The organism is Bradyrhizobium sp. AUGA SZCCT0222, assembly GCF_018130205.1.
In the GTDB taxonomy this organism is placed as follows: Bacteria; Pseudomonadota; Alphaproteobacteria; order Rhizobiales; family Xanthobacteraceae; genus Bradyrhizobium.
Map to the genome: position 1 here is coordinate 113,659 of NZ_JAFCLX010000015.1, position 42,773 is coordinate 156,431.

Below are 42,773 nucleotides of genomic sequence, written 5' to 3' on the forward strand. Positions count from 1 at the left end.
TCGCTTCGAGCGCGGCGTCGATCCGGCGTTCATGGTGCCCGGACTCGAGCTCGCGACCAAAATGGTGATGGAACTGTGCGGCGGCACGCCGTCGGAGAACGTCGTCGTCGGCAACCCCTTCGGCGAAGATCGCGTGATCGATTTCCCGCTGAGCGAGGTCAAGCGCCTCGCCGCGATCGAAGTGCCGCTGGTCGAGATGAAGCGCATTCTCAGCCATCTCGGCTTCATGGTGGCCGGCAGCGGTCCGGTCGTGAAGATCGCGGTGCCCTCCTGGCGTACGGATATCGGAGGCAAGGCCGATATCGTCGAGGAGATCGTGCGCATCGTCGGCGTCGACAAGGTGCCGATGACGCCGTTCGAGCGTGGTGACGCGCCGCGCAAGCCGGTACTCACCACGATCCAGCTGCGCACCCGCCGCGCCAAGCGCGCGCTGGCCGCCCGCGGCATGGTCGAGGCCGTGACATGGTCGTTCATTGCAAAGCCGGCCGCCGAATTGTTCGGCGGCGGACAGGCCGAGCTCGCGCTCGCCAATCCGATTGCGTCAGACCTCTCCGACATGCGGCCGAGCCTGCTGCCCGGCCTGATCGCCGCGGCCCAGGCCAATGCCAATCGCGGCTCGTCCGATGTCGCGCTGTTCGAGGTCGGCCAGGTGTTCAAGGGTGACAAGCCGGAAGACCAGCTGGTCGCGGCTTCGGGCATGCGACACGGCTTTGCCTCGGCAAAGGGCATGGGGCGGCACTGGTCCGGCTCGGCGGAGGCCGATGCGCTCGACGCCAAGGCCGACGCGTTTGCGGTGCTCGCGGCCGCGGGCGCGCCGATGCAGGCGCTGCAGATCGTACCGGGCGGCGCAAGCTGGCTGCATCCGGGGCGCTCCGGCACCATCCAGATCGGTCCGCAAAACGTGCTGGGTTATTTCGGCGAGCTGCATCCGCGCACGCTGGAGGCGCTCGGCGCCGACGGCCCGCTGATCGCGTTCGAAGTGATCCTCGACCGCGTTCCCGACGCCAAGCAGAAGCCGACCCGCGCCAAGCCGGTGCTGGAACTCTCCGCGTTCCAGCCGGTGTCGCGCGATTTTGCCTTCATCGTCGACCGCGCCGTCAAGGCGGGCGATATCGTGCGCGCCGCGCAGGGTGTCGACAAGAAGCTGATCACGGGCGTGACCGTGTTCGACGTCTACGAGGGCAAGGGCATCGATGAAGCCAAGAAGTCGGTCGCGATCGCCGTGACCATCCAGCCGCGCGAAAAGACGCTCACCGACCAGGAGATCGACGCGGTGGCGGCGAAGATCGTGGCCGAGGTAACCAAGAAGACCGGCGGCACGTTGCGCGCATGATACCGAACGGCGTGAGCGGTTCGGACATCACGCCCAAAAACACGTTCTAGAAACAGAACATGAGCCTCGAAGGCCTGATCCCCGCCAGCGTCAGCCTCACCGCCGCGATCGCGATCTGCGCGATTGCGTTCGTGTCCGGCTTGGCGCGCGGCTTTTCCGGCTTTGGCTCCGCGCTGATTTTCATGCCGCTGGCGAGCAGCATGGCGGCGCCGCAGCTGGTAGCGGCGCTGCTGCTGATCATCGATTTCATCGCGGCCGCGCCGCTGGTCCCGAATGCGTGGAAACAGGCCGACCGCAGGGCGACGGGTGTGATGGTGCTCGGCGCCTTGATCGGCGTTCCCATTGGAACCTATTTCCTGAGCCGGCTCGAGCCGGTCACCACACGCTGGATCATTTCCGCCTTCGTGCTTGCGCTGCTCTTGCTGCTGCTTTCCGGCTGGCGCTACCGGGGCAAGGACCACGCCGCGATTGCCGTCGGTATCGGCGGCGTATCCGGCTTTTGCAGCGGGCTGGCGCAGACCGGCGGGCCGCCGATCGTCGGCTATTGGCTCGGCCGGCCGATCGCCTCCAACATCGCACGGGCGAACATCCTGCTGTTCTTCGGCGCGTCGGATTTCTTCTCGGTCGTCAGCTACAGCCTGACCGGGCTGATCACGATGGATGCGATCAAGTTCTCACTGGTGGTCGGGCCCGTCTACGGCATCGGCGTCTGGCTCGGCGCCTCCTTGTTCGGCCGAGCCAGCGAGTCATTGTTCCGCGCGATCTGCTACGCACTGATCGCGATGGCCGTCATCGCCGGCCTGCCGGCGCTGGATGGCGTGCTGCGGTAGTTGCAGCGCGATTCAGTATGCATCGTCGTCCCGGCGAAGGCCGGGACCCATACGCCGCGGCCGCAGTTTGGCGGAAGGTATCTGCTACTTTTGCTTTATCGTGAGATCACGCGGTATGGGTCCCGGCCTTCGCCGGGACGACATTTATTCCAGCACCAGATCGCAATAGGCGTAGCCATCGCGCTCGACACGCTCGCCAATGCTGACGGAAAGTCGATGTGAAAACATCGGCCCCGCCACCACGCAGGTGTGAAACTCGCCGTTCTCGCCGCAGGGATCGACGCTGCCGGGCAGGTCCGCCAACAGCTTCGCATCGAATTTGCGGCCCGCGAATTCCGCCGAAAGTTTCTTCATGTCGACGGTTGCAAGGTAGGCTTCCAGCCCGCTCGCCATCATAGCCAGCGCCAGTTCGGGCGTCGGCCGGTCCCAGAGCGGAAAGATCGGCGTGATGCCAGTGCCTGCGAGTTTCGCTTCGCGATAGGCGCGGATATCCCGCAAGTACAGATCGCCGAAAATCATGTGCGTGACGCCGTCAGCGACCGCCTGCGCGACCGCCTCGCCCATGCGGGCCTCATAGATCTCGTTCGGGCAGGGATAGGGGATCGGCACGATCCGTTGTGGCAGGCCTGCGGCTTCGCATTGCGCCTGCAGGATCTCCTGCCGCACGCCGTGGATCGAAACGCGGCCGAACGTCTCCGTCACTGTCGTCAGCGCGCCCACCACATCGAATTCGCCCGCGCGCCGCACTTCGTGCAGCGCAAAGGCGCTGTCCTTGCCGCTCGACCACGAGATCAGCGCCTTCGGCCGCGCCATCAGTTGAACTGCGAGGATGGCATTGCCGCCTTTGGCTGTGGCGCGCGCTGACGCTGCTTCGGTGGCGGCGCCGCCGGTTCGGTATCTCTCAACGCGCCGATCCTGCGCAACGCCGCTTCGGCGGCGCGCTCGCCGCTTTCCCAGGCGCCGTCGATCGTGCCCCACAGTGTCTCATGCGTGGCTTCGCCAGCGAGATACATGCAGCCGAACGGCTCGGCCAAAACCTTTCGCGAAGCCTGCGCGCCCGGCCCGGCCGCGGACATCGCACCGAGCGCGAACGGCGCGGCGTTCCAGCGCGTCGCGCTCGATTTCTTCACCGCCGCGGCAACCTCGCTGCCGTACAGCTTGGTCAACCACTCCACCGCAAATGCGATCATGGCCTTTTCGCCCTGCGCGGAGAGATCGCGGCCGAACGAGCCGGCGACGTCGATCGAACACAGCGATGACGACCCCATATTGGCGTACAGCAAGGCGGTGCGCGTCGAATTGCTCTGCTCGATGATGATGTCGTCGCGGGCGAGCCCGAGCGGATTGCCCGGCATTTGCAGCGCGATGCGGTCAAAGCTGCCGAGGCTCAGTTTGGCGGCGGCATCCAGCGTGCGTTTGGGAATGTCGGGCGTGAATTTGATGTTGCCCGCCGCCAGCACGTTGCTCGAAACCGTCACGACGGCGGCGCGCGCGACAATCTTGCCCGAAGGCGTTTCCACCGCAACGTCGCGGCTGCCCCAGGAAATCCGGTTCGCCGGCGTCGACAGCGCCAACGGCACCTGCTCGCCGAGCTTCGTGATCAGCGTCCCCAGCCCCTGACGGCACGCGATCGCGGTGTTGCGATCCTGCGCGCGGACCTTGTCGACAACAGAAATATCCTTCAGGTCCTTGCCGGCGAAATTGGCGCCGAGCACGAATTCGGCGGTGCCCGCCCAGTCGCCGAGGTCTTTCGGCAGCGCCGAGGCGCAGGAGACGTCGAGCCGGCGCGAAGCCTCGTCGATGGCGCGGTTGGCGCGCACCAAAGCTGCAAGAAACTCCTCGGTCTCGCCGGCCCGGGCGTTGCGGCGGCCGATGCGGATTTTCTGGCCCGACGGCGCGGTGACGATCTCGAGCCCGGCGGATCGCGCGAGCTTGATCATCGGGTTGGTTTCGGGATTGTGCATCCAGCGCGCGCCGCGATCGAACGGCACCTCGAAGGTGGTGGTATCGGTCTGGCAGCGGCCGCCGATCTGGCTTGCTGCTTCCACCACGATCACCTTGCGGTTCGCCGCCATGATCCGCCGCGCCGCAGCAATGCCAGCGGCGCCGGCGCCGATCACGACAATGTCAGCCTCGCGGGGCAGCGGCGCGGCCCCTGCCCGCCCACCGAAAACCGGCATCACCGCCAGGCCAGCGGACGCCGAGAGGAAATCGCGGCGGGTCATTGTCATGTCATGGTTTCCGGGGCCTTGAAGCAAAGAGAACAGCTAGCGAACTGTGCCGCATCTCACCGTGCGCAGCAACACTCATGGTAAATCAATCATGATTGACCCGCTTCACGCATGAACTAAATTGAAACGGCTTGCGACCATGCTAATGGAACATAAAAGCGGTCAAAGAACCGCGGGGGGATTTCATGGGCGTAATGCTCGATACGATCGGCCAGTTGATTGCGGGCTACCTGCAGAAGGAAGTCCCGGGCTATGAACCGTTCACGCCCAGTGATCCCGAGCATCTGCGCGGCGTCATCGAGCCCGGCGACGTGTTGCTGGTCGAAGGCAACAACCGCATTTCGGGCATCATCAAATACCTCACGCAATCGACCTGGTCGCACGCCGCGCTCTATGTCGGCCCGATCGACGGCGCGACGGAACCGGACGGCGAACCTCACGTCCTGATCGAGGCCAATATCGGCGAAGGCGTGACCTCGGCGCCGCTGTCGAAATATTATCCCTATCACACCCGCCTCTGCCGACCCGTCGGACTGTCCTATGAGGACCGCGTCACGGTGTGCCGCTACGCCATCAACCGGATCGGCTTCGGCTACGACACCAAGAACATCGTCGACCTGGCGCGATATCTCTTCCCGCTGCCGGTGCCGCAGCGCTGGCGGCGGCGCTTGATCGCGTTCGGTTCAGGCGATCCCACCAAGATCATCTGCTCGGCCCTGATCGCGCAGGCGTTCGACGCCGTGCGTTACCCGATCCTGCCCAAGATCACGCGCGCCGCCTCGCGAAAGGCCCGGCGCGAGATTCTCCACATTCGCGATTCGTCGCTCTACATGCCGCGCGATTTCGATATCTCGCCCTATTTCGAAGTCGTCAAACCCACCATCGTGCACGGCTTCGACTATCTGGCCCTGCATTGGGCCGACAAGCAGAAGCCGCTCCAGGAGGTAGCGGGCGAATTCGGTGTGTTTCCAGAGGTCGAGTCGCCGTCGCTTGTTCCTCAAGAGATTGACGAAGCGGCGCCGCTTCCGGTTTCGGCTGAAGAAGTGATCGAGGTCGCGGTAGCGACCGAGGTCACCGTGCAAACGACCATGGTCGAACGCGTGACCGTGTCGGAGCATTTCCTCGCCGTCGAATTTGTCCCGGTCCGCCCGCCGCAACGCCGCGCCCGTCCGCGCAACAAGGTGGTCGAGGCGGCGTAAGTTCTAAAATCTCCCCGCCAACGTCAGCCGCACCGCGAGCGGCTCTGCGGGATGCACATGACGATCGGCAACACCGTCGATCGGCTCGCCCGGCAACCGCGACAGATAATAATACTCGATCTGGTTGGTCTTCGCGTTGAACAGATTGAGCACGTCGAGCTGCAGGCGTATGCCGCTGTCGAACCGATAACCGGCCCGCGCATTGAAGATCAGCGATGACAGCGAACGCACGCTGTCGTCCTCGACCAGCGGACGCGGGCCGAAATAGCGCCCCTTCAGCGCGCCGAACCAGCCGGTTTCATTGCCGAAGGTGACGGCACCACTCGCAATCCAGGCCGGCGCACCGGGGATGCGATCGCCCGCGACATCGAAATCGGTAAAGCGGGCGCGGGTGTACGCAACATCCAGATCGAACGTCAGCCACGGCACCGGCTTGTACTTGTTGGTCCACTCCACGCCGACCCTGCGGCTCGGCCGGCTGGCCTCGGTGGTGCCGGCATCGCCGACGAACAGCAATTCGGAATCGAAATCGAGCATAAAGACCGCGACCGAGCTTGTGAGTCCTTCAACCGCCTTGGTACGGATTCCGATCTCGGCGCCCTTCGACCGCACCAACAGCGGCACGCGATCCTGCGGCGTTACCTTGTCGATCGGATCGACCGTGATCGTCGCGCCGCGGATGTCGTTGGAGTGCAGGCCGTAGCCGGCATTGCCGTAAAACTCCGTCTTGTACCAGGGTCCAAGCACGATACCGGCCTTCGGGCTCGCAATCGAAGCCTGCGCATTGCCGGAGTTTTCAGGCGTGTCGCTCAGAACGCTGCCGGCAAAGACATCCTCGCGAATGCCGACAGTGGTACGCAGCCAGTCTGTCCAGCGTGTGGTGCTGTCCATCCAGACGCCGACATTGCCTTCCCTTACGCGGTCCTCGCGCACGGTCGAAAGCCAGCCTCGCTGCTGCGTCTTGAACAGGCCGACATGGATATCGTCATAACGGCTTTGCAGGCCGACGCGCGTCTGCGTCTCAAGCCCGCCGAGGCGCCAATCGAAGGCGTGCCGTGCGTCGAAGCCGCCGAGGGTACGGCTGTCGAGCTGGTTGAACTGGTCGCCATTGACGGGGTCGTCGAGGAAATAGGTGAAATTGTTGTAGAGCTGCAAGTTGGATCGGACGACATAGGCGTTGATCTTGGTCTGCCCGTATTCGCTCGAATGCGCAAAATTGCCGGACAGGCTGAAGCGGCTGGCCACACCGCCGTCGGTCGGATCGAGCGTACCGAAGCGGCCGATCACGCCCTGGTCGATGGCGCGCTGCGCCACCTGGTCGGTCGAATTCCAGGCGTTGGAATAGGCCATGGCGGTCAGCGTCAATCCGTCGGTCGCGGTACCCTGGCTGTAGCGCATGACGCCGTTGATCTTGCGCACATCGTCCGGCACGTCCCATGGACCGTTGTACTTCACGACTTCGATGGCGGAGAGCAGCGTACCCGCGCCGACCGCGACTGAACCGGCGGCCACCCCGCGCCGATACCCGAAGCTGCCAATTGTGAGCTCGGCCAGGTTTTTCGGCAGTTTGGTGAGGTAGTCGATTTCGACCGAGCCCGCGGAGCTGAAGTCGCCGACATCTGCGAAGTACGGCCCCTTGCGGACATTGAGCGACTGGATCAGCTCAGGGATCAGAAAGTTGATATCGGCGTAGCCCTGTCCGTGGCCATGCGTCGGCATGTTGACGGGCATGCCGTCGACCTTGATGGACAGATCAGTCCCGTGGTCGAGGTTGAAGCCGCGCAAAAAATACTGGTTGGCTTTGCCCTCTCCGGAATGCTGGGTGACAATCAGCCCGGGCACGGCCTCCAGCGCCTCGCCGGGCCGCAGAAACGGAACGGCATTCACTTCCGCGCCGCTGATGCGCACGGCGCTGGCGGCGGTGGGCTGCAAGGCAGCAGCGCCATCGGATGAAGTACCAGCCGTCACGCCGCTGGTGCCCGCGGTAACCGGCTGATTCGAGCGAATGGCGGTCCTGTTCGGCGCACCACGATTTTGCGATGGTTTCGACCGAGCGGCCCGCTTGGGCGTTGGGTCGGAAGCGGTGATGGTTACCGGCGGAAGCTGGCCAGGCTGAGACGCCCGCTCTTGCGCCTCGGCGGGGAGCATCAGGACGGCAGAAGAAGCCGTAGCGGAAAATATCCGCAACAAGACTCTACGCACCCGCCATGCCCCCGCATGATAACTGCTACAGTCCGAGAGCGACTGCGCTACACCTAACCCGGCCCCTTACGCTAGCAAGCCCGGTATGACGATACAATAGAAATGTCATACCGCCGAAAGCACGGAATCTCAAGATGCAACGGATCACCATCACGATCGAAGACGATTTGCTCGCCGAGATCGACGCCGCAGCCGAAGCGCGCGGCTACCAGAACCGCTCCGAGATCATCCGCGATCTCGCGCGCGCCGGTTTGCAGCAAAGCGCCGAGGACGCCGCGCCGTCAGGGCAATGCGTCGCCGCGCTGGTCTATGTCTACGACCATGCCGCGCGCGATCTGTCGAAGCGGCTGGTGCAGAATTTCCACGGCCATCACGATCTGTCACTGGCGACGCTGCACGTCCATCTCGACGACGACAGCTGCATGGAGGTCACGGCGCTGAAGGGTTCAAGCGGCGAGGTCCGGCATTTCGCCGACCATATCATCGCCGAGCGCGGCGTGCGCTACGGCCGCGTGGTGATGATCCCGACCACGGCAGCGGACAAGAAGCCGCGCAAGGGTGGGCATAAACACGGATAAAGGGTCACCTCTCCCCGCAAGAGCGGGGCGAGGGAGAATCACGCCGCCTTCGCCGTCCCGCACGGCAGTCCGGCACGCGCCATGCCGCCATAGAGTTGCTCGTCCGGCATTTCCGATTTCAGGATTGATCGCACCGCGACCAGTTTTTCGATATCGATGCCGGTCGGAAAGCCCTTGCTCTCGCACAGGAACACGAGGTCCTCGAACACGACATTGCCGGTCGCGCCCGGCGCGAACGGGCAGCCGCCGAGGCCGCCCAGAGATCCATCCAGCACGCGCGCACCGGCATCGAGCGCAGCGGAGGCGTTGGCGATGCCCATGCCACGCGTATCGTGCAGATGAATACAGACCGGCTTTGGTCCCGCGATCTTCACCACGGCCGCCGTCAATTCCCTGACCTGCTTCGGCCCGGCATAGCCGACGGTGTCGGCAACCGCGACCATGTCGACACCGGCCTCGAACAGCTTTTCCGCGATCTTGATCACCTCATTCGGGTCGACGGCGCCGACGATCGAACAGCCCAGCGCCATCGAGATCGCGGCGTTCACGACCGGCTTGTGGGCGGTTGCGTCACGCAACTCGCAGAGCCGCCTGACGTTGGCGACGGCGGATTCGCGAGAGCGGTTGGCATTGGCCTGGCTGTGCTCTTCGGTCGCCGAGACCACGGTGGCCACTTCAGCCACCCCTGATTCCAGCGCCTCGTTGACGCCGCGCTCGTTCAGCGTCAGCGCGATGCCATAGGCGCCCGGCAGCGACGCAATGGTCGCGATGATGTCGCGCACATCGGTGAATTGCGGAAAGGTTTTCGCGGGCAAGAACGAGCCGACCTCGAAATGCCGTACGCCTGCGGCGTACTCGTCGCGGATCCAACGCTGCTTGGCGGCGGTGGACGGAAACTTCTTCACCAGCTGCAACCCGTCGCGCAAACCGACTTCGCGCAGAATGATCTTGTTGTCGGGATAGACGTCCTGAAGACGGGTCATGGCAGCCTCACGCAGCGTTGTCGGTTGACGTTTGTTTGTTCAGTTCGGCTTTGACAGCCTCGGTATCGGCGCCGAGCACCGGCACCTTGAGGCCTTCGCCGATATTGCCGCCGTTCCATTCCACCGGCAATGCGGGAACGCGGAACGGCGCGCCATCGGCGTTGAAATTGTTGACGAGCCCGCCGGGGCGCAGCACATGCGGGTCCTGCAATAGATCCTCCGGGCGATTGATCGGCGAGAAGCAGATGTTGAGCGCGTCGAGCCTGGCCGAAAGCTCGGTGACGTTCCAACCTTTGATCACCTCGGCGACGCGCGGAATGATCCGGTCCCGCGCCATGATCCGCTCCGTGGTGTTGCGCAAGGTCGGATCGTCCAAAAATTCCTGCAGCCCAAATTCGCGGCAGAAACTCTGCCAGTGACCTTCGGTGACCACGCCGATGAAGATGCGGTCACCGCCCGCGGTGTCGAAAATATCGTAGATTGGCCAGGCATGTTCGCGCTCCGGCATCGAGCGCGGCTTGCGGCCGGTCATTTCATATTCGACCATGTGCTGCGCGACGAGAAACAGGCAGTTCTCGAACAGCCCGATCCTGATATCGGCGCCCTCTTTAATGCCGCCGCGCTTCTGGTAGAGCGCGGCTAAAATCGCGATCACGCCGAACATGCCGCCCATGATGTCGTTGGCGGAAGAACCAACGCGCTGCGGCTTGTCGCGCGTCCCGGTCATCGCGGCGAGGCCCGACATCATCTGCACGACCTCGTCGAGCGCCGGACGGTGCTCGTAGGGGCCGGAGAGAAATCCCTTGTGGCCGGCGACGATCAGATGCGGATGCTTGCGGCGCAAATCCTCGGTGCCGAGCCCCTGCTTCTCCAACTGGCCGTCGCGAAAATTTTCCAGAAACACGTCGGCGCTGGCGAGCAGCCGGTCCATGGTCTCGCGATCCTCCGCCTTGGAGAGATCGAGCACGACGCTGCGCTTGCCGCGGTTGAACAACGGGAAGAACGAGACCCCCATGCCCCCTAAGCTGCGGGTCTTGTCGCCGACGGGCGGCTCGACCTTGATCACCTCGGCGCCGAGCTGCGCCAGGATCATGCCGCAGGTCGGACCCATCACCATATGGGTCATCTCGACGACCCTCACGCCCTCGAGCGGCAGTCCCGTCCCGGTCATGGTTTCTCCCTTGCGCCGTCTGTCGTCGGCCAGACTAGGCCTTCAGGACTTGCCGGGAAAACACAATCTGCCTGATGGTGCCGTCACGGCTGCATGGCGCAAATGCATGGGCGGGATCGTCACCGGCGATCCCTGCCCAGTTCTTCTGCCCAGGTCTTCTGCCCAGGCCTTGCCGAAGCCCGATTGCATCTCTACCTCTCGCGGGGGTTTTTAGCGAGAAACAGAGGCCATCATGCTGGACGCCGCCGTCAAGGCGCTTTCCCAAATCCTGGCGCCGCCGATGCGCACCATTCTGTGGCGTTCGATCGGGCTGGCGCTGGTGCTGATCACGGTGCTGGCGGTCGGACTGCAGCGGCTGCTCAGCTGGTTCGCCGAATATGGCGAGGTCTGGGCGGAAGGGCTGCTGGGACCTGGCTTTCACACGCCGCTGAACATCCTGGCCTGGATCGTCTCGATCGCGGCCGGGCTTGGCGTCGTACTCGGCGGCATCTTCCTGATGCCGGCGATCACCTCGCTGGTCGCCAGCGTGTTCGTCGACGACGTCGCCGACCATGTCGAGCGCGAGCATTATCCGGCAGAGAAGCCCGGCTCCGCGCTGCCGCTTGGCGTCGCGATCCCCGAGGGCATCAAGACGGCGCTGCTGACCATCCTGGTCTATCTGATCGCGCTGCCGTTCGTGCTGTTCGCGGGCGCCGGTTTTCTGATTTTCTTCTTCGCCACCGCCTGGCTGCTGGGCCGGGAATATTTCGAACTCGCGGCGATGCGTTTCCGCTCGCCCGCGGAAGCCAAGGCGATGCGCAAGGACAATGCGGCGACCGTGTTCACGGCGGGACTGTTCATCGCCGCCTTTGTCTCGATCCCGATCGTCAACCTGGCGACGCCGCTGTTCGGCATGGCCTTCATGGTCCATATGCACAAGCGATTGAGCGGCCCCCGGCCGGAGTTGATCGAGCCCACGCGGCGCACGGGAATGCCGGTGGTGTGAGTATCTTCTCCCTCGCCCCGCTCTTGCGGGGAGAGGGTCGGGGTGAGGGGCTTTCTCCCCGGGAGTAGTCTATCGATAGACCTGTACCCCCTCAGCCGGAGTGCTTCGCACTCCGACCTCTCCCCGCAAGCGGGGCGAGGTTAGAACCTCACACCGTCTTCTCCGGCCACCTGCAAAGATCGTTGATCAAACACACATCGCAGCGCGGTTTTCGCGCGAGGCAGATGTAGCGGCCGTGCAGGATCAGCCAGTGGTGGGCGTGCAGCATGAACTCGGACGGGATTATCTTTTCCAACCCCAGTTCGACCTCGAGCACGTTATTGCCGGGCGCCATTCCGGTGCGATTGCCTACACGGAACACGTGGGTATCGACAGCCATGGTGTGCTCCCCAAAGGCCATGTTGAGCACGACATTGGCGGTCTTGCGGCCGGCGCCGGGCAGCGTTTCGATCTCGGCGCGGGTGCGCGGCACCTCGCTGCCGAACTCCGCAATCAGTTTCTGCGACAGCGCGATGACGTTCTTGGCCTTGTTGCGATAAAGCCCGATGGTCTTGATGTAGTCGCGCACGGTGTCTTCGCCGAGCGCCAGCATCTTCTCGGGCGTATCCGCCACCGCGAACAGTGCGCGTGTCGCGCGGTTGACGCCGGCGTCGGTCGCCTGCGCCGACAGCACCACGGCGACCAGCAGCGTGTAGGGGTTGAGATGTTCGAGCTCGCCTTTCGGCTCCGGATTGGCTTTCCGAAAGCGGCTGAACGCCTCATGGACCTCGGCTGAGGTCCATGGTTTTGGCTTTGGTGCTTTCTTCGCCGCGGGCTTGGACGCTGCTTTGGCTGGCTTGCTGGCCGCGGACTTTGCCGGCTTCTTTGCTGTTTTCCCGGACACGGATGGAACGCTTTTTTTGTCAGCTTTAGCGCGGATGATTTTGGCCATGATCCGGGTATACTGACCAGCGATGACCGCAAGCAACGACTTTGATCGGGAGGTTGACCAGCCGAAGCTGTTTTCGGCTCGGCTGACGCCGCATCGTTCGCTCAACCGCACCGGCTTCCTGGTGCTGATGGCATTCCTCTGCGCGGTCAGCTTCGTGGCTGGCGTCGCGTTTCTGTTGATGGGCGCCTGGCCGGTGTTCGGATTCTTCGGGCTCGACGTGCTCGTGATCTACTGGGCGTTCCGGGTCAATTTCCGCACCGCCAATGCGTCGGAGGAAATCACGGTGACGCCGTCGGAGCTGCGGGTGCGCCGGGTCAGCCACCGCGGCCATGTGGTGGAGTGGGTGCTCAATCCGCTCTGGGTGCGGCTTGATCAGACCGGCGACCCCGAATTCGGCATCGAGCGGCTTTATCTGGTCTCGCGCGGCCGCCGCGTCTCGGTTGGCCATTTTTTGGGCCCCGACGAAAAAGCGAGCTTTGCCAAAGCCTTACTCGCCGCGCTGCAATCGGCCAAACGCGGCATCACGTATAATCCTGTAACGCAGCCTTGACGCGTTTTCTTCACGCGAACCGCTGCCCACTTCGCTTGAAAACGCTATGTAATCCCTGTCGGAAATCGGGTGGTTTGGACGTCGGATGAGCCCTAAATCTGATCCCATGATGATATCAGCCATACATGACCAGCGCCTGGCCAAGCCGGGCCTCCAGAACGCCGCGCTGCGCGACTACGACTCCGTGCGCCGCGCCATCGCCTTCATCTCGGAACACTGGCGCGCGCAGCCGACCATCGAAGCGATGGCAGATGCCGCCTCGGTGACGCCAGATGAATTACACCTTCTGTTCCGCCGCTGGGCCGGGCTGACGCCCAAGGACTTCATGCAGGCGCTGACGCTCGATCACGCCAAGGGCCTGTTGCGCGACTCGGCCAGCGTGCTCGACGCCGCCCTCGACTCGGGCCTGTCGGGTCCGGGCCGGCTGCACGATCTGTTCGTGACGCATGAAGCGATGTCGCCGGGCGAATGGAAGAACGGCGGCGCCGGCATGACGCTGCGCTACGGTTTCCATCCCTCGCCGTTTGGCACTGCCATCGTGATCGCCAGCGGCCGCGGCCTTGCGGGGCTTGCCTTCGCCGATCCCGGCGAGGAGCCGGCATCTTTCGCCGACATGAAGCGGCGCTGGCCCAACGCTACCTATGTCGAGGATCGCGACGGCACGGCCGGTCTCGCGCAGCGCATCTTCGACACCAAATTGTGGCGGCCGGATCAGCCGCTGCGCGTGGTCCTGATCGGTACTGACTTCGAGGTCCGCGTCTGGGAAACCTTGCTGAAGATCCCGATGGGCCGCGCGGTCTGCTATTCCGACATCGCCAACAAGATCAAGAATCCAAAAGCCTCTCGCGCGGTGGGTGCTGCGGTCGGCCGCAACCCGGTGTCGTTCGTAGTGCCCTGCCATCGCGCACTCGGCAAAGGCGGCGCGCTCACCGGCTATCACTGGGGCATCACCCGCAAGCAGGCGATGCTGGGCTGGGAAGCCGGCCAGGTCGGATTGCATTAGATTGGACGCGTCATTCCGGGATGGTCCGAAGGACCAGACCTCAGGTGCGCAATTGCGCACCGGGGGAATCTCGAGATTCCGGGTTCGCGTTTCACGCGCCCCGGAATGACTGTGTACCGACCTGGGAAACCGGGCATGTGCAAAATGTGAGGTGACACGCCGCGACGCGAACCCTAGCATCGCCTGGTCAGGACGGTGACCACAGTGTTTTCATGACGATGCAATTGCTGCGGCTGTCCGGTCTTGCACTCTCTGTTCTTGCGGCTGCTCTGGTTGCCGGATTCTTCTACGCCTATCATTGCTCTGTCATGCCGGGTCTCGCGGCGACTGACGCCGTATCGGCGATCAAGGCGATGCAGGGCATCAACGCGGTCGTTCGCAACGCCGTTTTCGCGTTCAGCTTTTTCGGCACGTTGGCGTTCGGAGGTCTCGCCACCCTTTTGCTGATCGGTGCGGGCGGCTGGCCGCTGGCGCTGGCCCTTCTCGGCACCGCCATTTATGGCCTCGGCGCATTCATGGTGACGCTGCTTTACAGCGTGCCGCTGAACGAAGGTCTCGCAACCGTCGTACCGACCACGGAGAACGCCGCCGCAATCTGGCGGGCCTATCTCGAACCCTGGATGTTCTGGAATGCGCTGCGCATGGTCATGTCCGTGCTGACGCTGGCGGCATTCACGGCAAGCCTCGTCATGTTGATCGCACGCGCACAGGGCGCTCGCATCCCGGCGTGAGCGCTCACCCCGGCGCGCCGGCCGGCGGCCTCCCGATTGCCCATGGCTGATATGTCGAGTTCGCAGGGCGCTTGGCCGGAACCGTGAGTGCGCGCCTCGATTGACGATCGCGTATCGATCCCTCACAACCACGCCGGGGTAATCAGCGAAAGGCCCGTCGATGCAGAAAAATCGTCCCGTGATGCTAGCGATATTGGATGGTTGGGGCTGGCGGGAAGATCCGGCCGACAATGCTGTTCGTCAGGCCAAAACACCGAATTTCGACCGCCTGTGGAATGCGGGTCCGCGCACCTTCCTGAGGACGTCGGGACGGGATGTCGGGCTGCCCGATGGGCAGATGGGCAATTCCGAAGTCGGGCACCTGAACATCGGCGCGGGCCGCGTGGTGATGCAGGACCTGCCGCGGATCAACGACGCCATTGCGTCCGGCGAAATCAAATCCGCGACGGCGCTCAGCGCCCTGGTCCAGGCGCTGAAGCAGAGCGGCGGCACCTGTCATCTGATCGGACTGGTGTCGCCGGGCGGCGTCCATTCGCATCAGGATCACGTCGCCGCACTGGCCGCGATCCTCGCTGAGCACGGCGTGCCGGCGGTCGTACACGCACTCACGGACGGACGCGATACGCCGCCGAGATCAGGGGCCGATGATTTGAAGCGGCTAAGCGCTGCGCTGCCGCCACAGGTTCCGATCGCAACCGTTGTCGGGCGATATTATGCGATGGACCGCGACAAACGCTGGGAACGCGTTGGCAAAGCCTATGACGCCATCGTCGAGGGCGAAGGTCCGCATTTTGCCGACGCACAATCGGCAATATCTGACGCCTATGCGCACGATGTCACCGACGAGTTCGTCGTACCGTCGGTGATCGGCAGTTACACCGGCATCAGGGATGGCGACGGCGTGCTGAGCTTCAACTTTCGCGCCGATCGCGTCCGCGAGATTCTTGGTGCGATGCTCGATCCGTCGTTTGACGGCTTCAAACGCAGACGCAGCGTCCGGTTCGCTGCCGCCGTTGGAATGACGCAATACAGCTCTGATCTGGACAGGCTGATGCAGACGATATTTCCGCCGCAGGCGTTTCCAAACATCCTGGGCGAAGTCACATCAGCGGCAAACCGGACGCAATTGCGGATGGCCGAAACGGAGAAGTATCCCCACGTCACCTATTTTCTCAACGGTGGACGGGAAGAACCTTTTCCCGGCGAAGACCGCATCATGGTGCCTTCGCCCAAGGTCGCGACCTATGACCTGCAGCCGGAGATGTCGGCCGCCGAACTGACGGCGAAAGCCGTGGAGGCGATCGACGGAGGCAAGTACGATTTGATCGTGCTGAACTACGCCAATCCGGACATGGTAGGCCACTCGGGAAACCTGACGGCCGCGATCAAGGCGGTCGAAACCGTCGATACCGCGCTCGGGAAAATCTCGGAGGCGATCGAGCGATCCGGCGGCGCGCTGCTGGTGACCGCCGATCACGGCAACTGCGAAATGATGCGCGACCCTGTCACCGGCGGTCCGCATACGGCTCACACGACGAACCCGGTGCCCCTGCTGCTGCAGGGCGGCGGCGGCGTGACCTTGGCGGAGGGCCGGCTGGCGGATATCGCGCCGACACTGCTCGACCTGATGCAGTTGCCGAAACCGGCCGACATGACCGGCATGTCGTTGCTGCGCCCGAACAAGGGTAACGCGTGATTTAGGTTGCGCGGACCACTCGCTTCCTATCGCGTCATCCTGAGGTGCGCGCTCTTGCGCGCCTCGAAGGATGGAAGCGCCCGCGGCCCATCCTTCGAGGCTCGCTGCGCTCGCGCCTCAGGATGACGTCTGTGGGTTTCGCACGGCACGTCGTCAAATTCTCAGAAGTCGCCGAGGCCGAGCACATCGGCCATCGAATACAGGCCGGGCGTCTTGCCCTGCGCCCACAACGCCGCCTTGACCGCGCCTTGTGCAAACATGGTGCGGTCCTCGGCGCGGTGGGTCAGCTCGATGCGCTCCATCGCCCCTGCAAAGATCACGCTGTGTTCGCCGGTGACGGTGCCGCCGCGCAGCGCCGCAAAACCGATATCGCCGGCCTTGCGTGCGCCGGTAATGCCGTCGCGTCCGCGCGCCGAATGCAGATGCAGGTCGACGCCGCGGCCCGCGGCGGCGGCCTCGCCCAGCATCAGGGCGGTGCCCGACGGTGCATCGACCTTGGCCTTATGGTGCATCTCCAGGATCTCGATATCGAAATCGGTATCGAGCGATTGCGCGACGCGCTTCACGAGGGCCGCCAGCAGATTGACGCCGAGGCTCATATTGCCTGATTGCACGACGATGGCGCGGGACGTCACGCTCTTGATCACGGCCATATCGGAGCTCGACAACCCCGTGGTTCCGACCACGTGCACCAGCTTCCGTTCGGCGGCGATCGCCACATTGGCGATGGTGGCGGCGGGAACCGTGAAATCGAGAATGCCGTCGGCGTTCGCCGTGAGCGCCCAGAGATCGGCAGAGAGTTTGACGCCATTTTCGGGCAGGCCGGCGAGGATGCCGGAATCCTTGCCCAGCAGTTCCGAACCCGGCGCTTCGAGCGCACCGGCAAGAACCGCCCCTGACGTTTCCGAAATGACGCGCACCAGCGCGCGGCCCATCCGGCCGCCAGCTCCAGCTACGATCAAACGCATGTCGGCCATGGCTTCACCTCTTCACGGGTATAGCGGGGGCGGGCTGCTACGGCAACTTCCCGTCATTGCGAGCGAAGCGAAGCAATCCATCTGTCCGCTTGGAAAGCATGGATTGCTTCGTCGCTATGCTCCCTTGCGCAAACGCTTCGCGTTTGTCGCAGGCAATGACGGAATCGTCAGGGTTGCGGGCCGTCATAGCCTTCGATCACGATCAGCTCGGCGATCGAGTGCGGCTGCCGAACCTTCATATTAGCCTGGTATTCTGGCGAGTTATAGCACGCCATCGCGGCGTCGTAGCTGTCGAACTCGATGACCACGTTGCGCGAGCGGCTTTGGCCCTCGACGCCGGTGAACTTGCCGCCGCGGACGACGTAGCGCCCGCCGAACTTCTTGAAGATTGCGAGATTGGCCGCCGCATAGGGCTTGTAGCCCTCGTCATTGCTGACGTCGACGCGACCGATCCAGTATCCCTTGGCCATCTTGCTCTCCCGTTTCTTGTCCTGCTGTTGACTACGCCAGTGCCTGCCCGATTTCGCTTTGAATGGCATCCGCGGCGGCTTTGGGGTCGGCGGCCTCGGTGACCGGCCGTCCCACCACCAGATAATCCGCGCCGGCGGCGATGGCGCGCGCCGGTGTCATGATGCGCTTCTGGTCGCCGGTCGCCGAGCCCGCCGGCCGGATGCCCGGCGTCACCAGGTTCATCTGGTGGCCGACGATCTTGCGCAAACTCGCCGCCTCTTCCGGCGAGCTCACCAGCCCGTCGACGCCGAGTACCTGCGCCTGCTGGGCGCGCGCCTCGACCAGATCGGAGACGTTGAGGCGATAGCCGGCGGCATGCAGATCGCCGTCGTCATAGGAGGTCAGCACGGTGACGGCGAGGATTTTCAGGCTTGAGCCCGCGCGCGCTTCGACGGCGGCTTTCATGGTCTGCGGATAGGCGTGCACGGTGAGAAAAGTAGCGCCGAGTTTTCCGATGCTCTCGACACCGCGTGCAACGGTGTTGCCGATATCGTGCAGCTTGAGGTCGACGAACACCTTCTTCCCCGCGCCGGATAATTGACGGACCAGCGGCAAGCCGCCGGCATAAGCGAGCTGATAGCCGATCTTGTAGAACGTCACGCTGTCGCCGAGCCGCGCCACCATCGCTTCCGCCTCGGCGACGCCGGGCAGATCGAGCGCCACAATCAACCGGTCTTTCGGAGCGATACTGGCAGGCTGCATGTCACCTCACATCATGCGTTGGGAATGGTCGATCAGCTGCCGCACCAGCGCCTGCAGCGCCTCGACATCGGCAGAATGTTTCAGACGGTCCATCTCGTCATAGGCCTGGTCCGCGAACGACAATGCGAGCTGGTTCGGAACCACGCTGGCGTGACAGGCCGACAGAATGAGGCGCAGCGCCGCCAGCGCGCGCGTGCCGCCGAGCCGTCCGCCCGAAGCGGAAGCGATCGCAAACACGGCGCCGCGAAACACCTGGCCGCGGGTTTCATGCGGGTCCTGCACCCGGCTGATCCAGTCGATGGTGTTTTTGACCAGCGCCGGCACCGACGAATTATATTCCGGCGTCACGATCAGGACGCCATGATGGGCTCCGATCATGCGCTTCAGATTGACCGCGTGCTTCGGCACGCCGGATTTCGCCTGCAGGTCGCCGTCATAGATCGGCAGCGGAAAATCCGACAGCGAGATGCGGGTGACTTCGGCGCCGGATAGCGCGAGCTCATGGCTGGCGGCGGCCGCCAGCCTCGCATTGAGCGAGCCTGATCGAAGCGATCCCGGAATCACGAGGATTTTCAGCGCGGACATATTTTATAAATCGCGGTTCGGGCCAAACCCGCCGCGCGAATCCCGCAGCGAGCATTTTCTCCGAAAATGCTCTTAACTAATATTCTGCGCGTATTCCATGCGCAAAACCGGCATCCACTTTTGCGGAATACGCGCGTATCAGCCCTTGCGATACACCCAGACCCGGGCGGGCGGAAGGTTCATCCAGATCCGCTCGGAAGCTTCTGTGGACACGCCGGGCAGCGATTTCGGGATCGGCGGCGCAACCGAATAGGTGAACTGCACGAAGGGCGCACCAGGTGCCAGCGCCGTAAAGGCGTCGCGGATCAATTTGAGGCGCGTCAGCATCGGCTTTGTGACCAGCGGCAGGCCGGAGACCACGGCCGAGGCCGGCATGTCGAGAACCTTCAACAGCGAGTCGCGAAGTTTGTAGGCGTCGCCCTGCACCACTTTGGCGTGCGGATAACGGTCGCGCAGCAGCGCGCAGAAGCCCGGATTATATTCAACCAGCACGAGACGCTTCTGATCGACGCCATGTTCGATCAGCGCATTAGTGATCGCGCCGGTGCCGGGGCCAAGTTCGACGACCGGTCCTTTCGAATTGACGTCGACATATTGCGCCATGGTGCGCGCGAGCAGCTTGCTGGACGGCATCACCGCGCCCATGTGCAGCGGCTTTTCGATCCATGAACGGAGAAAACGCACCTCGTCGTCAAGACGGAGAGGTTTCTTCAACGCACGCACGGACGATTGCAGAGGCATGTCGCTACCAGGCGGGACCGCGAACGGCGGTTATGTCAGAAAACGGTCATAAAGAGGTATAGGTCGCAGCTCTCATGGTCAAGCAAAAGGCTTACTGCGGGGCAGCGCGGCTACCGAAGAAGTCCTTGACCTTAGTAAAGAAACCGGCCGCCTCCGGCTGGGTTGCACCCGACGACAGCTTTTCGAACTCGGCCAGCAATTCCTGCTGCTTCTTGGTCAGATTTTGCGGCGTTTCGACCATCACCTGTACATACATGTCGCCGGTCTGGCGCGAACGGAGCACCGGCATGCCTTTTGATGCGATGCGGAATCGCCGGCCGGACTGTGTTCCCGACGGCACCTTCACCTTGGTCTTGCCCTTGTCGATGGTCGGCACCTCGAATTCGCCGCCAAGCGCGGCCGCCACCATCGAGATCGGGACCCGGCAATGCAGGTCGGCGCCGTCGCGCTGGAAGAATTCGTGGGTCGCCAGCGACAGGAAAATATAGAGATCGCCGGGCGGTCCGCCGCGGACGCCGGCCTCGCCCTCGCCGGCGAGGCGAATGCGGGTGCCGTCTTCGACGCCTTGCGGAATGTTGACCGACAGGGTCCGGTCGCGCGTCACCCGGCCTGAGCCCGCGCAGGAGGGACAGGGGTCTTCGATCATCTGGCCGCGGCCCTGACAGCCCGGACAGGTTCGTTCCAGCGTAAAGAAGCCCTGGGCCTGCCGCACCCTTCCCTGCCCGCCGCACAGCGAACAGGTCTTCGGCTTGGTGCCGGCCTTGGCACCGGTGCCGGAACAGGATTCGCAGGTGACCGAAACCGGAATCTCGATCTGGGCGGTCTTGCCGAGGAAGGCTTCCTCCAGCGTGATTTCCATATTGTAGCGCAGGTCCGCGCCGCGCTCGCGGCCGCCGCCACCGCGCCCGCGTTGTCCGGCCATGCCGAACAGATCCTCGAAAATATCCGAGAACGACGAGGCGAAGCCGGCGCCGAATCCGGGCCCGCCGCCACCCATGCCCTGCTCGAACGCCGCGTGGCCGTAGCGGTCATAGGCGGCGCGCTTGTCGCCGTCCTTCAGGACCTCATAGGCTTCGTTGATTTCCTTGAACTTCACTTCGCTGGAAGCATCGCCCGGATTCTTGTCCGGATGCCATTTCATCGCGAGCTTGCGAAAGGCCGCCTTGAGCTTGCCATCGTCCGCGGACCGCTCGACTTCCAGGGTTTCGTAATAGCAGCGCTTGGTGGACATCCGTCAGTTCCGTCCGAATTTCGTCTTCATGCCGCAAGGGTGCATTGTTGAGGATGCCGCCTCGCGCTTAACGAAAAATGACCCCCACCCATCGAGACGCCGCGCGCTCTTTGGTGTGAGGGTCATGATCGAAAGCCCGCTTATGCCGACTTCTTGTTGTTCTTGTCGTCGTCGACTTCGGTGAACTCCGCGTCGACGACGTCATCCTTGGCCGCATCCTTCTTGGCGTCGGCTTCGGCCTGCTGCTTGTACATGGCCTCGCCGAGCTTCATCGAAGCCTGCGCCAGCGTGTTGGTCTTGGCCTTGATCGCCTCGGCGTCGTCGCCCTTCAGCGCTTCCTTGAGGTCGCTGACGGCGTCCTCGATGGAACGGCGCTCGCTCTCCTCGACCTTCGAACCGTGTTCGGCCAGCGCCTTCTCGGTGGAATGCACCAGGCTGTCGGCATGGTTCTTGGCGTCGACCGCCTCGCGGCGCTTCTTGTCCTCGGCCGCATTGGCCTCGGCGTCCTTGACCATCTTCTGGATGTCGGCGTCCGACAGGCCGCCGGAGGCCTGAATCCGGATCTGCTGTTCCTTGCCGGTCGCCTTGTCCTTGGCCGAGACGTTGACGATGCCGTTGGCGTCGATGTCGAACGTCACCTCGATCTGCGGCATGCCGCGCGGCGACGGCGGAATGCCCATCAGGTCGAACTGGCCGAGCACCTTGTTGTCGGCCGCCATTTCACGCTCGCCCTGGAAGACGCGGATGGTGACGGCGTTCTGGTTGTCCTCGGCGGTCGAGAACACCTGGCTCTTCTTGGTCGGGATCGTGGTGTTGCGATCGATGATGCGGGTGAACACCCCACCCAGCGTCTCGATGCCGAGCGACAGCGGGGTCACGTCGAGCAGCAGCACGTCCTTGACGTCGCCCTGCAGCACGCCGGCCTGGATCGCCGCGCCGATGGCGACGACTTCGTCCGGGTTGACGCCCTTGTGCGGCTCCTTGCCGAACAGCTGCTTCACCACTTCCTGAACCTTCGGCATGCGCGTCATGCCGCCGACCAGCACCACTTCGCCGATCTCGGCGGCGGTGAGGCCCGCATCCTTCAGCGCCTTGCGGCACGGCTCGATGGTCTTCTGGACGAGATCGTCGACCAGCGCCTCGAACTTGGAGCGGGTCAGCTTCATCGTCAGATGCTTCGGACCGGTCTGATCTGCCGTGATGAACGGCAGGTTGATTTCGGTCTGCGTGGTCGAGGACAATTCGATCTTGGCCTTTTCGGCGGCCTCTTTCAGGCGCTGCAAGGCCAGCTTGTCGTTGCGCAGGTTGATGCCCTGCTCCTTCTGGAACTCATCGGCCAGATAGCTGACGAGCCGCATGTCGAAGTCTTCACCGCCGAGGAACGTGTCGCCGTTGGTGGACTTCACCTCGAACACGCCGTCGCCGATTTCGAGAATCGAGACGTCGAAGGTGCCGCCGCCGAGGTCGTACACCGCAATGGTGCCGGTCTTGGTCTTGTCGAGGCCGTAGGCGAGGGCTGCCGCGGTCGGCTCGTTGATGATGCGCAGCACTTCAAGGCCGGCGATCTTGCCGGCGTCCTTGGTGGCCTGACGTTGCGCGTCGTTGAAATAGGCGGGAACCGTGATGACGGCCTGCTCGACCTTCTGGCCGAGATGGGCTTCCGCGGTCTCTTTCATCTTCTGCAGGATGAAAGCGGAGACCTGCGAGGGCGAATAGGTCTTAGCATCGGCTTCGACCCAGGCGTCGCCGTTCGAAGCTTTCACGATCTTGTAGGGGACGAGCTTCTTGTCCTTCTCGACCATCGGGTCGTCATAGCGGCGGCCGACGAGGCGCTTGACCGCGAAGAAGGTGCGCTCGGGATTGGTCACCGCCTGACGCTTGGCAGGCTGGCCGACGAGGCGCTCGCCATCATCGCTGAAAGCGACGATCGACGGGGTCGTGCGCATGCCCTCTGCGTTCTCGATGACTTTAGCTGTCTTGCCATCCATTACGGCGACGCACGAATTGGTGGTGCCGAGATCGATCCCAATGACCTTTCCCATGGTCCTCATATCCTTCTTTTTGCGGCAGGTTGGCTGGGCCCTGGACGGCGCACCTAACCGAACCCCCAACGATCAATTACTCGCGATATTGCGACGGTGAGCCTCATATAGGAGGGGGGGTCCTGCCCGCAAGGACCGAACGCAACCTTAGGGCCTGAAAATGCTGACGTTTGAAAGATTGTGTCAGCTCAGGGCAGGTCAAGGTTCAGGCCCTCAGCCGAGTTAACAAATGGGCAAGAAGGTGAGGACGCACTCATCACCACGTCCGGAAAACCCGGCCAACGCAGGTCGCCACCAGCGCGGTATTTGGCCGCTGCGCGGACCTGACCGGCTGTCCGGCACGCCGCCCAAAATTGCCCGAAAACGTTTGGGTAGAGCGTTTTCCAGCGAAGTGGATACCGGTTCGCGTCAAGAAAACGCGTCAAATCGAGGGTCTAGGGCCGCCATATCGCGCGAAAATTCCAGTGTTTCGGAACGTGATGAGGGAACGGACGCCGCCCCTGCCCTGTTGCAGGGACATCAAAACCGCTAAAAGCGGGCTGACTAAACCCAGCCCTCGAACCCTTGTGGGCTGCGCTGGCCGACATTGAACGGCCTCAATGTAAACCCGGTAGACCCTTCATGAAGCCTGTTCGATACCTCGCTGCGGTTGCCCTTACCATCGCCGCGACCTGCGCCGCGTTCGCCGCCGACCCGGTTTTTCCGCCGGGCGCGCGGGTCGGCATGACGCCGCTGGTCGGCCTGGTCAAAGCCAGGTCATTCGTCGGCTTCGAGACCGAGGATCAGGGCGTCAAGGTGCTGGTGGCGGACCTGCCCGCCGAGGCCTATGGCGAGGTCGCCAATGCTTTCAAGGCAAATCCCGGCGGCACCGGCGGCATCAAGCCGGAGAGCATCGAGACGGCGGCGGGTCTCGCCTATTACACCGCTGAGAACGCCAAGGACGGCGGTACCAATGTCCGGCGCTACTCGATGATCGTGCCGGGTCCGACCTTCTCCGGCTACGTCGCCGTGCAGGTGCCGGAGAATGCCTCCAGGATCTACACCGACGACGCCGTACGCCAGATGTTCGCTTCCGCCGTGATCCGAAACGAAGTTCCGGTCGATGAGCAACTCGGCCTGATGCCGTTCAGGATGGCCGAACTCAGCAATTTCAAGACGGTCCGAACGCTGGCGCCGGGCGCCGCGCTGATCATTGCCGATGGCGACGAAAAAAGCGGTTTTGAAACCGCGCCCTTCATGATCGTCGGCCTGATCGGATCCGCGCCGGCGCAGCCCGACGACCGCGGACGCTTTGCCCAGCAGATGGCGACGACGATTCCCGGCGTACGCGACGGGCGGATCACGATGTCGGAGGCGGTCCGCATCGACGGCCAGCCCGGATACGAAACCCGCATCGAAGCCACCAGCGGCAAGGACAATACGCCGGTGACGATCGTGCAATGGTTGCGGTTCGGCGGCCAGAATTCGCTGCGCATCATCGGCAGCTCGCCGCGCGACGGTTGGACCACCGCGTTCACGCGTTTCCGCGCCGTGCGAGACGGAATTCGCCCGCGCTAAACATCGAATGCCGGTGCACGGGGTGCCGAAGAATCAGCCGCAGACCGCCGCCTAAAGCCGCTTTACGCTCTGCCTGCGACCTGATTTGCTGGTGTTGACCTCTTTGACAGGGAGATGCACCATGTTCGAGCGTAGGCAAATTCTCACGAGCTTCGGCACGATTCTCGGCACGGCGGCAATGGCGACCATTCTTCCGAAGGCAGCTTTGGCCGCGTCGATCAAACCCGACAATGCGTCGGCGTTGCTGGTGATCGACGTTCAGAATTGTTTCCTGCCGGGCGGCAGCCTTGCAGTGAAGGATGGCGACCAGGTCGTTCCCGTCATCAACCGCATCGCCAAGAGCTTTGCCAACGTCGTGCTGACGCAGGACTGGCACACCGCTAGCCATGTCTCGTTCGCCACGACGCATTCCGGCAAGAAGCCGTTCGAGACGATCGACCTGCCCTACGGCAAGCAGGTGCTGTGGCCCGATCACTGCGTGCAGGGCACCGAAGGCGCTGCGCTGTCAAAGGACCTTTCGATCGCCCATGCCGGACTTGTCATCCGCAAGGGCTCCAACAAGGACGTCGACAGCTATTCGGCCTTCACCGAAGCCGATGGCAAGACCACGACGGGGCTTGCCGCCTATTTGAAGGCGCGCAAGGTGGAACGCGTGTTCCTCGTCGGTCTCGCCACCGATTTTTGCGTGGCATGGAGCGCGCTCGACGCCCGCAAGGCCGGCTTTGAGACCTATGTCGTCGAAGACGCCTGCCGCGGCATCGATACCCAGGGCTCGCTCGCGAAAGCCTGGGCCGATATGGGCGAGGCCGGCGTCAAGCGCATTCAGTCCAGCGATATCGCAGCATAGAGCGTTTTCGAGCGAAGTGGATTCCGGTTCGCGTCAAGAAAACGCGTCAAAAAATGGAATCTACGACGTTCTCTCGCGAGAGAGCAGCAATGCCGGATCTAGCCGCGCCGCTAGCGTTCGAGATGATCCGCCGTGCACCCTCACAGCGCACGGCGGGCCTGATCACGGGAATGACGGGTTACCGCGAGACCGCACTTGGCCGGTTTTCGCAGCGTGAAGCCGCACACCTGATTGTGCCGCTGATCATCAGCCTCGGCAGCCCGTTCCTGATCGCGCTGGGCCGGGAGCCTGATGCGGCCGACCGCCAGCCAAGCTTCGCCGCGGGCCTTTACGCCGGGCCTGTTCATATCGAGTCCGATGGCGGGGCCGAATGCGTGCAGGTGGATTTCACGCCGCTCGGCGCCTACCGCTTCTTTGGCGGCGACGTCGCAGGTCTTGCCGCGCGCATGGTCGATATTGGCGACGTGCTCGGCCGCGACGGCCGGCAATTGCGCGAGAGACTGGGCGCGACGGCTTGCTGGCAACACCGCTTCGACCTGCTCGAGGACTTCATCGCCGGCCGCGCCAATCATCTGCCGTCGCCGGAGATCGCCTTCGCCTGGCGACGGCTGGCGCTGACCGCGGGGAGCGCGCGGATCACGGCGCTGGCCGGTGAAATCGGCTGGAGCCGCAAACATCTGGTCGAGCGTTTTCGATCCGAGCTTGGCCTCGCGCCCAAATCGATCGCGCGCATGATGCGCTTTCACCGGGCCTGCCGGCTGGCACGCAGCGGGACGGCTCCGGGCTGGGCCGGGATTGCCGCCGAGAGCGGCTTTGCCGACCAGGCCCATCTGGTTCGCGAATTCGGCGAACTGGCGGGCGAGACGCCGACGGCCTGGGCGAGGCGACTGGCGCTGATCGACAGCCGGCTGACGCGCCCGAACGAAGCGCTTTCGAGCTGGTAACAAATCTTCAAGCCGGCGCCGCCGTATCAGCATATTGACGCGGTGAAGCCGAAAGAAGGAGTTTGCCGTGACGAACAGCAATGACGCGCAGCGCATCTACCCGACCATGCGCTGCAGGGATGCCGAGGCGATGATCCGCTGGCTCAAGGATGTGCTTGGTTTCACCGAGCATGTCGTCTACCGCACGGACGGCGTGGTACAGCACGCACAACTTGCCTGCGGCGCTTCGCTTCTGATGCTCGGTCAGGCCCGCGACGATGAGTACGGCAGGCTGGTTGGCGACATCAGGGGCCGCCGCACCGACGCGCTTTATGTCGCCGTCGAGGATCCCGACGCGCTGTGCGCCAAGGTGAAGGCATCAGGCGCCAAAATCGAAATGGAGCTGCACAACACCGACTACGGCAGCCGCGATTTCGCCTGCCGGGATCCGGAAGGCAATCTCTGGAGTTTTGGCACCTACTGGCCGAAGGCGAATGAGAAACCGATGGACGCGTAGGTCGGATCGGCGCGTGACGGCTTTGCGTGAGCCGTCATCCTGAGGTGCGAGCGCAGCGAGCCTCGAAGGATGGGCCACGGGCTACTCATCCTTCGAGGCGCGCAAGAGCGCGCACCTCAGGATGACGTGAAACCGGCTCAGGTCGTGACGTCGGCGGCGGGCGCCGCCTTGGCGCCGCCCTTGGATACGCCGACCAGCGCCGGACGCAGCACGCGCTCGCCGATCATGAAGCCGGCCTGCACCACCTGAACCACGGTGCCCGCCGGCACCGACGCGTCAGGGACTTCATACATCGCCTGCTGGAAGTTCGGATTGAACTTCTCACCCGACGGATCGAATTTCTTGACGCCGTTCTTCTCCAGCGTGTTGAGCAGCGACCGCTCGGTCAGCTCGACGCCTTCGATGAACGCCTTCAGCGCCGGATCGGCCGAGGCCTTCATTTCAGCGGGCACCGCATCCAGCGCGCGCTGCAGATTGTCGGCGATATCGAGAATGTCGCGCGCGAAGCCGGTGATGCCGTAAGCCCGCGCATCGGCAACTTCCTTGGCGGTGCGTTTGCGCAGGTTTTCCATCTCCGCCAGCGTGCGCAGCATCTTGTCGCGCGCTTCAGCCGCTTCCTTCGTCAACGCCTCGACCGATCCTTCTTCGGGATCATCAGGCATGATGTAGGGCTTTGAGACCACGGGCTCGCCGCTCTGGGCCGCCGCATCATCATTCGGCCGGTTGGGATCGGTCATAAGTCTGCCTTCTCAAAAGAACCGTTCGGTTAAATGGGGATTTGCTGCCCGGGATATCGTGCTTTAGCGGGCGAAAATCAAGCGTTCCATGGCGTTTTCGAGTGATGCCTGCACCGGACCTGATCCGGGGTGGGGCCCGGTTCGCGCCGGGAAAGGCGTCAAAACGACAAAGCGAAGCTTTTTCGGGCCGGATTAACCGCCGAGCATGCGGCTGACGATACGCGCGGCATAATCCACCGTCGGAATCACCCTTGCATAGTTGAGCCGCGTCGGCCCGATCACGCCGAGAACCCCGACGATGCGGCCGGCGGCGTCGCTATAGGGCGCGATGATGGTGGAGGAACCGGACAGCGAGAACAGCTTGTTCTCCGATCCGATGAAGATCCGCACGCCCTCGGCGCGCTCGGCGCGACCGAGCAGATCAATGACGCCGCGCTTGGTCTCGAGGTCGTCGAACAGCGATTTCACGCGCTCCAGATCTTCCAGCGCATGCAGATCCTCGAGCAGATTGGCGTGACCGCGCACGATCAATTGGCGGTCCTCGCTTTCGCCGCCGGACCAGCTCGCGATGCCGGCCGCGATGACCTTCTGCGTCAGCTGATCGAGTTCGGCGCGGCTTTGCGTCAGCGCGGTTTCGAGTTCGAGGCGCGACTCGGCAAGCGTACGGCCGCGAATGCGGGAATTGAGGAAATTGCTGGCTTCCGTCAGCGCCGACGAGGGAACGCCGGGCGGCAGGGTCAGCACACGGTTTTCGACCTGGCCGTCCTCGCTGACCAGCACCACCAGCGCGCGTTCCGGCTCCAGCCGCACGAATTCGATGTGCTTCAGCCGCGAATTGGATTTCGCTGTCAGCACCACCGCAGCGGCGCGGGTCAGGCCCGACAACCGCGTCAGGGCTTCGCCGAGCGCCGCCTCGACCGATTGCGCGCGGCCGACGGAGGCAAGCTGGGTCTGGATCGACTGCCGCTCGTCTTCGGTGAGGTCGCCGACCTGCATCAGCGCGTCGACGAAGAAACGCAGGCCGAGTTCCGTGGGCAGACGGCCGGCCGAGGTATGCGGCGCGTAGATCAGGCCGAGCTGTTCGAGGTCCGACATCACATTGCGCACCGAGGCCGGCGACAGCGGCATCGCGATCAGGCGCGAGATGTTGCGCGAGCCGACCGGTTCGCCGGTTGCGAGGTAACTCTCGACGATTTGACGAAAAATGTCGCGCGAGCGCTCATTGAGCTGGGCCAGCCCGGCATTCGGTGCGATCAGGCCAATCGGATCGTGGTGGGCCACCAATTACTCCCTCGACTTGACCTCTAATCTGTCTATCCGGAGGCCCGGTGACAAGCACGCATTACACCCCAAAGAGGTGGTAAAGGCCCTTGCCGCTGCCCGCTCCCCCTCCTACAAGCACCGCGAACCGCTTTTACTTGATTTTCCGGAGGATTCCCCATGCGGCCAAGCCGCCGTGCGCCCGATGAGCTGCGCCCTGTGTCGCTGGAACGCGGCGTCGTCAAATACGCCGAAGGTTCCTGCATGGTGAAATTCGGCGATACCCACGTGCTGGTCACGGCCACGCTGGAAGAACGCCTGCCGCCCTGGCTGAAGGGTCAGGGCCGCGGCTGGGTCACCGCCGAATACGGCATGCTGCCCCGCGCCACCCTGGAACGCACCCGCCGCGAGGCCGCGACCGGCAAGCAGGGCGGCCGCACCGTCGAAATCCAGCGCCTGATCGGGCGCTCGCTACGCGCGGCTGTCGACCTTGAAGCGCTCGGCGAGCGTCAGATCACGGTCGATTGCGACGTGATCCAGGCCGATGGCGGCACCCGCACCGCCTCGATAACAGGCGCCTGGGTGGCGCTGGCCGACTGCATCTCGTGGATGAAGAACCGCAACATGCTGAAAGCCAATGTGCTCCGCGATAATGTCGCGGCGATCTCCTGCGGCATCTATCAGGGCACGCCGGTGCTCGACCTCGATTATGCCGAGGATTCCGAGGCCGATACCGACGCCAATTTCGTCATGACCGGCGACGGCCGCATCATCGAGGTGCAGGGCACTGCCGAGAAGACGCCGTTCTCGCAGGACGAGTTCCTGGCGCTGATGGCGCTGGCGCGCAAGGGCGTCGCGCGTCTGGTGGACTTGCAAAAGATGGCCGTCGCGTAGTCTGATTGATCATGCACCGTCGAATCACAGGCCGCCTGGTGATCGCGACCCACAATCCCGGCAAGCTTGCCGAGATGCGCGAATTGCTGGCGCCGCATGGCGTCGAGGCGATCTCCGCGGGCGAACTCGGCCTCGATGAGCCCGAGGAAACCGGCGAGACCTTTCGGGCCAACGCGGCGATCAAGGCGATCGCGGCCGCGAAAGCCGCGCAGCTTCCGGCCTTCGCCGATGATTCCGGCCTCGTGGTCGATGCGCTGGACGGCGCGCCCGGGATCTATTCGGCGCGCTGGGCCGGCAAACCTGCGGATTTTATGGCGGCGATGACGCGGGTCGAACGCCTGTTGCAGGAGCGCGGCGCCAAAACGCCAGACAAGCGCAACGCGCATTTCGTATCGGCATTGTGCGTCGCCTGGCCCGACGGTCACCTCGAAGAGGTCGAGGCACGGGTCGATGGAACTTTGGTGTGGCCACCGCGCGGCACCGAGGGTTTCGGTTACGATCCGTCGTTCCTGCCCGATGGACACGGCCGTACCTTCGGCGAGATGGCCAGCATCGAGAAGCACGGGCTGCCGCCGCTGGGGCTCGGTCTGTCGCATCGCGCCCGCGCCTTCGTCAAACTGGCGGAGATCTGCCTTGGCTAGCTTCGAGCGCCCCGAGATCCTCAAGACCGGCAAAGCGGCTTTCGGCGTTTATGTGCACTGGCCATTCTGCCTGTCGAAATGCCCGTATTGCGATTTCAACAGCCATGTCCGCCACGCCCCGATCGACGAGGCGCGGTTCGTCAGTGCCTTTGCGCGCGAGATTGAAACTTCCGCCGAGCGCGCGCCGGGGCGGGAAGTCACCTCGATCTTCCTCGGCGGCGGCACACCGTCGCTGATGGCGCCGCAGACCGTCGGCGCCATCCTGGATGCAATCGGCAAACACTGGCGCGTCGCTGGTGATGTCGAAGTGACGCTGGAAGCCAATCCCACCAGCGTCGAGGCGACGCGGTTTCGCGGCTATCGCGCGGCCGGCGTCAACCGGGTGTCGCTCGGCGTGCAGGCGCTGGATGATGCCTCATTGAAAGCATTGGGCCGCCTGCACAGCGCGCGCGAGGCGCTGGATGCGGTGGCGATCGCGCGGCAATCCTTCGATCGTTATTCGTTCGACCTGATCTACGCCCGCCCCGACCAGACGCCGCAGATGTGGGCCGATGAACTGAAGCTGGCGATTTCGGAAGCCGCCGAACATCTGTCGCTCTATCAGCTCACGATCGAGGAAGGCACGCCGTTCTTCGGATTGCACGCCGCAGGCAAGTTGAAGACGCCGGATGAGGCCGTCGCCCGCGCGCTCTACGACGTGACGCAGGATGTCTGCGCCGCGCAGGGTCTTCCTTCTTACGAGATTTCCAACCACGCGCGGCCGGGCGCGGAGTGCAAACATAATCTCGTCTATTGGCGCGGTGAGGAATATGCCGGCATCGGTCCGGGCGCACATGGCCGCCTAGATATCGACGGCGAAAGACACGCGATCGCGACCGAGAAACGTCCCGAAGCCTGGCTGATGCGGGTAGAGGCCAACGGCCATGGCTTCATCACCGACGACGTCCTCAACTCGGAAGAACGCGCCGACGAATTTTTGCTGATGGGGTTGCGACTTGCGGAAGGCATCGATCCCAAACGCTACGCCGCGCTGTCGGGCCGCACCCTCGATCCCGGCCGGATCGCCGTGCTGCGCGAAGAAGGCGCGATCATCGTCGACACCGACGGAAGGCTGCGGGTGACGCAAGCCGGTTTCCCGGTGCTCGATGCTGTTGTCGCGGATCTGGCTGCGTAAATTTTCTTTCCGCGTCCCGGACAAGCGAAGCGCGATCCGGGACCCATACGCCGCGGCCTCTCGATGAGACAAACCTGGCAAACGCCTTTTGCTAACAACAACGGCCGCAGCGTATGGGTCCCGGCTCAAGGCCGGGACGACGTTTTGAGAGAGCTCGACCCGTCGCCGCGTAAAGGTTTGATAAGCCAAAGCCCGAGAATTCGGACGCTGCGCTTCCGGCTGTGGTAAATTGCTTTCACGGATCTTGCCCCAACCGCCATTTGCATGACGATCGTGAACGACCGGACCATCCCCCCGCCGATCCATGATCCCGAGCTCGACCGCCGCGTCAAAAGCGCCGGCGCGAGCAAGACGGTTTATGCACTGGTCACCCCCGAAACCGAAGCCGCGAAGAATTTCATTCTCGGCAACGCGGTTGCTGGCCCCGACACCGCGCGGCGTCATCATCTCGAACAATTCCGCGACGCCTGGACCGGAAAGCAATTCGCCTCGCATGAAGCCTTCATCGAGCGCTGGATGGCGTGGGCGGCGCCCGTGGTCGCGATCGATGCGGCCGGTTTTCCCTGGCGCTATCCGACCGCCGGCGGCAGCGAGGCGCTGTTTCACGTCATCACCGGCTACGGCAATCGCGCCCGCGTCGAAAAATTCAGTCCCGAGGTGCACGTCTTCGCCGGCGAGTATGAGGGCTACAAGGCCTATGCCGAAGCCTGCGGTATCGCGGTAATCGAACATCGCCGCGCCGAGTGGCAAGCCGTCGGCCGCGCGCTTCCGAAAAATGCCTTGTTCTGCCTGAGCCAACCCTCCGCGATCGACGGCAATGTCTGGCCGCACGCCAATGCTTTTCTGGCGCTGCTCGCCGCCGCCGAAAAGCCCCGCGTGCTGCTCGACGTTACCTATGTCGGCTCCATTGGCGAAGCGCCCGCCGCAAAAATTGCCGCCGACAGTCCGGCGGTGCAGGCGCTGGCGTTCAGCCTGTCAAAACCGTTCGGGGTCTATTACGACCGCATCGGCGGCGTGCTCTGCCGGAATGCGATGCCGAGCCTGTTCGGCAATCAATGGTTCAAGAACCTCACCTCGCTGCAACTCGGCGTCGCGCTGCTGGAGCGTCACGACGTCTTCGATCTGCCGCGCCGCTACAAAACCGTTCAGCGCGAGGCGGCGATTCAAGTCGGCCGACGCCTCGGGCTGACGCTCTCGCCCTGCGACGTCACCGTGCTGGCCCAAGCAGAAGCCAACGCCACCGATCCTGCGCTGGCGGATTTCCTGCGTCGCCCCGCCGGCGATCCCGATGCACGCTTGCGGCTGTGCCTGACGCCAACGATGGCCGAAATGATCGGAACCGCCGGGCCGATCGCTGCTCCTGGAGGCGCATCGTGAAAAACCCGGTCATTCTGACGGATACAAAAGAGATTCACCGCCACGTGCACGGTCTGTGGCGCAGCGCGCCGATCCGCGCCTCCCACACCGATGGCGGCTTCATCCACGACATCGTCGAGCAGTTCGCGAGCCTGCCGCGGCTGTTCTGCGATTCAACCGACGACCGATTGGAGCGTGCGCATTTCTGCTCATGGTGGGGCGTCACCATGAACCGCACTTACGACAATCCCGCGATCGAAGACCTCTACCGATTGCACGAGATGTTCCACGCGGCCTTCATGCCCTACTTTCCCGGCATCGGTTTTGATGCCTTCCACCGCAAGATGGAAGACAATGAACTGAAGGCCAGCGTCTGTTCGGAGATCCGCGTCTATTTCGAACTGCCGCATTTGCGCGAGCAGGCCTTTGCGCACCCGATCTATGCCGACCGCTATTTGTCCGATCCGTCGATGCAGACGCTGTGGGCCAAGAACAAGCCTGTTGCGATCGAAACGCTGCAGGAAGCGCGGCGCGACGTGATGTTCTCAAAACCCGAGCATGAGATGGATCTGACGGAGCGCTGGATCCGCCGCTTCGCGCTACAAAACCGTCAATGGTCGACCTGCTGGTACGATCGATACCTCGAGATCGAGAGCCACATGTTCGAATTCCAGATCAAAGCGTTGCGAGGTGATCGCTCGGGCGCGATCGCACAGCACGCCGCCTGGATCGAGGCGCAGGCCGGTCAGGATGCCGAGGATCACATCCCCTACCGCCAGGAAGCCGCGCTGTTCGCCAACATCTATTGGAGCAACCGGCGCCGTTACGAGGCGGAATTCGCGAAGTAGTTTTCTCTTGTGTCGTCCCTGCGAACGCAGGGGCCCATACGCTGCGGCCCCTCGTTGGGGCAAAACGTTCGACGCTCTTGTTCTACCAATGCACGCCGGTGGCTATGGGCCCCTGCGTTCGCAGGGGCGACGCTGAGTTAAGCCCCAAAACTCTTCGGCGAGCCCGCAACCGGCGTGCCGCCGCCTTGCGCCACCTTCATGACAGCAAGCCCGCGTTCATTGCTGCCGTCGGAGCGGAAGCGGAACAGCCCGTCGATGCCGGCAAAGCCGGACGGATTGGTCAGCGTCTCCGGCGCGAACCGTTGCGGACCCTGCGTGCGCGACAAGGCGGCGACCAGCGCAACGGCGTCATAGGCGAGCGTCGCGGTGCGTACCGGCTCGCCGCCATATTTGGTGCGGTAGCGGCCGGCGAAACTTCGGAAACCCGACGGATCCGGGGCCGCATAGAGACCGCCCTGCAGCGCCGGGCTCGCGAACACCCGCGGATTGTCCCACAGGCCGGTGCCGAGCAACTGGATGTTGCGCAAGTTCACGCCTGCCGCGGTGAGCGCATCCGCCGTCGCCACCACCGAATCGCCGTCATCGGCCATGAACAGCGCGTCGGCCTGGCCGAGCGACTGCGAGACGGTGCGCACAGCGGCCGAGCGATCGGCGCCATATTTTTCGAACGCGACGATGCGGCCCTTGCGCGCCGCCGCCTGCTTGAAGGCGGCTTCCACCACATTGCCATAGGCGTTGTCGGGCAGCAGCGCCGCAAAGGATTTCTTGCCGATGCCGGCCGAGTAATCGACGATGCGGTTGACGTCGGACTCCGGCAGGAAGCTGAGCAGATAGACGCCGCGGCCGGCCACGCTGGAGTCGGTCGAGAATGCAATCACGGACACGCCCTTCGTGCGCGTCTGCTGCGCGACCGCGGGAACCGACTGCGCAAACAGCGGGCCGAGGATGATCTCCGCACCTTCACCGAGCGCCTGCTGGGTTGCCTGGCTGGCGCCTTGCGGGCTGCCGCCGTCATCCTTGATCAGAAGCTGGATGTTGGGATTCTGGAACTCGGCCAGCGCCATTTCGGCGGCGTTTTTCATCGATAGTGCGGCGACGCCGGCATTGCCGGCGGCCGAGAGCGGCAGGATCAGGCCGACCTTGACCTGCCCGGTGCCGACCGCGAGCGGTTGCTGCTGCGGGCCCGCGGGCCCGGCCTCGGGTTGCGGTGAGGAGAACGGGTTGGAAAACTGGCCAAAGCTCTGCTGCACGCTGGAGCAGGCGCCAAGCAGCGGCGCACCGAGAATTAAGCCGACCGCCGTCCGCCGGGTTGCCCCTGACGGCTGAGGTTTGCGAATGAGCGGGCCCACCATCTTATCTCTTCTCGTGACCGACCTTGATCGGCCAGAACTTGAACCTCAAGGACTTGAACCTCAGGACCTGAATCCTAGGGCTCCAACCTCCGGAATAAAGGCGGGCGGATTCAGGCATATTGTCGGCGAATAGTTAACCAAAACAAAAGGATTATGGTCCCGCGGGCTCAACGCCGGTTGGGGATACCTGCCCCCTTCCCGTGATGCTAGCACCAACGTCGCCACCGCACTGTGGCGCTGGCGCTACTACGGCTGTGTTACGGTTCTGATTTTATCAGAACCGGAACACCCGGTCTTTGTAGTGACGCGTTTTCTTCACGCGAACCGGTATCCACTTCGCTTGAAAACGCTTTAGATTGGCATGATGCGCGCAAAAACCAGCTCCAACTACGGGTCTGAAGCCGAACCGGGTTCTGTGATCAGGACATTTTCGATTGGCGGCCATGTCCTGACCGCCCCAAAGCCGGTTCCCGGGCTCTATCTGGTGGCCACCCCGATCGGCCACCTCGGCGACATCACGTTGCGTGCGCTTGAAACCCTGGCCGGCGTCGACATCATCGCCTGCGAGGACACCCGCATCACCCGCCGCCTGACCGAGCGCTACGTGATCTCGGCGCAACTCAAGCAGTATCACGAGCATAACGCCGCGCTGGCGCGGCCAAAGATCCTGGAAAAGCTGGCGCAGGGCGCCTCGATCGCACTGGTCTCGGACGCCGGCACGCCGCTGATATCAGATCCCGGCTTCAAGCTGGTGCGCGAGGTCTGCGCCGCCGGCCATGCCGTGATCGCGATACCCGGCGCCTCCTCGGTGCTGACGGCGCTATCGGTCGCAGCATTGCCCACCGACCGGTTTTTCTTCGAGGGATTTTTGCCCGCCAGGCAGCAGGCGCGCCGCACGCGGCTGGCAGAACTTGCGCGGATCGACGCCACGCTCGTCATGTTCGAATCCGGCAACCGCATATCAGACACGCTGGGCGATCTCGCCGACATCATGGGTGAGCGCGACGCCGCGATCTGCCGCGAACTGACAAAACTGCATGAGGAGATTTCGCGCGCGCCGGTCGCCGAACTGGCGAAGCGCGCCGATACGCTGGAGACTCGCGGCGAATTCGTGCTGGTCATCGGCCCGCCCCGGGCGGATGCGCTTGTCATGACCGAGGCTGATCTCGATGACCTGCTGCGCTCCTCACTCGCGCAGGGCAGCGTCAAGGATGCGGTCGCGCATGCCGTCGAACTGTCCGGCCGCCCGCGCCGCGAGGTCTATGCCCGCGCGCTCGAGCTTGCCAAAGATATTCGGGATGGAGAGGACGATGGCGAAGACTGACGGCGCCACGCCGCCCGACGCGTCCACAAAAATCGCCGCGCCCGAGCGGGTCGCGGCGTTCCAGACCGGGCTTTCGGCCGAGACCCGCGCCGCCGCGTTCCTGATGGCCAAGGGCTACCGCATCCTCGCCAAGCGTTTCAAAACCCCCTATGGCGAGATCGATATCGTCGCCAAGAAGCGCAATCTGATCGCCTTCATCGAGGTCAAGGCGCGAGCCCGCCTCGATGACGCCGCCTATGCGGTGACGCCGCGCCAACAGGCCCGCATCATCGATGCCGCGCAGGCCTGGCTGATGGCGCATCCCGAGCATGCCGAATTCGAGCTGCGATTCGACGCCATCCTGATTGCGCCGCGGCGATTGCCACGCCATCTGTTAGCGGCATTCGACGCCAGCGTTTAAACCACCCCTTTCACAGACCCGGACCCGCCCCATGAAATTGAATGTCGCCGTCCAGATGGACCCCATCGCGCGTATCAACATCCGCGGCGATTCGACCTTTGCCTTATTGCTGGAAGCGCAGAAGCGCGGCCACGCGATTTCCTATTACACGCCGGACCAGCTCTCGCTGCGCGGCGAGGAACTGGTGGCGCCGGTGCAGGTGCTGACCGTGCGCGACGAGCCCGGCAATCATTTCACCCTCGGCGAACCCCACCGCACGGCGCTCAACGCTTTCGACGTCATACTTCTCCGGCAGGATCCGCCGTTCGATCTCGCCTACATCACTTCGACGCATCTGCTGGAGCGCATCCACCCCAAGACGCTGGTCGTGAACGATCCCGCCAGCGTGCGCAACGCGCCGGAAAAACTGTTCGTGCTGAACTTTCCGCAGCTGATGCCGCCGACGCTGATCTCGCGCGACATCAATGAGATCAATTCGTTCCGCGACGAGCATGGCGCCGTCGTCATGAAACCGTTGCACGGCCATGGCGGCGCCGCGGTATTTCGCGTGATGCCGCAGGACATGAACTTCGGCTCGCTGTTCGACATGTTCTCGGTCACCTTCCGCGAGCCCTGGGTGATCCAGCGCTTCCTGCCCGAGGTCAAACACGGCGACAAGCGCATCATCCTGGTCGACGGCGAATTCGCGGGTGCCGTCAACCGCGTGCCGGCCGCCGACGATCTGCGCTCCAACATGGTACGCGGCGGCGCCGCCCAGGCCACCGACCTCTCGCCGCGCGAACGCGAGATCTGCGCCACGCTGGGACCGCATCTCCGCGAGCGTGGCCTGCTGCTGGTCGGCATCGACGTGATCGACGGCAACCTCACCGAGATCAACGTCACCTCGCCCACCGGCATCCGCGCCATCGCCCGGCTCGACGGTCCTGACGTCGCTGCAATGGTTTGGGACAGCATTGAGGCGAAGCGGGCCGCGAAATAATCTTCTTCGCGCGGTTGTGCGCCTGCACACCACACCTGCACGCCTGTCAGGCGTCTAATCCTACTTGCCAATTTCGAGGCGCGGGAGCAGCCTGTAGCCGCGGATGAATCTGTCCGGCCACAACGCAGTTCTACAAAAACACTGGAGGAAGACGCATGACGATGGACGTATCGCGACGGTCCCTGCTTGCTCTCGGCGCGGGACTTGGTGTTGGCCTCGGCGCCTCGACCATGCTCGGCGGCAGCGCGCTCGCCAAGGCACCCAAGCTCGGCACGCAGACGCCCTACTGGCACCGCTTCGTTCTCGGTGACGCCGAGGTAACCGTGGTCTCCGACGGCCCGCTGCCGCTCGGCCCACCCAAGGGCACCTTCGTCGGCGTGTCCGACGACGAAGTGAAGAAGATGCTGACCGACAACTTCCTCGACGCCGAAAATGTCGTGCTCGAGCAGAATTCGCCGATCGTGAACACCGGCGACAAGCTGATCCTGTTCGACACCGGCATGGGCACTTCGAAAGCGTTCGGGGCGACCACCGGCCGCCAGCAGAAGAGCATGGCGGAAGCCGGCATCAAGCCGGGCGATATCGACGCCGTGGTGTGCTCGCATGCGCATATCGACCACATCGGCGGCCTCGTCGGCGCCGACGACAAGCCGCTATTCCCGAACGCGCAGGTCTACATCACCCAGAGCGATTTCGAGTTCTGGACCGATGAAGGCAAGCTCGGCAGTCCGCTGAAGGATTTCGTGATTCACGCCCGCAAGAATTTGATGCCGGTGCGCGACCGCATCGTCTTCATCAAGGACAACCAGGAATTCCTGCCCGGCGTGACCGCGATCGCGGCCCCCGGCCACACCGTGGGCCACACCATCTTCATGGTGAGCTCGAAAGGCAAATCCTTTGCCTTCCTCGGCGACCTCACCCACCACCCGATACTGCTGCTGGAAAAGCCGCGGATGCAATTCTCCTACGACTCGGATCCGAAGCAGGCGGCGGACACCCGCGTGAAACTGCTCGACATGATCGCGGCCAACAAGACCCCGGTCATGTCCTATCACTTCGCCTGGCCCGGCTTCGGTCACATCGGAAAGACCAGCGAAGGTTTCCATTACTATCCGTCGGCGATGGTGATGAATCTCTGAGCTGCAATTATTCGGGGCCGGCCGTGCTGGCCCCGAATACCGCCGGACTGAACCCGGCACTAGGGATCGACCCCAGACTGGCGTAAGCAAGGTTCAGTCAATCCTGACCCAATGCTATCTGGGAGAGCCCCTTGACCGACCAACCGAACCCCAAGCCGGGCGACCTTGTCTATGAAGACACCGGAGCCGCCGCCCCGCTGGTTTATTTCGACATCGTCGGCGCCTACGGCACCATGAACGGCTCGGTCGAGATCGAACTCGCCACCCGCATTCTCATTCCGAAGACCGATGGTTCGACCGAGGTAAAATTCATCTCCTCAGGCCGCCTGCGCTGCAGCCAGAACGCCGCCGTCAATTTGCGCAACGGCCTCGATGCCGCGCTGAAGATGCTGGAGCCGCCGGCGGCGAGTATGGCGGTGGTTGCGGCGAGTAAGCTGAATTGAGGGCGTCTTTCCTTCAGAGCCACGGGGGCTGTCACGTGTGCCGCCTCGCCTGGCAATTATGCAGCCATCACTTTCTTGGCGGCCTGGGCTAGAAACCCCGATCGTGTGAATCCTTCTCGTTCCGCGTACTGGTCAATTTGGTCAAGCACGTCCGCTGGCAGCGTAATGTTGATGCGCACGCTTTTCACGTTCGCGTTTGGCGCCTGGATTAGAACAGCAACGCCGTCCTTATTTTCCCGGTTGGCCATTATCTCTTCCAGCGAAGAGGGCTCAGGTACAGCTTCGCCATCCGCTGCCAGGCCCTCCAGATGAAAGGCGAGCGCTTCAGCCGCCATAGTTCGTGCTTCGTCTAGAGTGCTCCCAGCGCTGATCACGCCTGGAAGATCGGGGAACGATACGCCGTAATCGCTATCCGTATCCTTATGGATGAGGGCAATGAACTGCCGCATTTGTCTGCTCCTGCAGAGTGAGCCTCACTGGCTCTCAAGGTAGAGCCGCTCGGCTCTATTCACATTCGAATTCAGTCATTCAAGTAAGCTTTAGGCTGGCCTGCTTCTCGATGCTCCTAAGTGTCCCAATCGGGATGTCTTTCTTTGGGTGCGGGGCCGTCACGCGGCCCGGCTTTGTCGGATGCTTGAACTGGGCGTGGCTGCCCTTCTTGGCGACCTGCGTCCAACCGTCCGATAGCAGGGCTTTTATGATGTCCTGCGACTTCATGGTGTATTTATACACACTGAAACACTATTGGGAAGTGTATATAAATACACATCGCCAAAAAACGAGAGTCTGCCGCAAAACGTCGAGCTCCACTATCCCTGCTGTTCCCGTAATGTTCTTGCACATCTCACCCGGTTCCGCTACCCTCGGTAGAGGCAAGGGGTCGGCATGGTTCAGCGGGTTTCTACCGTAGCCTTCGAGGGGATCGAGGCCCGCGCGGTCGACGTGCAGGTGCAGGTCGCGCCCGGGCTGCCGGCGTTTGCGATCGTCGGCCTGCCGGACAAGGCGGTTTCCGAGGCGCGCGAGCGGGTGCGATCGGCGCTGATCGCCTCGGGGCTGGCGCTGCCGGCGCGGCGGATCACGGTCAATCTCGCGCCGGCCGACGTGCCGAAGGAAGGCAGCCATTACGATCTGCCGATCGCGCTCGGCCTGATGGCCGCGATCGGCGCGATCCCGCCGGACGCGCTCTCAGGCTTTACGGTGCTCGGCGAACTCGGGCTCGATGGATCGATCGCGCCGGTCGCGGGGGTGTTGCCGGCGGCGATCGGCGCCAATTCGCGCGACGAAGGGCTGATCTGCCCCGCTGCCTGCGGCACGGAAGCGGCCTGGGCCAGCCCGGATATCCAGATCATCGCGGCGAAATCGCTGATCCAGATCGCCAACCACTTTAAAGGCACGCAGCTGCTGTCGCGCCCGCAGCCGAAAGTGCACGAGCGCGAGGAAACGCTGCTCGACTTGCGCGACATCAAGGGCCAGGAGAGCGCCAAACGCGCGCTGGAGATCGCGGCGGCCGGCGGACATCATCTGCTGATGATCGGCTCGCCAGGCGCCGGCAAATCGATGCTGGCGGCGCGGCTGCCCTCGATCCTGCCGCCGCTGTCGCCGTCCGAGCTTTTGGAAGTCTCGATGATCGCCTCGGTCGCCGGCGAAATCCGCGACGGCGCGCTGACGGCGCGGCGGCCGTTCCGGGCGCCGCATCATTCCGCCAGCATGGCCGCGCTGACCGGCGGCGGCATGCGGGCAAAACCCGGCGAAATTTCGCTGGCGCATCAGGGCGTGCTGTTCCTCGACGAATTGCCGGAGTTCGATCCGCGCGTGCTGGACTCGCTGCGTCAGCCGCTGGAGAACGGCGAGGTCGCAGTAAGCAGGGCCAATCACCGCGTCACCTATCCGGCGCGCTTCATGCTGGTGGCGGCAATGAACCCGTGCCGCTGCGGCCAAGCCTATGAGCCCGGCTATTCCTGCAAGCGCGGACGGATCGACCGCTGCACATCGGATTATCAGGTGCGTATTTCGGGGCCGATGATGGACCGCATCGATCTGCGCATCGAGGTGCCGGCAGTGACTGCGGCTGACCTGATCCTGCCGCCGCCGAGTGAAGGCTCCGCCGAAGTCGCCGCCCGTGTTGCCGCCGCCCGCGACGTTCAGCTCGCGCGTTACGCGGCGGCCGGCATGCCGCATGTCCGCACCAATGCGGAAGCGCCGGCGTCGCTCCTGGAGACCATCGCGCAACCGGATGCGCAGGGACAAAAGCTGCTGCGCGACGCCGCCGAAACCATGAAGCTGACCGCGCGCGGCTATCACCGCGTGCTGCGCGTCGCCCGCACGCTGGCCGATCTCGACGGCGCGGACAAGATCGGCCGGCTGCATCTGGCGGAAGCGCTGTCGTATCGCGCATTGGCCGATGATTCGCGGCGCGCGGCGTAATCGGCTCAGCAAACGGTCCGTAGGGTGGGTGGAGCGCAGCGATACCCACAGCTTCGTCGCCAGCCATTGATGGGTATCGCGGAGCCTGTCATCGGGCGCGCATTCGCGACCCGTTGGCTCCCCCCATCCTACAAGATCTACATACCGAACGATCACCTATTGCACTCGGGAGTCAGAAAGCCGAAACAATCCAGTTGCGGTTGTTGCCTTAGGACTGTGCCGGACCCGCAGTCGCCAAGTCGTCACTCTGGCACCACGCAAGCCGTCCCGGCGGGCCGCTTTCTAATCTTGTCGCGACAAATTGACACGACGGGCAAATCAGTTCTGAGTTTCAGAAATCGTGTCAAGTAGAAAATTTCGGTAAATCAAAAATATTTCTGTTGTCGGCCGACCCAAATCAGTGCGCATCTATCGCCATCCCGTCCTGGTCAGAAGGGCGTCGGCCGTCGTCACGGACGTTGGACGGGTTGCGGTGGACGCTGGTTTACGCCTCGACGACGGCGTGGATAAGCGTACGGCAAAACCGTGTGGTCCTGGCGCCCGTTGCAGGCGTCAAGCTGTCGGAGAAGCGCAAGCGGGAACGGCGGCGACGGAGTCAACCAAGAACTCGTCTCCGGGGAGAGCACGGCATAAGCCGTAAAGCCACTGCGCAGGGAATGTCGGATGTTCTCCGCTGCCCTGTATGCTCGTGTGCATTTTGTTTTGTGCAAACCGCACGCGAGACCGCGGGTGCAGCGCGCATCCGGT

Annotated in this window: 42 protein-coding genes (1 of these 42 running past the window's edge); 24 read left to right on the forward strand and 18 right to left on the reverse strand. The window is 63.6% G+C overall.

The features are described from left to right. Both pheT and JQ629_RS15885 read left to right on the forward strand, forming a co-directional pair. On the forward strand, positions 1–1,333 hold the 3' portion of the coding sequence (gene pheT, locus JQ629_RS15880) for a phenylalanine--tRNA ligase subunit beta (RefSeq protein WP_212413470.1). 1,076 nt of this gene lie to the left of the window's left edge; 1,333 of the gene's 2,409 nt are visible here — the last part of the coding sequence; the start codon falls outside the window, past its left edge; it ends in the stop codon at positions 1,331–1,333. 59 nt (positions 1,334–1,392) lie between these two features. Then, a complete protein-coding gene (locus JQ629_RS15885) occupies positions 1,393–2,163 on the forward strand; it encodes a sulfite exporter TauE/SafE family protein (RefSeq protein WP_212413471.1) in 771 nt (256 codons plus the stop codon). 144 nt (positions 2,164–2,307) lie between these two features. Here the strand turns inward: JQ629_RS15885 and JQ629_RS15890 are convergent, their stop codons facing one another. Both JQ629_RS15890 and JQ629_RS15895 read right to left on the reverse strand, forming a co-directional pair. Next, entirely contained in the window at positions 2,308–2,976 is a 669-nt protein-coding gene (locus JQ629_RS15890) for a Dph6-related ATP pyrophosphatase (protein WP_212413472.1), read from the reverse strand. Next, on the reverse strand, positions 2,976–4,394 hold the full coding sequence (locus tag JQ629_RS15895) for a flavin monoamine oxidase family protein (protein WP_212413473.1): 1,419 nt from the start codon (positions 4,392–4,394) through the stop codon (positions 2,976–2,978). Before JQ629_RS15895 ends, JQ629_RS15890 begins: the two co-directional genes overlap by 1 nt. A 185-nt stretch (positions 4,395–4,579) precedes the next feature. Between JQ629_RS15895 and JQ629_RS15900 the strand changes: the two genes are divergently transcribed. Beyond that, a complete protein-coding gene (locus tag JQ629_RS15900; RefSeq protein ID WP_212413474.1) occupies positions 4,580–5,593 on the forward strand; it encodes a YiiX/YebB-like N1pC/P60 family cysteine hydrolase in 1,014 nt (337 codons plus the stop codon). 3 nt (positions 5,594–5,596) lie between these two features. Here JQ629_RS15900 and JQ629_RS15905 read toward each other — a convergent pair whose 3' ends face one another. Continuing rightward, positions 5,597–7,741 carry a TonB-dependent receptor gene (locus JQ629_RS15905; protein WP_212413507.1) on the reverse strand — a complete coding sequence of 715 codons (2,145 nt, stop codon included), beginning with the start codon at positions 7,739–7,741 and terminating at the stop codon, positions 5,597–5,599. 188 nt (positions 7,742–7,929) lie between these two features. Here JQ629_RS15905 and nikR point away from each other — a divergent pair, with 188 nt between their 5' ends. Then, a complete protein-coding gene (gene nikR, locus JQ629_RS15910; protein WP_212264108.1) occupies positions 7,930–8,373 on the forward strand; it encodes a nickel-responsive transcriptional regulator NikR in 444 nt (147 codons plus the stop codon). A 38-nt stretch (positions 8,374–8,411) separates the two neighbouring features. Here nikR and JQ629_RS15915 read toward each other — a convergent pair whose 3' ends face one another. Continuing rightward, positions 8,412–9,356 carry a hydroxymethylglutaryl-CoA lyase gene (locus tag JQ629_RS15915; RefSeq protein ID WP_212413475.1) on the reverse strand — a complete coding sequence of 315 codons (945 nt, stop codon included), beginning with the start codon at positions 9,354–9,356 and terminating at the stop codon, positions 8,412–8,414. A 7-nt stretch (positions 9,357–9,363) separates the two neighbouring features. Beyond that, the gene (locus JQ629_RS15920) at positions 9,364–10,527 is read right to left on the reverse strand and encodes a CaiB/BaiF CoA transferase family protein (RefSeq protein WP_212413476.1); all 1,164 of its coding nucleotides are present in this window, start codon (positions 10,525–10,527) and stop codon (positions 9,364–9,366) included. 232 nt (positions 10,528–10,759) lie between these two features. Between JQ629_RS15920 and JQ629_RS15925 the strand changes: the two genes are divergently transcribed. Next, positions 10,760–11,512 carry a sulfate transporter family protein gene (locus JQ629_RS15925; RefSeq protein WP_212413477.1) on the forward strand — a complete coding sequence of 251 codons (753 nt, stop codon included), beginning with the start codon at positions 10,760–10,762 and terminating at the stop codon, positions 11,510–11,512. A gap of 148 nt (positions 11,513–11,660) precedes the next feature. Here JQ629_RS15925 and nth read toward each other — a convergent pair whose 3' ends face one another. Continuing rightward, positions 11,661–12,443 (reverse strand): endonuclease III, encoded by a 783-nt coding sequence (gene nth, locus JQ629_RS15930; RefSeq protein WP_212413478.1) that lies wholly within the window; start codon positions 12,441–12,443, stop codon positions 11,661–11,663. Between the two features lie 22 nt (positions 12,444–12,465). Here nth and JQ629_RS15935 point away from each other — a divergent pair, with 22 nt between their 5' ends. The 4 genes from JQ629_RS15935 (at position 12,466) to gpmI (ending at position 16,423) form a co-directional block, all read left to right on the forward strand. Continuing rightward, positions 12,466–12,993 carry a DUF2244 domain-containing protein gene (locus tag JQ629_RS15935; protein ID WP_212413479.1) on the forward strand — a complete coding sequence of 176 codons (528 nt, stop codon included), beginning with the start codon at positions 12,466–12,468 and terminating at the stop codon, positions 12,991–12,993. Positions 12,994–13,099: 106 nt separating this feature from the next. Further along, the gene (locus JQ629_RS15940) at positions 13,100–13,996 is read left to right on the forward strand and encodes a methylated-DNA--[protein]-cysteine S-methyltransferase (protein WP_212413508.1); all 897 of its coding nucleotides are present in this window, start codon (positions 13,100–13,102) and stop codon (positions 13,994–13,996) included. A 212-nt stretch (positions 13,997–14,208) separates the two neighbouring features. After that, positions 14,209–14,727 carry an anthrone oxygenase family protein gene (locus tag JQ629_RS15945; RefSeq protein WP_212413480.1) on the forward strand — a complete coding sequence of 173 codons (519 nt, stop codon included), beginning with the start codon at positions 14,209–14,211 and terminating at the stop codon, positions 14,725–14,727. Positions 14,728–14,887: 160 nt separating this feature from the next. Further along, positions 14,888–16,423, forward strand: a complete 1,536-nt coding sequence (gene gpmI, locus JQ629_RS15950; RefSeq protein ID WP_212413481.1) for a 2,3-bisphosphoglycerate-independent phosphoglycerate mutase — start codon at positions 14,888–14,890, stop codon at positions 16,421–16,423. 161 nt (positions 16,424–16,584) lie between these two features. On the opposite strand, the gene dapB is transcribed toward gpmI, so the two are convergent. The 7 genes from dapB to dnaK all read right to left on the reverse strand — a co-directional run bounded on the left by dapB (position 16,585) and on the right by dnaK (position 23,211). Continuing rightward, on the reverse strand, positions 16,585–17,400 hold the full coding sequence (dapB, locus tag JQ629_RS15955; RefSeq protein ID WP_212264116.1) for a 4-hydroxy-tetrahydrodipicolinate reductase: 816 nt from the start codon (positions 17,398–17,400) through the stop codon (positions 16,585–16,587). A 167-nt stretch (positions 17,401–17,567) separates the two neighbouring features. After that, positions 17,568–17,870, reverse strand: a complete 303-nt coding sequence (locus JQ629_RS15960) for a DUF1330 domain-containing protein (RefSeq protein ID WP_212413482.1) — start codon at positions 17,868–17,870, stop codon at positions 17,568–17,570. Between the two features lie 31 nt (positions 17,871–17,901). Continuing rightward, positions 17,902–18,612 carry an orotidine-5'-phosphate decarboxylase gene (gene pyrF, locus JQ629_RS15965; protein ID WP_212413483.1) on the reverse strand — a complete coding sequence of 237 codons (711 nt, stop codon included), beginning with the start codon at positions 18,610–18,612 and terminating at the stop codon, positions 17,902–17,904. Between the two features lie 6 nt (positions 18,613–18,618). After that, entirely contained in the window at positions 18,619–19,197 is a 579-nt protein-coding gene (locus JQ629_RS15970; protein WP_212413484.1) for an NADPH-dependent FMN reductase, read from the reverse strand. A gap of 138 nt (positions 19,198–19,335) precedes the next feature. After that, the gene (locus JQ629_RS15975) at positions 19,336–19,938 is read right to left on the reverse strand and encodes a class I SAM-dependent methyltransferase (RefSeq protein WP_212413485.1); all 603 of its coding nucleotides are present in this window, start codon (positions 19,936–19,938) and stop codon (positions 19,336–19,338) included. Positions 19,939–20,029: 91 nt separating this feature from the next. Next, entirely contained in the window at positions 20,030–21,169 is a 1,140-nt protein-coding gene (gene dnaJ, locus JQ629_RS15980) for a molecular chaperone DnaJ (protein WP_192736167.1), read from the reverse strand. Between the two features lie 140 nt (positions 21,170–21,309). Then, positions 21,310–23,211 (reverse strand): molecular chaperone DnaK, encoded by a 1,902-nt coding sequence (gene dnaK / locus JQ629_RS15985; protein ID WP_212386260.1) that lies wholly within the window; start codon positions 23,209–23,211, stop codon positions 21,310–21,312. A 621-nt stretch (positions 23,212–23,832) separates the two neighbouring features. Here dnaK and JQ629_RS15990 point away from each other — a divergent pair. The 4 genes from JQ629_RS15990 (at position 23,833) to JQ629_RS16005 (ending at position 27,055) form a co-directional block, all read left to right on the forward strand. Next, positions 23,833–24,768 (forward strand): hypothetical protein, encoded by a 936-nt coding sequence (locus tag JQ629_RS15990; protein ID WP_212413486.1) that lies wholly within the window; start codon positions 23,833–23,835, stop codon positions 24,766–24,768. A 121-nt stretch (positions 24,769–24,889) separates the two neighbouring features. Then, positions 24,890–25,615 (forward strand): bifunctional nicotinamidase/pyrazinamidase, encoded by a 726-nt coding sequence (gene pncA, locus JQ629_RS15995; RefSeq protein WP_212413487.1) that lies wholly within the window; start codon positions 24,890–24,892, stop codon positions 25,613–25,615. 89 nt (positions 25,616–25,704) lie between these two features. Then, the gene (locus JQ629_RS16000) at positions 25,705–26,559 is read left to right on the forward strand and encodes a helix-turn-helix domain-containing protein (RefSeq protein WP_212413488.1); all 855 of its coding nucleotides are present in this window, start codon (positions 25,705–25,707) and stop codon (positions 26,557–26,559) included. Between the two features lie 67 nt (positions 26,560–26,626). Continuing rightward, positions 26,627–27,055 (forward strand): VOC family protein, encoded by a 429-nt coding sequence (locus JQ629_RS16005; protein WP_212413489.1) that lies wholly within the window; start codon positions 26,627–26,629, stop codon positions 27,053–27,055. 137 nt (positions 27,056–27,192) lie between these two features. Here the strand turns inward: JQ629_RS16005 and grpE are convergent, their stop codons facing one another. Beyond that, positions 27,193–27,792: a nucleotide exchange factor GrpE gene (gene grpE / locus JQ629_RS16010; protein WP_212413490.1), complete on the reverse strand. Its 600-nt coding sequence runs from the start codon at positions 27,790–27,792 to the stop codon at positions 27,193–27,195. A 192-nt stretch (positions 27,793–27,984) separates the two neighbouring features. Further along, positions 27,985–29,073, reverse strand: a complete 1,089-nt coding sequence (gene hrcA, locus JQ629_RS16015) for a heat-inducible transcriptional repressor HrcA (protein ID WP_212413491.1) — start codon at positions 29,071–29,073, stop codon at positions 27,985–27,987. Between the two features lie 159 nt (positions 29,074–29,232). On the opposite strand from hrcA, the gene rph reads away from it, so the two are divergent. The 5 genes from rph (at position 29,233) to JQ629_RS16040 (ending at position 33,965) form a co-directional block, all read left to right on the forward strand. Then, positions 29,233–29,946 carry a ribonuclease PH gene (rph, locus tag JQ629_RS16020; RefSeq protein WP_212031951.1) on the forward strand — a complete coding sequence of 238 codons (714 nt, stop codon included), beginning with the start codon at positions 29,233–29,235 and terminating at the stop codon, positions 29,944–29,946. 11 nt (positions 29,947–29,957) lie between these two features. Next, entirely contained in the window at positions 29,958–30,587 is a 630-nt protein-coding gene (rdgB, locus tag JQ629_RS16025) for an RdgB/HAM1 family non-canonical purine NTP pyrophosphatase (protein WP_212413492.1), read from the forward strand. Next, positions 30,580–31,761: a radical SAM family heme chaperone HemW gene (gene hemW, locus JQ629_RS16030; RefSeq protein WP_212386447.1), complete on the forward strand. Its 1,182-nt coding sequence runs from the start codon at positions 30,580–30,582 to the stop codon at positions 31,759–31,761. The genes rdgB and hemW overlap by 8 nt, the downstream gene beginning before the upstream one ends. A 264-nt stretch (positions 31,762–32,025) precedes the next feature. After that, entirely contained in the window at positions 32,026–33,138 is a 1,113-nt protein-coding gene (locus JQ629_RS16035; protein WP_212413493.1) for an aminotransferase class I/II-fold pyridoxal phosphate-dependent enzyme, read from the forward strand. Then, positions 33,135–33,965 (forward strand): hypothetical protein, encoded by an 831-nt coding sequence (locus tag JQ629_RS16040; protein ID WP_212413494.1) that lies wholly within the window; start codon positions 33,135–33,137, stop codon positions 33,963–33,965. The genes JQ629_RS16035 and JQ629_RS16040 overlap by 4 nt, the downstream gene beginning before the upstream one ends. Positions 33,966–34,102: 137 nt before the next feature. Here JQ629_RS16040 and JQ629_RS16045 read toward each other — a convergent pair whose 3' ends face one another. Next, positions 34,103–35,317, reverse strand: a complete 1,215-nt coding sequence (locus tag JQ629_RS16045) for a penicillin-binding protein activator (protein WP_212413495.1) — start codon at positions 35,315–35,317, stop codon at positions 34,103–34,105. Positions 35,318–35,681: 364 nt separating this feature from the next. Between JQ629_RS16045 and rsmI the strand changes: the two genes are divergently transcribed. The 5 genes from rsmI to JQ629_RS16070 all read left to right on the forward strand — a co-directional run bounded on the left by rsmI (position 35,682) and on the right by JQ629_RS16070 (position 39,602). Further along, positions 35,682–36,641 (forward strand): 16S rRNA (cytidine(1402)-2'-O)-methyltransferase, encoded by a 960-nt coding sequence (rsmI, locus tag JQ629_RS16050; protein WP_212413496.1) that lies wholly within the window; start codon positions 35,682–35,684, stop codon positions 36,639–36,641. Further along, on the forward strand, positions 36,628–37,041 hold the full coding sequence (locus JQ629_RS16055; protein WP_212413497.1) for a YraN family protein: 414 nt from the start codon (positions 36,628–36,630) through the stop codon (positions 37,039–37,041). Before rsmI ends, JQ629_RS16055 begins: the two co-directional genes overlap by 14 nt. A gap of 31 nt (positions 37,042–37,072) precedes the next feature. After that, complete coding sequence (gshB, locus tag JQ629_RS16060; protein WP_212413498.1) at positions 37,073–38,020, forward strand: glutathione synthase; 948 nt, start codon at positions 37,073–37,075, stop codon at positions 38,018–38,020. Between the two features lie 155 nt (positions 38,021–38,175). After that, positions 38,176–39,159, forward strand: coding sequence for an MBL fold metallo-hydrolase (locus tag JQ629_RS16065; RefSeq protein WP_212264134.1), 984 nt, complete (start codon positions 38,176–38,178; stop codon positions 39,157–39,159). 131 nt (positions 39,160–39,290) lie between these two features. Then, positions 39,291–39,602 (forward strand): hypothetical protein, encoded by a 312-nt coding sequence (locus tag JQ629_RS16070; RefSeq protein WP_212413499.1) that lies wholly within the window; start codon positions 39,291–39,293, stop codon positions 39,600–39,602. A gap of 56 nt (positions 39,603–39,658) precedes the next feature. Here JQ629_RS16070 and JQ629_RS16075 read toward each other — a convergent pair whose 3' ends face one another. Continuing rightward, positions 39,659–40,051, reverse strand: a complete 393-nt coding sequence (locus tag JQ629_RS16075) for a type II toxin-antitoxin system HicB family antitoxin (RefSeq protein ID WP_212413500.1) — start codon at positions 40,049–40,051, stop codon at positions 39,659–39,661. Between the two features lie 79 nt (positions 40,052–40,130). Continuing rightward, positions 40,131–40,319, reverse strand: a complete 189-nt coding sequence (locus JQ629_RS16080) for a type II toxin-antitoxin system HicA family toxin (RefSeq protein WP_212413501.1) — start codon at positions 40,317–40,319, stop codon at positions 40,131–40,133. Between the two features lie 168 nt (positions 40,320–40,487). On the opposite strand from JQ629_RS16080, the gene JQ629_RS16085 reads away from it, so the two are divergent. Next, positions 40,488–42,026 (forward strand): YifB family Mg chelatase-like AAA ATPase, encoded by a 1,539-nt coding sequence (locus JQ629_RS16085; RefSeq protein ID WP_212413502.1) that lies wholly within the window; start codon positions 40,488–40,490, stop codon positions 42,024–42,026. Positions 42,027–42,773 lie beyond the last annotated feature (747 nt).

Bases quoted from the DNA above. Each gene is read 5' to 3' on its own strand.
- JQ629_RS15940 (WP_212413508.1), top strand. From the start codon at position 13,100: ATGATGATATCAGCCATACATGACCAGCGCCTGGCCAAGCCGGGCCTC.
- JQ629_RS16045 (WP_212413495.1), bottom strand. From the start codon at position 35,317: ATGGTGGGCCCGCTCATTCGCAAACCTCAGCCGTCAGGGGCAACCCGG.
- rsmI (WP_212413496.1), top strand. From the start codon at position 35,682: ATGCGCGCAAAAACCAGCTCCAACTACGGGTCTGAAGCCGAACCGGGT.
- JQ629_RS15935 (WP_212413479.1), top strand. From the start codon at position 12,466: ATGACCGCAAGCAACGACTTTGATCGGGAGGTTGACCAGCCGAAGCTG.
- gshB (WP_212413498.1), top strand. From the start codon at position 37,073: ATGAAATTGAATGTCGCCGTCCAGATGGACCCCATCGCGCGTATCAAC.
- JQ629_RS15990 (WP_212413486.1), top strand. From the start codon at position 23,833: ATGAAGCCTGTTCGATACCTCGCTGCGGTTGCCCTTACCATCGCCGCG.
- dnaJ (WP_192736167.1), bottom strand. From the start codon at position 21,169: ATGTCCACCAAGCGCTGCTATTACGAAACCCTGGAAGTCGAGCGGTCC.
- grpE (WP_212413490.1), bottom strand. From the start codon at position 27,792: ATGACCGATCCCAACCGGCCGAATGATGATGCGGCGGCCCAGAGCGGC.
- JQ629_RS16000 (WP_212413488.1), top strand. From the start codon at position 25,705: ATGCCGGATCTAGCCGCGCCGCTAGCGTTCGAGATGATCCGCCGTGCA.
- JQ629_RS15890 (WP_212413472.1), bottom strand. From the start codon at position 2,976: ATGGCGCGGCCGAAGGCGCTGATCTCGTGGTCGAGCGGCAAGGACAGC.
- rdgB (WP_212413492.1), top strand. From the start codon at position 29,958: ATGCACCGTCGAATCACAGGCCGCCTGGTGATCGCGACCCACAATCCC.
- JQ629_RS16065 (WP_212264134.1), top strand. From the start codon at position 38,176: ATGACGATGGACGTATCGCGACGGTCCCTGCTTGCTCTCGGCGCGGGA.
- JQ629_RS16055 (WP_212413497.1), top strand. From the start codon at position 36,628: ATGGCGAAGACTGACGGCGCCACGCCGCCCGACGCGTCCACAAAAATC.
- gpmI (WP_212413481.1), top strand. From the start codon at position 14,888: ATGCAGAAAAATCGTCCCGTGATGCTAGCGATATTGGATGGTTGGGGC.
- JQ629_RS16085 (WP_212413502.1), top strand. From the start codon at position 40,488: ATGGTTCAGCGGGTTTCTACCGTAGCCTTCGAGGGGATCGAGGCCCGC.
- JQ629_RS15915 (WP_212413475.1), bottom strand. From the start codon at position 9,356: ATGACCCGTCTTCAGGACGTCTATCCCGACAACAAGATCATTCTGCGC.
- nth (WP_212413478.1), bottom strand. From the start codon at position 12,443: ATGGCCAAAATCATCCGCGCTAAAGCTGACAAAAAAAGCGTTCCATCC.
- pncA (WP_212413487.1), top strand. From the start codon at position 24,890: ATGTTCGAGCGTAGGCAAATTCTCACGAGCTTCGGCACGATTCTCGGC.
- nikR (WP_212264108.1), top strand. From the start codon at position 7,930: ATGCAACGGATCACCATCACGATCGAAGACGATTTGCTCGCCGAGATC.
- JQ629_RS15895 (WP_212413473.1), bottom strand. From the start codon at position 4,394: ATGACAATGACCCGCCGCGATTTCCTCTCGGCGTCCGCTGGCCTGGCG.
- dapB (WP_212264116.1), bottom strand. From the start codon at position 17,400: ATGGCCGACATGCGTTTGATCGTAGCTGGAGCTGGCGGCCGGATGGGC.
- JQ629_RS15945 (WP_212413480.1), top strand. From the start codon at position 14,209: ATGACGATGCAATTGCTGCGGCTGTCCGGTCTTGCACTCTCTGTTCTT.
- JQ629_RS16035 (WP_212413493.1), top strand. From the start codon at position 32,026: ATGACGATCGTGAACGACCGGACCATCCCCCCGCCGATCCATGATCCC.
- JQ629_RS16080 (WP_212413501.1), bottom strand. From the start codon at position 40,319: ATGAAGTCGCAGGACATCATAAAAGCCCTGCTATCGGACGGTTGGACG.
- JQ629_RS15925 (WP_212413477.1), top strand. From the start codon at position 10,760: ATGCTGGACGCCGCCGTCAAGGCGCTTTCCCAAATCCTGGCGCCGCCG.
- rph (WP_212031951.1), top strand. From the start codon at position 29,233: ATGCGGCCAAGCCGCCGTGCGCCCGATGAGCTGCGCCCTGTGTCGCTG.
- JQ629_RS15960 (WP_212413482.1), bottom strand. From the start codon at position 17,870: ATGGCCAAGGGATACTGGATCGGTCGCGTCGACGTCAGCAATGACGAG.
- JQ629_RS15975 (WP_212413485.1), bottom strand. From the start codon at position 19,938: ATGCCTCTGCAATCGTCCGTGCGTGCGTTGAAGAAACCTCTCCGTCTT.
- JQ629_RS15970 (WP_212413484.1), bottom strand. From the start codon at position 19,197: ATGTCCGCGCTGAAAATCCTCGTGATTCCGGGATCGCTTCGATCAGGC.
- pyrF (WP_212413483.1), bottom strand. From the start codon at position 18,612: ATGCAGCCTGCCAGTATCGCTCCGAAAGACCGGTTGATTGTGGCGCTC.
- JQ629_RS15885 (WP_212413471.1), top strand. From the start codon at position 1,393: ATGAGCCTCGAAGGCCTGATCCCCGCCAGCGTCAGCCTCACCGCCGCG.
- JQ629_RS15905 (WP_212413507.1), bottom strand. From the start codon at position 7,741: ATGCTCCCCGCCGAGGCGCAAGAGCGGGCGTCTCAGCCTGGCCAGCTT.
- JQ629_RS16075 (WP_212413500.1), bottom strand. From the start codon at position 40,051: ATGCGGCAGTTCATTGCCCTCATCCATAAGGATACGGATAGCGATTAC.
- JQ629_RS15900 (WP_212413474.1), top strand. From the start codon at position 4,580: ATGGGCGTAATGCTCGATACGATCGGCCAGTTGATTGCGGGCTACCTG.
- dnaK (WP_212386260.1), bottom strand. From the start codon at position 23,211: ATGGGAAAGGTCATTGGGATCGATCTCGGCACCACCAATTCGTGCGTC.
- JQ629_RS15920 (WP_212413476.1), bottom strand. From the start codon at position 10,527: ATGACCGGGACGGGACTGCCGCTCGAGGGCGTGAGGGTCGTCGAGATG.